Genomic DNA, 56,430 nt, shown 5'->3' with positions numbered 1-56,430 from the left:
AGGTGATGGACGTGACGCCAGAGCGGCTGGTTGTCTGTGCAAGCCACAGCCCGGGTAAGGAGCGCGATGTCGAACGCGCCTTCGGTCGCAGGTTCCGCTCGGCACTGACGTCGGCGGCCGAACGCGCGCAACACTTCGATCCCGACGTGGTGATCGTGTTCGGCGGTGACCACCGCCGCGCGTTTCGACACGTGGTACCCGCCTTCGGGGTCGCGTTGTCCGCATCGATTCTGGCCGAAGGCGGCCACCCGGCCGGCAACCTTGATGTCCCGTCCGCGGTGGCACGCCGACTGTGCGAACACCTGCTGTCGGCCGGGTTCGACGTCGCGGCATGTCGTGACATCGGACTGGATCACGCGTTCGCCCAGCCCGTTCGGGATCTGCTCGGCGACTTGGCGGTCAAGCCGGTCATCCCGCTGCCGGTGAACTGTGCCACGGCTCCGCTTCCGACTGGCCGTCGAGTGGCCGAGTTCGGCGCGGAAGTTGGCCGGTTCCTCGACGGGATCGCCGAGCGGGTGCTGGTGATCGGGACCGGAGGGTTGTCACATTCCCCGCCGAGTCTGGAGGTCGATACCTACGACCTCAGCGACGAAGACCGGGCTCGGATCATCGCCGAGGGTATGGCGGCAGCGCGCACCAAGATCCGTCCCGATTGGGACGCCGAAGTGTTGGACGCCATGTCGAACTGGGACGTCGCTTCGCTGATTCGGCTCGTCGACACCGCCCACACCCGTGCGGGCGCGGGCGCCAACGAGGTCAGGACCTGGCTTGCCGCGGGCGCCGCGGGCGGTGGGCGGCCGGTAACCCCGATGGTCTATGAGCCTGTGCCGGAATGGATCACCGGGATGGCCGTCGCTGCGTCAGCGTGATCGAGGCGCCACGCGCGCGGGCCGCGGTTGCGCGGCCGGGGTTCGGGAGAAGCGCGGCGCGGACGCCGGTTGACGGATCCCATCGATGTCGACGAACACGTTGCGTGCCCGCATATGCGGATCGTCGATCGCCTCGGTCGCGGTCAGAACCGGCGTGACGCATGCGTCGCTATCCGAGAAAACCCGCGCCCAGTGGTCCCGAGTTTCCTCCCGGAATTTGTCCGACAGGGCATCCCGCATCGCGGGCCAGCCGGCACGCTCCCGTTGCGGGCCCAGAGTGTCCGGGTCGATCTCCAGCAGCCGCAGCAACTCGGCGAAGAAGGCCGGTTCAAGCGCACCCACGGCGACGTAGCCACCGTCCGCGCATTCGTAGGTGCGGTAGAACGGCGCCGAGCCATCAAAGATGTTGTCACCCCGCCCGTCTGACCACCGGCCGTCGCCGAGCATCGCCCACAGGATGTGGCCCAGCATCGGTGCGCCGTTGACAATCGCGGCATCGATCACCTGGCCTCGCCCCGAGGCGTGTCGCTCTAGCAAGGCGGCAAGGACGCCCACGACCGCGAATAGCGAGCCACCACCGTAGTCGCCGACCAGATTCAGGGGTGGCGCCGGCGGACGATCCGGGTCACCCATGGCGTGAAGCAATCCGGTGAGGCCGACGTAGTTGATGTCATGGCCGGCCTGTCGAGCTCGGGGACCGGTCTGGCCCCATCCGGTTATGCGGGTGTAAACCAATCTCGGGTTACGACGGCAGCATTCGTCAGGTCCGAGGCCGAGGCGTTCGACGACGCCGGGTCGGAACCCCTCGATGAGAACGTCAGCATCGTCGATGAGGTGGCGCACCCCGTTGAGCTCGGCGGCGTCTTTGAGATCGGCGAAAACGATCCGGCGCCCACGCAGCTGGGCGCCCCCACCACCACCCCCGGGCCGCTGAACCCGCGTCACTTCGGCACCCAGGTCGGCGAGCAACATTGCGGCGTGTGGCCCGGGTCCCATGCCCGCGAGTTCGACGACCTTGATGCCATTCAGAGGACCCGCCGGTGCCTGCGGGCAGCTATCTACCACCTGATGAGCCTAGCCATAATCTGACACCGCATACATATGGTGTTTTCTGTCTGCGCAATGCATCCAGGGGCTACGAGGTCATCCTGATATGATTTTCTGACGTATCCGTCATCTAATCCTCGGGGGTGCTGCACTGTGTGCGTCCGCGGTTCGGGTATTACAGCCGAATACGAGGCAGGCGGTTGGACCGGTCAGCCGGCCCGGAATTCGCCGGCGACATGACGAGTGCGCCACTGGCCGGCATAACCGTCGTGAGCCTCGAGCAGGCGGTCGCCGCGCCGTACGCCACCCGACAGCTGGCGGACCTCGGCGCACGGGTAATCAAGGTCGAGCGTCCGCAGGGCGGCGATTTCGCCCGCGGCTACGACCGCACAGTGCACGGGGAGTCGAGCTACTTCGTCTGGCTCAATCGTGGCAAAGAGTCGTTGACTGTCGACCTCAAGCAGCCCGAGGGCAGACGCATCGTTGAGCGTCTACTCGAGGGCGCCGACGTGCTGGTGCAAAACCTGGCGCCGGGTGCCGCGGCTCGGATGGGCTTGGACACCGAATCGGTGGCGCGCGCGCACCCACGGACCATCACGGCGACCATCAGCGGCTATGGACAGGACGGACCTTGGCGCGACCGCAAGGCCTACGACCTTTTGGTACAAGCCGAGGCCGGGTTGTTGTCGGTGACCGGTTCGCCGGCGGAGGTGGCGCGCACCGGTGTATCGATCGCCGACATCGCCGCCGGCATGTTCGCCTTCTCCGGAATCCTCACCGCGCTTTACACCCGCGCCACCACCGGCGCGGTGCGGCCGGTCTCGGTGTCGTTATTCGACGCGTTGGTCGAATGGATGTCCCAACCCCTCTACTACGGCCGCTACGGGGGAAAGGCGCCACCACGCACCGGCGCGCGGCATCCGACGATCGCCCCGTACGGCCCGGTGACCGCGGGCGACGGCGGCACCGTGTTGCTGGGCGTGCAGAATTCAGCCGAATGGCTGAGGTTCTGCGAAATCGTCTTGGAAAGAAGAGATCTCGTCGACGAACCGCGGTTCGCTACGAACCCTGATCGGGTAGCGCACCGCGATGAGTTGGAGTCGATTATCACCACCGTGGCGGCGCGGCTGAGCGCTGAAGAACTCGAAGCGCGCCTGCAGAGCGCCGGCGTGGCGCACGCGCGCATGAACGGTGTTGATCACTTGTGGCTACATCCGGTACTCGTCGGCCGGGATCGATGGCACGAGATTCAGACGCCCGGCGGTCCGGCTGCCGCGCTGCCGCCGCCCGCGGGCCTGGCAGGCGTCGATCCGGTGATTGGTGACGTGCCCGCGCTGGGCGAGCACAGCCGAAAGATTTTGCACGAGTTGGGATATTCCGCACAGGCGACCGACGAACTCATCGCCGCTGGTGTTACGACGGCATAGCTCAGGACTCGATCTACTTCGCGCGTCCGAAGAATCCGCGGTTGATGCAAGTCATTAACACATCGACGAGCTCGTCGGCGTCAATCGGTTCGGGCAGATCGAGAGCGGCCTGCGGCACCCGGGTGACGAGCGCACGCAGGATCAGTGCGGAGACCACCGGGTCGAACGGATACCGACCCGGTCCGCGGATCAGCATCCTGGCCGCGCCGATATCCATCTGCACCTGGCCGTTCTCCCCGATGCTCACGATGGTGGGGTCGTCGGTGGCGCCTTCGACCCACGCTTCGATGCATCCCGAATACCGGTCGTAGAACTCGACGTAGGTACGCAGCCAGTGCCGCAGCGTCGACTTCTTGGCCACTGGGTCGACGTCGGCGATCCGGTGGGCGAATGCCGTTCCGGCCCCGTAAATTTCGGCGGCCACGGCGGCGAGCAGATCCTGCTTGTCGCTGAAGTACTTGTAGAACGTGCCCCGCGCCACGTTGGCCGCCTCGACAATGTCATCGACACTGGTGCTGCGATAGCCCCGGGCGCGGAACTGGGCTGCGCCGGCATCGGCCAAAGCATTTACGGTGGTGACGGCGCGCTTACTGAGGCTGGTGGTGCGCTCGCTGATCGAGAGCCCCGCGATGTCTGGGGCCGGAGGTGCCTTGAGGGCGTCGATGTCGGCCGCCGGATCCGTGCTGGCGTGCAAAGACAGTGACCGCAGCACCGATCGTGGGGTGTCAGGGAACAACATCAGCTGCAGGAATACCGACAACGTGTCGACCGCATCCTTGGCGCTACGGCCATAAGCGCGGTCGGTATGTACGAACAGATTGATGCGGTGCACCAGCGCGGTCATCGCCATGGCCGCGACCTCCGGGTCCAGGCCGTTGAGGCCCGAGCCGGCGAGCCGCTCCGCGAGGCGGTGGTTATAACCGCGTACAAACCGGGTGATTTCGGGACGCACCTTGGTGTCCGACGAGGCGATCGCCGTCCACTGCACGAACATCGTGGAGTATTTGTCGAACACCCAACTCCACTCCCCTAGCCACCAGTTCAGATTGTCGAAGCCGACCTCGTCCGGGCCGAGCGGACCGATGCGACGCGCCACCCGAAACAACGCGCTGCCGCATTCGTTGAGCAGCTCCAGGAAGATCTCGTCCTTGCCTTTGAAGTACTGGTACAGGGTGGCCCGGGACACCCCTGCCGCTTTGGCTATCGCGTCGACCGAGGTGTCGAAGTAGCCCACCCGGCCGAATAGCTCCAGCGAGACCTCGGCGATACGGCCCCGGGTGTTGGCACCGCGAGCGCCCACTGCGGGGCTGGAGGGGCCGTAGCTGGCCCGGCGGACGATCGAGGCTTCGGACATAATGTTTCCAGCCTATGGCCGATCCGCGTCACCCGCGCCGCATCGAGCGGCGTTCCGCGGGTTGACGAACTCGGCGGTGCCGGTGATCGCGACGCCGCCCGTCTGCCGGGTAGCGGTCAACTCCACGATCACCCGTTCGGCGTCAGGCTCCGCCGACACGGCGGTCACGGTGCCCGAGCAGGTCAACACGTCGCCCGGCCAGACCTGCTCGCGAAAGCGGACGCCGAAACGGCGCACGCTGCCCGCGCCCAGCCAATCGGTGGCGAACCCGGCCAGTAGCGCCGCGGAGAACATGCCCTGGGCGAACACCGAAGGGTAGCCGGCGGAACGCGCGAGTTGATCGTCGTAATGCATGGGGTTGAAATCACCGGACGCGCCTGCGTAGCGGACGAACATCTGCCGAGTCAGTGGTCCGAACTCGCGGACCGGCGCCTGCACGCCGACACGCAATGCGGTGGTCGTCGTGGTCTGTCCGCCTGCGCCGTCGCCGGGACTCATCGGGGGGCCGTCTCGATGAAGGTGGCTTTGGCCTCGGCGACGAGCGCTCCGCCGGCGTCGCGGTACTCAGTAACCACGGTGGCGAAACGCATCGTGCCCCCACGTTTGCCCGGTTTCGAGTACCGGTCGACGATCCTCTCCCGTGCGGTCAGGACGTCACCGGCCGCGGGCGGGGCGGAGTGAAAGGTGTATTCCTGTTCGCCGTGCAGCAAGCGCTTGCGGTCGAAACCCACGTCAACCCGGACACCGGCCGGGGCCCAGCGGCCTGCGGTCGTCAGGAATGTCGGCGGGATGATCGCGTCAGGACCACGGTAGGCGGGATCGTCGCACAACATGGCCTCAGCGAACTCGGCGACCTTGCCCTGCTCCACGACCAGGTCCCACGGCCGTCCGGAATTACCGTCGGCGTCGTTATCGGGCGATGCAGTCATAGTGACCAATACTGTCAGAAAAAGTGAAGACCTGAAACTAAATCGTCGCTTCGTAGCCAATGGACTGCTTGTCCAAAGATGACATTGCTGCCAGAATCGGTGCCCATGGTGGAGTTGGCGGCAAGCTATGCCGCAGGCAAATGGGTGTCGGGCGCGCACGCCGGAACACTGGATGTGACGTCGCCGGCCACCGGCGAGCTGCTGGGCACCGTCGGTATTGCCGGCCCCGACGACGTGGGCGCCGCGGTCGCCGCCGCCCGCGGCGCGCTGCAGTCGTGGGGGCGGGTCGCTCCTGCCGATCGCGGTGCCGCATTGGGGCGACTCGCCGACGCGCTGAGCGCCCGCAAGGGTGAACTGGCCGACCTGACCACCGCGGAGATCGGCTCGCCGCGATCCTGGAGCACCTTCGGTCAGGTCATCACCGCGGTCGGCGTGCTGCGCGCCTACGCGTCGATCACCCCGCACTATCCCTTCTCGACCACCCGTCCATCGGTGACGGGCGGCACCGTCGAGGTGCGTCAGCTTCCCGTCGGCGTGGTCGGCGCCATCGTGCCATGGAACACACCGCTGTTCATCGCAGCGCTAAAGCTCGGCCCCGCCCTGGCGGCGGGGTGCACAGTGGTGCTCAAGCCGGCGCCCGATGCCCCGCTCGAATTCGGCGTGCTGATGGAGGCGATCGAGGAAGCTGGACTGCCCGACGGAGTCGTCAACGTCGTCAACGGGGGCGCTGAAACCGGCGAGCTGCTCACCGAACATCCGGGGGTCGACAAGGTCAGCTTCACCGGCTCGACGGCCGTCGGTGCCAGGATCGCAGCGTCGTGTGGCTCCCGAATCCGCCGCTGCAGCACCGAACTGGGCGGCAAGTCCGCGGCCATCGTGCTGCCCGATGCGCCGCTTGAGACGACGGTGCCGGGTTTGGTCGCCGGCGTGATGGGCAACAACGGTCAGCTGTGCGCCGCTCTGACGCGAATCGTGTTGCCGCGCAGCCGCTACGACGAATTTGTGGCCGCACTGACGGCCGCCGTCGCCGAGCTGATCGTCGGGGATCCCGCCGACCGGGTCACCGATATCGGTCCGCTGATCAACGAGGCTGCGCGCGACAGGGTCGAGGGGTTCCTGCGGCGCGCGCGGCAGGACGGCGCCACCGTGTTGGTCGGCGGCGAGCGGCCCAACCGTCCAGGGTGGTTCCTCTCTCCCGCGGTCGTCGCCGCGACCAACGACATGGAGATCGCCCGCGAAGAGGTCTTCGGACCGGTCGCGGTCGTGATCGCCTACGACGACACCGGCGCCGACGACGTCGCTGAGGCGGTGGCCATCGCCAACGACTCCCGGTACGGGCTGGTCGGCGCGGTGTGGTCTGCCGACGCGGAACGGGCGGCGGCGGTGGCGGCCCAGCTGCTGGTGGGTTCCGTGGCCGTCAACTCGACCGCCGTGCTCGACTTCGCCAGCCCGTTCGGCGGATTCAAGCAGTCCGGCATCGGCCGCGAGGGGGGCCCCGAGGGCATCGCCGGGTTTGTCGAGCATCAAGCCATCATCCGTTGAGCCGGAAGGGATTCCAGTGCAGACTCAAGCAGCGGTCTTGTTCGAACGCAACACACCCTGGTCCATCGAGTCCATCGAGCTCGACGCGCCGAAGGCGACCGAGGTGCTGATCGAACTACACGCTTCGGGCATGTGTCACTCCGACGACCATCTCGTCACCGGCGACATGCCGATCCGATTGCCCTGCATCGGCGGGCACGAGGGCGCGGGCGTGGTCAAGGCCGTCGGTGAGCACGTGTCGTGGCTGTCGCCGGGCGACCACGTGGTGTTCAGCTTCATCCCGTCGTGCGGACGGTGCCCGTCGTGCTCGACGGGCCACCAGAGTCTGTGCGACCTCGGCGCAAAGATCTACTCGGGCATGCAGATTCACGACGGCACCGCTCGCCACCATCTCGGTGGCGACGACCTCGCGCTGGCCTGCGGTATCGGCTCGTTTGCCCACCACACCGTGGTGCACGAGGCCAGTTGCGTGAAGATCCCGGACCACTATCGCCTCGACCTGGCCTGTCTTCTGGGCTGCGGCTTCATCACCGGTTGGGGATCATCGGTCTATGCCGCCAACGTCAGGCCGGGCGACACCGTTGCCATCGCCGGGGTCGGTGGCATCGGCGCCGCGGCAGTCCAGGGCGCGCGGCTCGCGGGTGCCCGCACCATCACCGTCATCGACCCCTCGGAGTACAAACGGGCCGAAGCGGTCAAGATGGGAGCCACTCATACCGCGGCCGACTGGAACGAGGCGAAAGCCGTTGTTGCCGAAGCTACCTGGAACCGCGGCGTAGACAAGTTCATCTGTGCTATGGGAGTCGGTGACGGCCAACTGGTCGGCCAGGCGCTGGCCATGACGGCCAAGCGTGGCCGGCTGGTGGTCACCAACATCCACCCAATGCTGGAACGGGAGATCCGGGCTAATCTGATGGACCTCACCCTGACCGAGAAGCAGATTGTCGGAACCCTCTACGGCTCGGGCAATCCCCGTGCCGACATCCCTAAGATCCTCGAGTTGTACAGCGCCGGGCAGGTGGACCTCGAATCCATGGTCACCCGCACCTACCCCCTGGAGAAGGTCAACGACGGCTACGCCGACATGCACGCCGGCGCCAATATCCGTGGCGTACTGATTTATCCGCCCGCCGAGGGATCACTCGGCTGAGGCGATGCGGTCTCACATACGAGGTCCGCTGGGCACGTGACCGGACGATCTGGCGGCACATCGACCGAGTGCAGCGTGAGAAAGGAAGCGAGATGTCATCTCCTCGGCTGAAGTGCGTGGACACTGCCGGGACGCTCGCGACCGCGGGATGGCTCTGGGGAGGAGCGACATGATCAGCAGACATCTGGCAGGCAAGGTGGCGCTCGTGACCGGTGCAGCCAGAGGACGGGGTCGAAGCCACGCGCTACGTTTGGCCCGCGAAGGCGCAGACATCATGTTGGTAGATCTGTGTGACAACATCCCTTCGTGTGACTATCCGCTCGCCACTAGCGAAGACCTCGACCGCACCGCTTGCATGATCGAGAAGCTCGACCGACGAGCGGCGGTGTACCGCTGCGATGTCTGCGATCGAACCGAAATGGAGATCGCAGTCGACACCGCGGTACGGCAACTCGGCGCGCTCGACGTCGTCGTCGCGAGCGCCGCCATCGCCCCAACTCGGGCGGAAGCCCCGATCGCGGCCTTCATCGATACGTTCGACGTCGACTTTCTCGGCGTGGTAAACACTTTCAGCGCCGCGATGCCACGATTGAGCGAAGGCGCGTCCCTTATCGCTTCTGGTCCCTCATCGTCGGCGCAAGGACCTCTCCACGATCGGCCGCAGGGACCCAGCGGGGCGGCGTATGAACTCGCGCAGTCGATGGTTTCGCAGTATGTGCAGATGCTAGCTAAACAGCTTGCGCCACTTGGTATTCGGGTGAATACCGCCAGCGGTTCGGAGAACGGCTACGACTCTGGCTACGCCGGACGGCTGTATCGGCCCGTCATGCTCGACGTTGATCGCGTTGGCGCGGCGTCGCTTTCCACCATGTCATGGCCTGTTACGACCTGGGCTGACACGGATGCGTCCGCCGCGGTGGCATTCTTGGCGGCGGACGAATCGCGAGCGATAACCGGCCGGCACGTGACGGTTGATGCCGGCTCGTCCCTCAACTAACCCGACGACCGGGCGCTACACCCGCGCGGCTCAGGTCGACGCCACCCAGTTGGTAATCGATGAGGTGAATGAGGCACCCAGTTTGGCACGTATCCACGGCGGTAGATTTTTTGGCATCGGTAACGGTACCGACCGGGCGCCACGCGCCTCGAGCAGTGCCTCGTACGCGGCGGTATCGCCGCCGAACGGTTGTCCCTCACCGGCGATGAACCCATACAGTTCACACCCCTGCGGGCCGGCCTCCCAAGGTCCGAATACGTCCCCCCACTCAAGCATGATGTGCGTGCCTGCGCGGGCGACCACGTCGCCGCAGCGGATCTCGCCGGCCAGGATGAAATTGCTGTGATCGCCGGTGTGACCGTGCTGCGAGGAGATGGCCCCCGGGTCCCACTTGTTCCAGAACGCGAAGTACCGGGGAGACAGCTCAATCCACTTCTCCCATATCGACGCCGTACGGCCATCTGCGAACTCATAACGCAGCATCTCCTCAGCCGGTACGTCGTCGAGATGCTTGATCGACGGTCCGCCTCTCATTGGGCACTTCCCTTCCGCTACTGATTACGTCCCGACTACAGCCCTCTGCGCTTGACGATCAATCACATCGTCGGAGCCAACGGCAGGCGATCACGACGTTGCAAGCCGCGCCGTTGTTCACTCTTGACGCAGTTCATTCGGGTCGCGCCACCGTCGAGGTGAAGCCTATTTTTAGTCGCACATCTCAAACCTGCACCTGCTCCCACCCTCCGCCTTCGGCGGAGCGGTGCGCGGCGTCGATCACCGCGAGCGACAACAGCCCGTCCTCGAAGGTAGCCGCGCCGCTGGGACCACCGTCGAACGCGGGCAGCCAGTCCTGCAGCATCAGCGCCATAGCCCTGCTGGCGTGACCCGCCAGGCCCCCGGGCAACCGCTCGGGGTGCGCGGGCTCGCGTTCATCCACCGTCAGGGGACTCAATCCCGCATCGGTGGCGGCGCCGAGGCTGTATGCCGCGGAACGCAAGTCGCCGTCGCCGATGATGGTGCCATCGGAGCCGAACAATTCGAGGCGGTAGTGATCGGCGTGGGCGCCCATAACGGAGAGGCTCAAAATGACGGTCACCCCCGACTCCATACGCATCAGCAGTGCCGCGGTGTCATCGGCGGTGACCGGTAGGGTCCCCCCGTCGGGCAGTTCGCGGACAGGATCGCTGGTGCGCACCTCCGCGCACACCGACACCGGGCGGCCGAGCAGGCTGGTCAGGAAGTCCAGATCGTGCACCAGCATGCCGGCCAGATAGCCGCCGCCCTGCTCGCGGTCGTACATCCAATGTGCCTGCAGTGGATGACTCGGATGCCAATACGACGCGCTGCGACTGACCCGGGCGAGGTACTGCGAACCGAGAAAGCCCGAGCGCACCTTGTCGGCGACTGCCAACCAGTCCGGGTTCCACCGGTTTTCGAAACAGCAGGCGGTGGGCAGCTTGGAATCGGTCGCAGCACGCACCATGTGGCGGGCCGCTTCGAGGTCGCCCGCCAGCGGCTTCTCGCACAACACCGGCTTACCCGCCGCCAGTGCGGCGATCGTCATTTCGTGGTGCAGCACGGTGGGAGTCGCGACCGAGATGACGTCTAGGTCGTCGCGGGTAACGAAAGACTGCCAATCGGTGGAGGTCTGTTCGATGCCCAGTTTGGCCGCCGCACGCTCCAGCCGATCGGGTGTACGCGCACAGAGCGCGACGGGCTCGAAGCCCTTCGCCGCCCGGAAACCGGGCACCTGCACACGTGCGCCCCACCCGACGCCGATGATGCCGACCCGTAAAGTCATGTGCTCTTCTCCGTTCCTCCGTTTGCAGTGACACTAACGTTAGATAACTCGTGCCGCGAGCGAACAAATATTGAGACATTGCCCGATCTGATCTAGCACCCCGGCATTGCCTATAAGTGACATGGGTGCCAGAATCGGGTGCTGTGAGCGCGATCGACACCGACGAGCAGCAGTTCGCACCACTGATCGATCTGCGGTGGTGGCAGGAGCGTCCGGCTGAACGGAGCGAGCTCTACCGGCGCCTTCGCGAGGCCGGCGGCCCGGTGTTCGTCCGCACCAACCGACCCGACTCGCCGCGGCCCCGCGGGTTCTGGGCGATCGGCGCCCACCGCGACGTCGTCGACATCAGCCGCCGCCCCGGCGACTTCAGTTCCGGGCAGGGCACGCAGATCTTCGACCAGACCGCCGAGATGCGCGAATACCGCGGCTCCATCATCGACATGGACGATCCCGAACACATGCGGCTGCGCAAGATTGTCTCGCGGGGCTTCACCCCCCGCATACTCTCCGAGCTGCGTGGCCTGGTCGAAGAGACCACCGCCGAGATCCTCGAGGAGATGCCGCGCACGGGTGAGTGCGACTTCGTCTCTTCGTTCGCCACGCTGCTGCCGCTGCGCATTATCGACACCATGCTCGGCGTTCCACGCGAACACGAACAGTTCATCCTGCGGGCGACCAACATCGTGCTCGGCGCCTCGGACCCCGAGTACGTACCCGACCAGACCGTCGCGGGCATCGGAGCCGCGGTCACCGAGATCAGCGAGCAGCTCATCGAGTTGCTCAAGGGCATCGCCGAGGACCGCATCGCCCATCCCCGCGACGACGTGATCAGCAAACTGGTCAACTCCGACGAAGAAAACCTCACACCCCAGGAGCTGGCGAAGTTCTTCATCCTGCTGATCGGCGCGGGCAACGAGACCACCCGCAATGCACTTACCCACGGGCTGCTCATTCTCAGCGCCCACCCCGAGCAGCGCGACCGACTGTTGGCGAACTACGACGACATGGTGTCCACCGCGGTCGAGGAGATCCTGCGATACGCCAGCCCGGTGATCCACTTTCGCCGTACGGTGACCCGCGACGGCGTGACGCTGACCGACGCCCACGGCGAGGTCACCCACACCTTCAACGCCGGCGACAAAGTTGTGGTCTGGTATCCCGCCGCCAACCGCGACCCCGCGGTCTTCGACCAGCCGGAGCGCTTCGACATCGCGCGGAAACCCAACAACCACATCGCTTTCGGCGGCCCGGGACCGCACTATTGCCTGGGTGCGCACCTGGCCCGGCTTGAGCTGAACGTGGCATTCCAGATGCTCTACGCGCGCTACCCTGACATCACCGCCGCGGGCGAACCGGTCATGCTGAGGTCGAACTTCGTTAACGGCATCAAACACCTGAAGGCCACGTACACACCATGAACACGCAGGCAGCAGTTTTGTCCGACATCGCGGACGGCGTCTTGACGATCACCCTGAACCGGCCCGAAGCCGCCAACGCGGTACGTCCCGACGACCGCGATGCCCTCATCGCGCTACTGGCCGCCGCCGACGCCGACGAGAAGGTACGTGTGGTGGTGTTGCGGGCCAACGGCAAGCACTTCTGCTCCGGCGCCGACGTTGGATCGCTCGCCGAACGGCGCGCGCGGGGCCAGAAGCGAGTGCTGGAGCCTACCCGGCGCATCATGAACGGCGCCCAGAAGCTGGTGGCCAGCGTGCTGGACTGCAATAAACCGGTGATTGCCGCAGTGCATGGTGCGGCGACGGGCCTAGGGGCCCACGTCGTGTACGCCTCCGACCTGGTGATCGCTACCGAAAACGCCTACTTCGCAGAGTCATTCGTCAAGCGTGGGCTGGTTGTCGACGGCGGCGGCTGTTATCTACTGCCCCGCCGCATTGGCATGCAGAAAGCCAAGGAGATGGCGTTCTTCGGCGAAAAGCTCTCAGCCACCGAAGCATTCACGCTGGGTCTGGTGAACCGGGTGGTCAGCGCCGCCGACTTCGACGCTACGGTCGCCGACTTCGCCGGCCGGCTGGCCGGAGCGCCGACCTCCGCGATCGCGTTCACCAAACGGCTGCTCAACGACTCACCCGACACCGACCGCTCCGGTGCATTCGTCGCGGAGGCAATGGCACAGGAGATCCAGTCGTATTCACACGACTCCACCGAGGGCGTGCAGGCGTTCGTGGAGAAACGACCGACCGAGTTCACCGGGTGGTAAAGGTGGCTCGCGCTGACATTCCGACCATCGACGCGGCAAGCGCTCCCTACTGGGAGGCCGCCAGGCAGGGTCAATTGTTGATCGCCGAATGCTCAGCGTGCGGCAAGGTCCATCACTACCCCCGCCCGTTCTGCCCGTTCTGCTGGAGCGAGGACGTTGCGCCCGTACAGGCCAGCGGAACTGGAACCCTTTACACGTATTCGACTGTCTACGTGAATGATCTGGCGCCGTTCAAGGAGCGAGTGCCGTATGTCGCCGCGCTCGTCGAACTGACCGAAGGCCCTCGGCTGATGACGACGATTGAAGGCGCGGACTTCGACGACCTTCGGGTCGGAATGCCGGTTACCGCCGTCTTCCGCCCGGTCGACGACACCGATCCCGACAGCCCCTATCTGACAGTCTTCACACCTAGCGAGGAGAACCCATGACCGGACTGCTCGATGGCAAAGTCGCCCTGGTGACCGGGGCGGGGCACGGCATCGGCCGGGGCCACGCTCTCGAACTCGCCAAGCACGGCGCCACCGTGATCGTCAACGACCTCGGCACCAGCCTGTCCGGCGAGGGCACCGGCAAGGTGGCCGACGAGGTGGTGGCGATCATCGAAAGCCGCGGTGGTACCGCTGTTTCCGACTTCAGCGATGTCGGCGACGAGGAGCAGGTCGACCTCGCCGTCGAGCGTGCCTACTCGCAGCTGGGGCGGCTGGACATCGTCGTCAACAACGCAGGAATCGTTCGCGACAAGGCGATCTGGAACATGACCGCCGACGATTTCGACCTGGTGATGCGGGTGCACGTTCGCGGTAGCTGGCTCACCAGCCGCGCGGTCGCTCGCAAGTGGCGCGCGGAATCGAAGGAATCCGGCGGAAAGGTCTACGGCCGAATCATCAACACCACCTCCGGCGCCGGTCTGCACGGCCACTTCGGGCAGACCAATTACAGCGCGGCCAAGGCCGCAATCGTCGGTCTGACCCAGACACTGAGCCTGGAGTTGGCGTCGATCGGCGCCACCGTCAACGCGATCAGCCCGGGTGGGCGCACCCGGATGTCGGCCTCCATGCCCGGCGCGCAGGCTCCGATCGAGCCCGACGAGCGCGCGGAGGACGAGTTCGACCCCAAGGACCCCTCACTGGGGTCGCCGGTGGTGGCCTGGCTGGCCAGCCCCGAGGCCGGCCACGTCAGCGGTCAAGTGATCCGTGCGATGGGCGAACATCTCCAGCTCCTGAAGGGCTGGCACCCCGTCGCGTCTGTCTCGAATGGCGAAAAGCGCTGGGATGCACAAAAACTCGGCGCCATCATGGCCACCGACGTGTTCGGCACCCGAAACACGGGCCTGCGGCTCGGAGGATGAAAACCACGGCGGACGTCGAAGAGGTCGAGCGGGAGTTCCGGCGGTATTTCATGACCGGGCCGGTACTCGAGGACTGGCACGCCTGGGCACACCTGTTCACCGAAGACGCGACGTACTTCGACCACTTCTACGGAACGTTCACCGGCCCGGCGGAGATCACCAAGTTCCTCGAGGGGACGATGGGAGCGGCACCGCAGGTCTACAGCCCGCTCGTCTGGTACGTCGTCGACGGCGCCCGCGTCGCGTACAAGGTGGTCAACCGTGCCGACAACCCGGAGCCGGGCGGGGCGCCCATCGACTTCCCCTCGTATCAATTCATCGAGTATGCCGGCGGCGGTAAGTGGCGTTCCGAGGAGGACGTTTGGATTCCGGCCGAGATGAAGCAATTCGCGAAGCGCTATGCCACGGCCGCCGACGCACATCCGCAAACGCTGCAACAGAAGTTGCGCCGCGAGGACTGGGGCTCCTGGGTGGACTGGGCACGCCCCGAACCGGGACATAAGGCAGCGCCGTCATGGCTGGACAAGGCCGGCTTCACGCCGTTCTCCGGCATTGCGGACATCGACTTCGGGGTCCGGTCACACTAACGCCCAGCGGCGCCGAAGTGGTCACTGCGCAGTTGCGCTTTGCGCACTTTGCCCAACGACGTGCGCGGTAGCTCGTCGACGATGGCGAGACGTTCCGGGGTCTTCTGCCGGGCCAGCCCGGATGCCGCGAAGTGGGCCCGCAGGTCGTCGAGGTTGAGCGCATACCCGGGTTTGAGCACCACGACCGCGGCGACCACGTCGCCGTAACGCGAATCCGGGGCTGCGACGGCAACACCGTCGGCGACCGCAGGGTGTGCGTTGAGCACCTCTTCGACCTGACCCGAGGAGATGGTCTCGCCACCGCGGATGATGACGTCCTTGATCCGGTCGGTGATGGTCAATCTGCCGTGGGCGTCAAGGTGCCCGAGATCGCCGGTGCGAAACCAACCGTCGTCAGTGAACGCCTCAGCGTTCAAAGCGTAATCCTGGTAGCCGACGAATTGATCGGGACCGCGCACGACGACCTCGCCATCTATCCCGATCGGGCAGTCCGCGCCGTCGGACCCGACGATGCGAATCTCTGAGCCCGGGAGCGGTTTTCCATCGGTACTCAGCCGGGCCCACTGCGGCTGTCCCTCGTGTTCGCCGGTGACGGTGGGATGTTCGGTGGCGCCGTAACTGCGGAAGGTGCTGATCCCCGCTTGCGCAGCACGCCGGCCGATCTCCTCGGCGACCGGTGCGGCGCCGACCAGAAACTCCCGCAGACTTGCCAGCTTGTCTCCGGTGTCACCCAGATCAAGGATGCCCGCGAGGTGAAATGGTGTGCCCGCAGTGCAGGTCACGCCGAAACGGTGCACCACCTCGACCGCCTGCGCCGGGTCCCAACCATCCATGAAGACAGTCCGGGCGCCGCTGAGCAACGGCCGCAGCATCGACCCGACGCCCGCGATGTGGCCCGGCGGAAAGGTCACCAGCGACACGTCGTCGGGTTTACCGGCCAGCAGCGCCGGCATGGTTCTCTGCTCGGCGAGAACCGTGTTGTGGGTGTGCTGTACACCTTTAGGCGCCGACGCGGTGCCCGATGTGTACAGCAGCAGACAGATATCGTCGGCGGCCACTGCGGGGCGCCGGTACCGGGCGGCGGATGTGTCCAGTTGCGACCACGCGAGATAGCCCTCGCCCGACTCGGCGTCTAGCATGACGACATGCTGCAGTGAGTCGATCCGCGAAAGATCTTGCAGCCTTTTGCTATACACGATCGATCCGTGCCGCTCTGGCATGATCAGTACCTTTGCAGCCGACTGGTCGAGAACGAAGGCCACCTCGGCCATACCGTAGATGTGCACGATCGGCACCAGCACTGCCCCGCACAACAACACCGCCTGATAAGCGACTGCACACTCGACACGATTGGTCAGCTGTACCGCGACGGCGTCGCCGTCGCGCACCCCCAGCCGCTGCAACGACGCCGCCAACGCCACGGCCCGGTCGTGGATTTCGCATACCGTCGGACTGGACACCGAATCGCCGATGATGAAAGTCAACGGCACGTCCTTGTGCTCGACCGCCCCCGCTTCGAATGCGTCCAGGCAGGTGCGGTCGGAGTACCAACCGGCGCTATACCACTTGTCGCGCAGCTGACGGTGGTCGAAAGGCATCAGATCCGGCGATTCGCTAGAACTGCGCCATGCCCTGGTCGACCGACAAACGGGTGGCGGTCACATAGCGCGACTCGTCGGAGGCCAGCCAACACACCGCGGCGGCAACGTCTTCCGGCTCGCAGGCCCATTGCGGCAGGAACGGGGTCCCCATGTTGTTCAGCGTGGGGTTGGTCTCGATCGCGGCGAACAGCGCGGCAATCATGTCGCCACCGCCCATCGGAGTGTTGACCGGACCGGGATGCACGCTGTTGACCCTGATGTCGTGCTTGCCCAGCTCCGCGGCGAAGGCCCGGGCCATCCCTGTGACGGCATGCTTGCTAGCGGTGTAGTGCACCATGTAGGGCTGCACCTTGACACCGGCGTAGGAGCTGATCAGGATGATCGACCCGCCCCGACCCCCGTCGATGATCCGCTGCGCGCCCGCCATCACCGTGTTCCACGTGCCAGTCACGTTGACGTCGATGATGTCGCGAAACGACTCGGGCGTGATCTCGTTCCACGGCGCCGGGACACATATTCCGGCGTTGGCCACGATGACGTCCAGCCGGCCGTAGGCCTCGACGCCCTCGTCGACGGCCGTCCGCAGCGCATCCAGATCGCGGATGTCCGCGGCGGTAGCCATGATTCGGCCACCTGTCGCTTTCACCATCTCCACCGTCTCGGCGAAGTCATCGGCGGTGGCCGACGGGTAGCGCACTGAGTCAGGTAATGGGCCCGCCAGGTCGACGGCGATGATGTCGGCCCCTTCTTCGGCCATCCGCACCGCGTGTGCACGGCCCTGTCCCCTTGCGGCGCCGGTAATGAAGGCCACCTTCCCCGCGAGCCGGCCCGTCATCGGTCTGACCCTGCGGTCGCCGAGTCGACGTCCAGGGCCAGCGGCCCCTCGCGCACTGCGGTGCCCAACAGTCCCAGCTCCACACCCGCCTCGGCCGCCGCCTCACGGCACGCCGAGATGTCCTTCCGCAGGAACGGCCCCGCCAGTTCTTCGAAACGATCCATCCCGCCGATGCGATGGGCGTGGGCGGCCACATGGCTCCCGGCGCTGCACACCTGCAGGGTGGACAGCAACACACTCGGGTCGACACCTAGCCGAACGCCCAGATGCGTTGCTGCACAGAGAAGTTGAGCATTGGCTGCGAATAGAAGATTGTTGATCAACTTGAGCGCCAACGCGCTGCCCAGTGCGCCGGTCGCCACCACCGGGTCGGCATATGCGGCCAGGATCGGCGTCACCGATGCGACGGCATCACTCGGCCCGCCGATCAACACGGTCAGCGTGCCCGCATCGATGTTCTCGACGGTGCCACTGACCGGCGCGTCGAGGACGATCGGCGCCGCGGCAGAACTGTCCCGCAACGCCTCGAGGGTGGACAGTGTGCCGGTCGTGTGAGAGACGAACACCGCACCCGGCTTCGCATTGGCGATGAAACCGCCCGCGCCGAGGCCAGTTTCGCGCAGTTGCGCGTCGGAGAAGAGGCACGAGATGAGGACGTCGCTCCCGCGCGCGAGGTCGGCCACCGAAGCGGCCGCCACCGCGCCTTTCGCCTCCAAACGCCGGCGAATCTCCTCGCGGCGGGCGTACACCGAGACATCGTGGCCGGCGCCGAGCAATCGCTTGACCATCGGCTCGCCGAGTTGTCCGGCGCCGAGGAATCCGACGGTGTTGGGCATTGTGCTTTCCTATGGGTCGACGGCCTCAGCCCCACGTCAGGTTCAGTGAATCCACGCCGAACACCTGACCGCCATGCTCGATAGCCTCGCCAACGAGTTGGTAATCCGGAATGCGCTTGTGCCACTCCTCCAGCACCACCGCCAGCTCTTGCCGGGCGAGATGCGAACCCAAGCACCGGTGCGGGCCGCCGCCGAAGGACAGGTGACGTGTGACGCCGCGGTCGAAGTCGACCGTGCGGGCATTGGTGTAGGCCGATTCGTCCCGGCCTGCGAACGCCAGCGAGAACGACGCCATGTCGCCCGCCTTGACCGGGCACCCGTGGAAGTCCATGTCCCGGGTCGCCTTTCGCGCGGTCTGCACGATCGGATAAACCCGAAGCAGTTCCTCCACGGCCCTCGGAATGAGTTGCGGTTCGGCGACGATCCGGGCGCGGTCGGCCGGATGGGTGGCCAGATGCAGCATTGCGTACGACAGCTGGTTGGAGACCGTGTCGAGCCCGGCCATGAACAACAGCAGCAGGCAGTTGAGCAGCTCCAGGTCGTTGATCGGTTCGCCGTCGATGGCCCAGTCGATGGCCTTGCTAACGATGTCGTCGGCATCCGGGTCACGGTTCTCGCGCCGCTGCTGAATCAGGCCCGAGAAGTAGCCCATCACATGCGTCATGCCTTCGAGCCGGGCCGCGTTGACTTCCTCACCCACCCCGCTCTGATGCAGGATCATGTCCTCCCATGCCAGGAACTTCTCGAGATCCTCCACGGGCATGCCCATGATCGTCAGGAAGACCGTCGACGGGAAGACGCGCGAGATCCGCGCAACGAAGTCGCACCCAACCTCGCCCGCGACCTGGTCGATCAGTTCCGCGGCCAACTTCTGCTGCGCGTCGCGCAGGCCCTTGACGCGACCCGGTGAGAAGTACTCGGCCAGCACATGGCGCCACTTGGCATGGTCGGGCGGGTCGATCATGATCGGGATCCACTTGTACGGCGGCTCCGGTTCCGTCGGCACGATGACGCTGCTGGACCAGAGCTCCGGGTGCTGGAGTCCGTCCAGGATCACGGAGTTGTCGGTGAACACCCAGTAATCAATGCCGGCCTCGGTGTTGCGGAAGACCGGCCGGGCCTCGTCCTGACACTCATCCAGCAGATGGAAGTGCGCTAGCGCCGGCGACTCCGGAGTGTTCATCTCGATATTCTTCACGGGACATGTTGCCGTTGGCTGGTTCTGGATCATGACGTCCTTCCGTACCGCCGAGAACGAGCGCGATTACAGGCACGCGCGGCTCGCATATTACGACAGTCCACTGTCAATCTAGCGCGGATTGCTACGACGGATCCAAAGCGGAATCGTCGAACTAGGTTAACTATGTCGGGAGGCGAACGCAATACTCCTCGACATCCGCCCGGACCGTCAACGGACGGCGAAGCCGGCGTCGAGCGGCCAGGCGGTGCCGGTGATGAACTTCGCCTCTTCGGACACCAGGAACGCCACCGCGTTGGCGATGTCCTCCGGCATCAGGATCTGGGTCGGCAGCGCGTTCTGCATCGCCGCGACCGCGGTGTCGTTGGCTTCCAGCAGCTTGCCCATGGTCTCGTTCATCACCATTCCGGTGGCGACACCGGTCGGATGGATGGTGTTGACGCGGATGGAGTACTGCGCGAACTCGTTCGCCCACACCTGCATCAATCCGACTAGCCCGCGCTTGGCCGCGGTGTATGCCTGACCGCCAGCCCGATCCGTGCCGGTGCCCTTGAGTCCCGCACTCGACGACGTCAGCACGATCGATCCGCCGCGTCCACCGTCGATGAGGGATGGGATAGCCGCTTCCACGGTGTTCCACACGCCGATGAGGTTGACATCGATGATGTCGCGAAAGGTCTGCCGTCGGTCGCCACCAGGGCCCAGTCGAATGACGCCGGCGTTTGCGATCACGACGTCGAGGCGGCCGAACTCGGCGAGCCCGTCTGCCACCACCTGCTCGACGGCGTCGGCGTCACGCACGTCGGCCTGCCGGGCCACGACGCGTCTACCTTCCTTCTCGACGAGCTTGACGGTCTCGTCGAGATCCTCCGGACTGGCGTTGGGATAGTCGATGGAGTCGATATCGCGGCAGATGTCGAGTGCGATGATGTCCGCGCCGTCCGCCGCAAGTCGGACCGCATGTGCGCGACCCTGGCCGCGGGCCGCTCCGGTGATGAAGGCGACTTTGCCGTTCAGATTACCCATGGGCCTTTGCTCCTCAGCATCTATCCAGTCACGCTGCCCGTGTGAATGCGGGCTTGCCGCAGGCCTTCCTGCGGATCGTCGACGTCGACGTCCCAGTCACCGCACGAGCACGTACAACGGAAATGACCATTGACGGGCAGGATCGCCTGACCGTCACACGATCCGCCGGTGTTGGCAATGCTGCTGAGGAACTCCAGGGGCTTTTCGTGGAGAGCGCTGTCATCGGACACGGCGTTACTCCTCGCCCCGAGCGCCGACGCGAAAGACAGGCAGCAGCCAGCCGTCGGCGATCGGCGAGAAGTCAACGTGGACAGGCATTCCTATCGTGACGTCAGCGGGTGCGACGTCGACGATGTTGGAGACCAGTCGCGCACCGGGCGCGTCGGGCAGGTCGAGGACCGCGGGCACCAACAACAGATCGGGCATACCCGGGAAGCCGTGCACGACGGCGAAGCTGTAGACGACCGCCTGGCCGCTGAGTTCGACCCAGTTCACCGCGTTTGATTGGCAATTGGGGCAGAACGGTGTCGGGGGCAGCCGGAAGGTCTGACAGTCGCCGCACTGCGGGGCCACCAACCGCCGCTCCTTCGCGGCGATCCAGAACGGCTCGGTGTCCTTGTTGACCGCGATCCGCACGTGTTCGCCCGGGATGGTGGTGGCCAGGGTGACCGCGGCGGTGCTCATGCGGCGCGTCCCAGAATCAGCCCGCTCACGGGCAGGCTTGCCGGCCCGCCGGTGACCAGAGCGAGTTCGGCGTCGCGGACCTGGTTGATGGCGGTGCCGCGCATCTGCTCGACTCCTTCCATGATGTGGGTCATCCCGATGATGTAGGCTTCGGAGAGCTGACCGCCGTGGGTGTTGACCGGAATCGAGCCACCGTCGTAGCGAATCGCTCCGCTTTCGACGAACGCGCCGCCCTCCCCCTTGCCGCAGAATCCGTAGTCCTCGAGTTGCATGAGCACCATCGGGCTGAAGTGGTCATAGAGCAGGGCGACGTCGATGTCGGCGGCGCTGATAGCGGCCTGCTCGTAGAGCCGCTTGGCGATGGGCGCATTGCCCGAGGAGGCGAAGTATTCGTCGGGCATGCCCATCCAGGCGAACGCCCTGCCCCAGTCGCGGACGCCGCCGTGGGCGGCGGCAACCACCGGCACCGGCGGTTGCCGCAGATCCCTGGCCCTGTCCATGCTGGTGGTGATGACTGCGACGGCGCCGTCGGTCTCTTGACAGAAGTCGTAGAGACACAAAGGTTCTGCGATCATCCGCGCATTGAAGTAGTCGTCCAACGTCAGCGGTTGGCGATGCATGGCCTTTGGGCGATTCAACGCGTTGGCCCGCGTGGAGAGTGCGATCTCGGCGAACGCCTCGCGGCGCGTGCCGTAGAGGTGCATGTGCCTGCGCGCCAGCACCGACATCAACTGACCGGGCCCGAACAGGCCGGATGGTTGGAGGAACGAGTTGATCGGATCGGGGTCCATGGCCGAAAACACCGAGCCCAGGCGTTGTTTGGACTGTTGCAGCGCCATCACCGTCACCACCACCGAGGCGTCCCCGGCGACGATGGCCGCCCGCGCCAGGCCGATCGCGCCCGCGGAGCCGCCGCCGCCGGAGGTCAGTGCGGCGGTGAACCGGACTTCCGGAATGCCAAGCGTTTCCATGAAGTCGGCGGTGTCCATCTTCTCCGTGTAGCCCGCGCTGGCGCCTGAGTAGTAGGCGAACCCGTCGACGTCGGTGACGGGAAGGCCGGCGTCCTCGCACGCCGCCAGGATGGCCTCGCCGGCCAACTCGGTGATCGACTTCGGTAATGACCCGCCGCGCTTGTAATAGGGCGTGGCACCGACACCCACAATCGCAACGTCGCGCAGTCCAGACGAAGTAGCCACGCGCTCAGAACTTTTCGGCCGGGATGGGCGGCACGTCGGGGAACAGTTCATAGAACGTGCCCTGGGTAATGCGCAGCCGGGTCTCGTCGCTCACCCCGTCGAACAGTCCCTTCAGGGTGTCCTGGGTGTGCCCGAAGGTGCCTTCCATGTGCGGGTAGTCGCTGCCGAACATCACGTTCTTGTAGCCCATGTGCTCGTAAGCGGCGACGGCGGTCTCGTCGTGCTGGAATGACGCATAAACCTGGCTGTAGAGAATCTCCTTCGGACTACGATTCAGCTTGGGCCGCACCGCCATATGGTGCTGGCGATAGCCCTCGACCATCCGGTCGCCAAGGAACGGCACCCAGGTGGCGCCACCTTCGGAGATCAGCACCCGGAGGTCAGGGTGGCGGTCTAAGGCACCGGAGGCGACCATCTTCATCGCCGCCCGCTGACCGGAGAACGTGGTCTCGGCGTAATTCATCACGGCCCCGCCCGGACCGCGGTACACCATGCCCGCCCCGCCGCTCGCGCCACCGACCGTCATGTCGACCGGATCGGTGCCGATGTGGAACGCGATCACCATGCCGGCTTCCTCGGCTGCCGCCCAGAACGGTTCCCACTCCTTGCGGTGCCAGTCCGGAGCGCTCGGATGCGGTGTGGTCGGCAAGAACACCGCCTTGAAGCCTTCGCTTGCGGCCCAATGCAATTCCTCGACGGCGTCCTCGACGATCAGTGTCGACACCTGGGCGGTCACCACATAGCGCGGCGACACCGCGCAGATCTCCTCGAGCGCCCACTCGTTGCTGGCGCGCATGCATGCCTTGAGTAGTTCAGGGGTGCGAAATGTCGAGGCCCACATGCCCAGCGACGGGAAGATGACCTCACCCCAGACACCCTCCTTGTCCAAGTCCCCCAACCGTGCCTTGGCGTCGCGGATGCCTTGCGGCTTCATGCTTTCCTCGATGAAGGCCTCCATCGCCGACGACGGCAGCTTGCGCCGAAAGATCTGTCCGTCGACCGAAACGGTCTCGTACTCGCCATCGGGATCCTTTTCAGCGTGGGGCGTCAGGTCGGCGAGCGCCTTCGGCAACCGGGACTGCCACAGGTCGTCGGGTTCCAGGAAGTGCGAGTCACCCGAATTCGTCCAGATCATGCTCATTGGCCCTCCGCGGTCCGGTTGCTCACCCGAATGATGCCAGCCGAACTGCCAGAAGTCCAGACTTTCTAATGCATAGCCATTATTATTTGGCCCAAGGTGCGACGCCGGTAAGACTGAGGCGGACTGGAGGAGGCCCATGGCGGAGCTGCGAACTGAGTCGGCCGCGGGCGCGCGGAGGCGCAACGCGTCGGGCGAATCGACCCGGGTGATGTTGATGGAGGTCGCAGAGCGGCTGTTCGCCACCCGGGGTATCGAGGCCGTTACGCTGCGGGAGATTCAGCAGGCCGCCGGGCAGTCCAACACCTCGGTGATTCGCTACCACTTCGGCTCCCGCGACGGCCTGATCCGGGCGCTGATCTCCTACCGCCAAGCGTCACTGGGAGCCGATCGCCGGGAAATGCTCATGAGCATGCGGGAGCAAGGCAAGGAGGCGGATCCCCGCGCGGTGGTGTGGCTGCTGGCGCGCCCGCTGGCGAACAGCATCGCCGCAGGCGAGATGTTCGCGCCGTTCCTGGCGCGGCTGGTGGAGGATCCACGAGCCCGCAGCCGATACTGGCCCGACCACGTCGACGACGATTGGACGCAGGAGAAGCTGGAGGAACTGGTCGACGCCGCGCTGCAAGACCTGCCTGGGCGCATCCGGCGCGGCCGAACCTTCCAGCTGTATGTCAGCTTGATCAATACCCTTGCCGCGGCGGCGCGTTCGGGTCACGGGCTCAGCGAGGCACAGCTGCACAATTACGTCGACACCTGGGTCGGCATGCTGACCGCTCCGGTGTCGTACGAGACGCGCGCGCTGATCGCCGACGACGACGACTGATCCGTCAGCTGCCGCCCACGATCTCCTTCGCCCTGAGATCGGCGATCGTGGCGTCATGCAGCCCCATTTCGCGCAGCACCGCATCGGTGTGCTGCCCGATGGTGCATCCCGCGTCGGCTCGAGTGCGTGAGCGGGAGAACCGGCACAGCGGGGCGAGCCGGCGGTGCTCTTCGAAGATCGGGCTGTAGGCGTCCACGGCATAGCCCGCCTCGTAGTACGGATCGGTCTGCAGCACCAACTCGGAATTGGCCTCCACCACCTCGACGCAGCCGACGTCCTGGGCGGACAGTTCGTGCTCCCACTCCAACCTGGTCTTGTTGGCGAACACGGTTGTCAGAACGGAGATCAGCTCGTCGTCGTGCGCCGCGCGAGATTCGGCATCGGTAAAGCGCTCGTCGGCGTGCAAGTCGACGTAGGGCGACATCGCCTTCGTCAGCGCCGGCCATTCGCGCGGCAACGGTGCGGCGAGAAAGACGTAACCGTCTGCCGCGCGGTACATCCGGTACAAGGCATTCATGCCGAAGAATTGTTCGTCGGCTGCTGCCTCGGCGGGACGGGACGCATAGCTTGCGCTGTAGGCGATCATCGCCTGCTGCGCGGTGGCGAGCATCGAGGTGACCACGTTGGACATCGGTCGTCCCATCCGCTTGGCGTACAGCGCGACCAGCAGCGCAGAACCGACACCGTGCGCGGCGATGCCGTCAGATTGCACTGCGGGCACAGCCCCGCCCGCGTGCAGTTTGACCGCTCGGCGGTGCAGGTCATCCAAGTCGGTGGCCGGCTCGCCCGTGTCGTGGCTGTCGACCAGCGCCAGCCCGGATGCCGCACCGACCGACGGCGCGTAGGCGGCGCGGTGCGCGAAGGGTCCGTCGACCCCGTAACCTGAGGTCGTCACGAACGCCAAGTCCGGGTTGACCGCCCGCAGCGACGCCTCGTCGATCTTCGCCCGCTCGGCGACCTTGCCACGGAAGCACTGCAGCACGATGTCGGAGCGCTTGGCCAGTTCGTACACCAGCTCAAGGCCTTCGGGCTTGGTGAAGTCAATCGCGACGCTTTCCTTGCCCTGCAACACTTTTGCGCCGCCCGCCTCGGGGAACGCGACCAGATTGCGGATGTTGTCGCCTTCCAGCGGCTCGACCTTGATGACGCGAGCGCCCAGGTCGGCCAGCAGGGTCGCGCCGTACGGTCCCGCGAACATGCTGCCGAACTCCAGCACCGTCACGCCCGTCAGCGGCGGTGCGTCGTGGTCCGCGTGCCGTGCGGGTAGTGCGGCCCTGCGCATTTGGCCGAGCTGCTCGAAGGTGACCGAGTCGTTGTGCTCGCCGACTCGCGGAGCCGGCCGAAGCGGGGTCAACGGCTTGCCGTCAGCGTGAATGAGGGTCGACGGCTGCCGTACCGGCCCGAGATCGGGATCGATCACGGTCGCGGCGCGGCCTTCGTGAGCGGTTTGCGGGTGATCCAGTGATTCCTCAGGAGTTCGGAACAGTTCGCCGCTCAGGTCAAGGTTTTCTGTCATGGCCCGCTGCCATTCGGCGAGCGTGCGTGCCCCCACCCGCTCGATCATCATGTCCCACCACTCGGTGCGAAGTTCGGGGGTCGGCAGCATCGGAAAACCCTGCCACTTCGGGTCCGCGAGCTCCCCCAGCAGGTCCAGTTCAGTCAGCCAAGCGCCGATCAACTTGGGCGACACCTGAGCGAACTGTAGCCAGCGACCGTCCTTCGTCGGACAGACGAGGAGTGCGTAGATTAGGTAGGCCTGGGGCCGGCCCTGGTCGTCGTAGGCGGCGTCCATCGGTTCGAAGGCGCCCGGATACCGTTCCAGCACCATCTCGTAAAACCAGTTGTACGGATCCATCGAACCCATGCCGGTCACCAGATTGGTCTCGACGGTTTGGCCGCGCCCACTGCTCTCCCGCTCAAGGAGCGCGGCAAGCACGCCCTGAACAGCGGCGTGGGCGGCGCCCCAAGAGGCATAGGCGAAGGTGGTGTACGCCGGTCCCGGCCTCGTGGTCAGTCCGCGCTTTTCGTGCATGACACCCGTCTTCGCCATCACCAGGGCCTCCCAGCCCTTGTAGTCGCGAAACGGCCCGGTCGATCCCCAGCCCGTGATCGTCGCCACGACGAGTCGCGGGTAGGCCTCCGATAATGCGTCGGGGGTAAGTCCGATGCGCTCGGCCGTGGTCGGCCGCATGGTGTTAATCATGACGTCGGCGCGGCGCAGCAAAGCACGCAGACGCTCCAGATCAGCCTCGTCATGCAGGTCCAATGTCACGCTGAGCTTGCCACGCAGCAGGGCGGGCCAGCCCGCGAGCTCGCGCAGCGGACTACCGTCGAGCGGCTCGACCATGGTCACCTCGGCACCGCAGTCGGCGAGGAACTGCGTCGCCTGCGCTCCGGGCAGCGTTGTCGATAGGTCGACCACCACGAGACCAGCCAGTGGACCGCCCGACGCCGTACCGACTTCCGGCATGTTCGCTCCTAGGGTGTGCTGGCAGGTCTCGTTCGACGTGTTGTGACGCACGCCACGCCAGCATCGCAGCGACCAAGATTAATGTCAATGCATTAGTCTTGCCGCGTGAGTACGGCGACATGATCGCCGCACTGCGCAATTTCCTCGACCATGTGGCAGCGGCCGCTCCGGACGCGGCGACCACAGTGGACCTCACACAGGACCTGAACGGGTGGGCCAACCGGGTGGCCCAGTTTGCAGTACCTGAGCGCAGGCAGATCTTCGCCCGCCGGCTTGATCTGCCCGGCCGCGGACAAACCATGTCCCCCAACTTCATTCCGCTCGGCGGCGACCACCAGAGCGTGCACGGGGTGGTGACATTCGGCCGCTATTTCCTCGGCGGTGGTGGCGCGGTGCACGGCGGGGCCATCCCGCTGCTATTCGATGAGGTGCTCGGCCGGCTGGCCAGTAGCGGCGACCGGGCACCTGCGCGAACCGCCTACTTGCACACCGACTACCGATCGATCACGCCGATCGGCGAGGAGCTCGCGGTGCGCGCCTGGTTCGTCAGCGAGCAAGGACGTAAGCGGATTCTGCGGGCGACGATCACTCACGGTGACACTCTGTGCGCCGAAGCAGAGGGACTGTTCATCGTCCTGCGACCCGACCAGCCCTGAGCCGTCCGCTCAGCGCACCGCGAATCCGGCATCTAGCGGCCACGCCACCCCGGTGATGAATTTCGCCTCGTCGGAGACCAGCCACGCCACTGCGCCGGCGATGTCCTCGGGCATCAGGATCTGAATCGGCAGCGCATTCTGCATGGCGGCCACTGCCGTGTCGTTGGCCTCGAGCAGCTTGCCCATGGTTTCGTTCATCACCATGCCGGTCGCCACGCCGGTCGGGTGGATGGTATTGACCCGAATCCAATACTGCGCCAACTCATTCGCCCACACCTGCATGAGCCCGACCAGTCCCCGCTTGGCGGCGGTGTAAGCCTGTCCGCCTGCCCGGTCGGTACCGGTGCCCTTCAATCCCGCACTGGAACTCGTCAGCACGATGGATCCGCCGCGGCCGCCGTCGATGAGGGCGGGGATAGCGGCCTCGACGGTGTTCCAGACCCCGATGAGGTTCACGTCGACGATGTCGCGGAAGATCTGGCTGCGGTCTCCCTCGCCGCCGAGTCTGATGATGCCGGCGTTGGCCAGGACGATGTCGAGACGGCCGAACTCGCGGACGCCTTCGTTGACGGCCTGTTTTAAGGCGTCGGCGTCGCGGACGTCGGCTTGGTGGGCAATGATCCGCCGACCTTGGTTCTCAACGAGCTTGATGGTTTCATCGAGATCGTCGGGCGTGGCGTTGGGGTAGTCCATCGAGTCGATGTCGCGGCAGATGTCCACGGCCACGATGTCGGCGCCTTCGGCGGCGAGCCGAACGGCATGGGCGCGGCCCTGCCCTCGCGCCGCGCCGGTGATGAACGCCACCCGTCCGTCGTGTCTTCCCATAGCTAGATTCCTCTCATCGTGTCGGTTGTCGACGCTGAATATCTCTGTCACGCTGGGTGATCAATTCGCGCAGGGCTAGCCGGTCCGGCTTGAGCATCGCCGTCAAGGGCAGCTCATCAACAATGAGCAGCTCGTCGGGGGCCTTGTAGTCGGCCAGCTCACTTGCCACGTGGGCGCGCAGTTCAGCCAGTGTCGGCGGAGCGGTGGCGTCCGCGGGAACCACGCACGCGACGCCGATCTCTCCGATCACGGGTGCGGAACGGCCAATCACGGCGGCATGTTTCACGCTGGGGTGCCCGGTGAGCGTCCGCTCCACCTCACCGGGATGCACGTTGTAGCCGCCCCGGATGTACATGTCACCGCGGCGCCCGACAAGTGTGATATTGCCGTCGTCGCCGAGCACGCCGACGTCGCCGGTGCGCAGCCACCCGTCGCGCAGCACCTCTGCGGTGAGTTCCGAGTTGCGCCAGTAGCCACGCATCACACACGGGCCGCTCACCTCAAGTACGCCGTCCGATCCGATCCGCACGTCCATTCCCGCGGCAGGCCGTCCCACGGTGCGGAATTGAACCTCGGGGGCGTCGTCCGGTTCGGTGCCGCTGATGGTCGGGCACTCGGTCATCGCGTACCGCACGACCAGCGGGACCCCGATGCCCTCGGCGACCCTGCGTACCAGTTCGGGTGGCGCCGGCGCTGTGGCCACCACTCCGATCCGCAAGTGCGGCAATGCCTTCGAGGTCACTCCATCGACGTCGAGTAGCTTGGCCCACTGGGTCGGCACCGCGCCCGCCACGGTGACTCGCTCGTTGCGAAGGACGTCGAACATGCCCTGGGCCGACCACGGTGTCGGGGGCACCACCAGCGTGCTGCCCCAGACCAACTGATCCCAGAGCTTGAACATGTAGCCGGCGTGGGAAAACGGCGTGGACGTGAGGCGCCGGTCATAGGGCGCGCTCATCACGCCTGACGCTGCCGCGCCCGCGGCCAGCCGGTCGGCGTCGAAGGCTGCGCCTTTTGGCGTCCCCGTCGTGCCACTGGTGAAGATCAATGCAACAACGTCCCGGCGATTCAACTCCACCGAAGGCGGCGCCGAGCGCGATGTGTCACTGCACAGCGCATCCCGCGACAGCAGCCGATGCCCGGTGCCGGGTAACGCATCAAGCAGTCCGTCGGCGACGACCAACGCCGGATCTGCCTGCTGCAGAATCGATTCGATCTCTCTGCGGCCCAGTCGCGGGTTCAGCCCGGTGGTGATCGCACCGATCATGGCCGCCGCGGCGTAGCACGTCGCGTAGTCGATGCCCGACGGCAGCCACAGCACGACCACATCGCCCTTGCCGACGCCGAGGTCGGCAAACTGGGTCGCGACGCTACGAGCCCGACCGATCCACTCCGCGAACGTGATTCGCGCCCCCGGCTCGACGTAGGCCTCGATATCGCCGTGAACGGCGGCCGCCAGCTCCAACATCGCGCGGGTATCCACGACGTCGGAGCTCAGCGGTACGCGGTCCACCTACGGCTCCTCGGCGCCGAGAATCATTGTGCCGCTGGAGCAGAACCAGCCGCCGGTGCCGCTGACACAGGCGATCTTGGCATCGGGCACTTGGCGCGGGCCGCATTCACCGCGCAACTGTCGCGCAGCCTCGACCAGCAGGAACAACCCCCGCTGACCGGGGTGGCACGCCGACAGCCCGCCACCGTCGGTGTTGGTGGGAAGCGCGCCGCCCAGGCGCAGCGAGCCTTTCTCGACGAAGGCACCGCCCTCCCCCTTGGGGCTGAAGCCGAGGTCTTCGATGGTGAGCAGCAACATGTAGGTGAACGCGTCGTAGATTTCGGCGACGTCGACGTCGGACGGCGAGACCCCGGCGCGGGCGAAGGCCAGCGGTCCGCTGACCGCGGCCGGGCCAACGGTGAGGTCGTCCCACTGGGAGGTGAGCATGTGCGAGGTCGTTTCCGCTGAACCCAGCACCCACACTGGCTTACTACGTAGATCCTTCGCACGTTCCGCACTGACGAGCACTGCCGCGGCCCCGCCGTCGCTGCGAATGCAGCAGTGCAGCTTGGTGAACGGGTCGGCGATCATCGGTCCGCCGAGCACGTCGTCGATAGTAATCGGTTCGCGATAGTAGGCCTCGGGATTGTCGGTCGCGTTGAACCGCGCGGACACGGCGACCTCGGCCAGCTGCTCGATCGTGGTGCCATAAGTGAACATGTGCCGCCGCGCGGCCATGGCGTACTTGGAGATCAGGGTGTGGCCGTAGGGCGCTTCCCACTGTAGGGGTCCGCGTGCGCCCCAGTTGATGTTGGCCCCCCGCAATCCCTTTCGAAGATCCGAGCGGGCGGTCGAGCCGTACGTCAGCAGGACCACGTCGGCGTGCCCAGCGGCGATCGCATCAGCCGCGTGGGCGGCCATCACCTCCCACGACGCTCCCCCGACCGCGGTGGAGTCGATCCAGCGGGGCCGCAGACCGAGATACTCGCCGACATCGACCGGGGGCAGTGTGCCCTGGCTGGTGGAGGCCAACCCGTCGACGTCATCGGGTGTCAGACCGGCATCCGCCAGGGCGCGGCGGCTGGCCTGCGCGATCAGCTCGTAGGGTCCCTTGTCGTCGACCCGGCCGACGTCGGACAGGGCGACGCCCGCGATGGCTGCGGCCCCAGCGGCGCCGCTCACTGGGCGCGGTCCTGGGCCAGCAGTTCGGCCAGCACGTCGGTGGGCTCACCGAACAAGTGCCGAAACACGTGCGCGCGCTTCAGATACAGGTGCATGTCGTTCTCGAATGTGTAGCCCATCCCGCCGAACACGTGGATGCCCGCGGCGGCATTCTCGACGGCCGCCGACCCGGCCACTGTGAGGGCCGACAGCACCTGCATCAAGGCGTCGGCGCGGCCACTGCCGACAGCGATCGCAGCGAAGAACGTTTGCGCCTGAGCGGCCTCGGCAGCGATCTCCATATTGACGCAGGCGTGCTTGATCGCCTGGTGCACCCCGATCGGCTTGCCGAACTGCACACGAGTCTTGGCGTGTTCGGTCGCCGACGCTGCGGCGGCCGCGGCCAATCCGGTGAGGTAGCCCGCCGCGAGTACCGTGGCGCGTCCCCAGATCCATTCGTCCTCGGCGGGCAACCAGTGCAGGGGTTCGGCGGATTCGACCGTGGCCGAGGATATTCGGGTACCCGGGTCTGCGGCGGTCACGGATTTAAGCGGTCCGAAGGAATCGATGCCGACCAGTGCGGCACCACTGCGGGCCACCAGCAGGGCGTGCGAGACACCCGCCGGGTCGAACAAATCGAAAGTGCCTTTGACCGGGCGCACGTCGCCGTCGCCGCGCAATACCGCGAGGGCCACCGATGCCGCCCCGGAGCCGATCCGCTGCGCCAGCGCGTCGTCGCCGCAACGGGCGGCCACCCGGGCGCCCAACGTGCATGCCAGGAACGGCCCCGGCGCGAGCCGCTTGCCGAGCTCGACGAACAGCAGAGCCTCGTCGTCCAACCGCCGGCCCGACCCACCGGACGCCTCGTCGAGCCCGAGTGTGAGCAGGCCCAGCTCGGCGCATTCTCGCCACAGTGACTCGGGAATCGGCGCTTCGGCGTGACGATTAGCGCGGATCCGGTCCACTGGCATCCGATCGGCGAGGAATTCTCCTGCTGCCGTGATGATTTCGAGTTGCTCAGCTCCGGGCAGCAGGTCCACCGTCATCTCCTCTCATCGCGGCAGCCCCAACACTCGTTCGCCGACGATGTTGCGCTGAATCTCCGACGTCCCGCCGCCGATGGCTTGGGAGAAGCTGTAGTAGTAGTAGCCGACCCAGCCGTCGACGTCCCAGCGCGATGAATACCGGACCGAGGCGGGACCGACAACATCCATCGCCAATCTGCCGATCTCCTTGGCCAATTCGGCATACATCAGCTTGACGATCGAACCCCGCGGGCCGGGCGTCTCGGTCTTCATGGCCTCGCAGATATTGGTGTAGGTGAGCGCCCGCAGCGACGCCACCGAGGCGCGGGCCCGCGCCAGCCGTCGCGCGATGTCGTCGTCGGCGATGGCGGGCCTGCGGCCGTCCGGCCCGACATGGTCGCGGGCATAGTCGATGAGGTCCTCGATGATCTTCGCCAGCCGCACCTGGTTGGCGGTGAACGCGGTGCCGCGCTCGAAGGACAGGGTGGCCATCGCAACCGACCAGCCTTCGCCGACATCGCCGACCACGTTGCTCAGCGGGATTCGGACATCGTCGTAAAACACTTCGCAGAATTCCGAGCCGCCCTCGATGGTCTCGATAGGGCGGACGTCGATGCCCGGCGTGCTCATGTCGCAGATCACCCAGGTGATGCCCTTGTGCTTGCTTCCGGTGTTGTCCGTGCGCACCAGCAGCTCCTGGTAATCGGCGACGGTGGCGAAGCTGGTCCACAGCTTCTGCCCCGAGACCACCAGGTCCTCGCCGTCCACCACCGCCTTGGTGCGCAATGCCGCCAGGTCCGATCCGGCGTCGGGCTCGGAGAAGCCCTGACACCAAATCACTTCACCACCAAGGATTTTCGGCAAGTGGAAAGACTTCTGTTCGTCGGTGGCCCTGGTGATCAGAGTGGGCCCGGCGTGCGAGTTGCCGACGAAGCATGCATCGATGCCGGGGAACCCCCGCGCGGCGTACTCCTCGTACCAGATCAACTGCTGAAGCAGCGTCAGCCCCTTGCCGCCGTATTCGGTGGGCCAGGCGATGCCGGCCCAGCCGCCCTCGGCCTGAGTGCGTTGCCAGGCAAGGTCGTATTCACGGATCCCCGCGTCGTCGCGCGGGCGGGGTTCAGCCGGTTTGTTCTCGTCGAGCCATGTGCGGACCTGGTCACGGAACTCGAGCTGGTCAGGCGTGAAGTCGAGATCCATGATCCGGAATTCTAGGTGACACGACAGTCAGAAACAATGCGTCGTTCATTGGCGGCGATACCTCGCTGCCAGCTGCTCGGTGCCGCGGGCCAGCAGTGCCACGTCCGCTCCTACGAGCACGAAGCTCGCCCCGGCCGCCATGTAGCGGCGCGCCAGTGGCTCGCTGAACGCATTAACCCCAGCGCGCTTGCCGTGTTCCACGATGGTCGCCAGCGCGGTTTCTATGGTGCTCACGACGTCTGGATCCTCCGGCTGCCCAAGTTTGCCCATCGAGGCTGCCAGGTCGGCCGGTCCGATGAAGACGGCGTCCACTCCGTCGACGTCGGTGATCTCTCCGAGCTGTGCCAGACCGGCCACACTCTCCACCTGGACGGTCAACGACACGGCCGTGTCAGCGGTGACGAGATAGTCAGAAATGCGGTTCCAACGGGACGCTCGGGCCAACGCGCTGCCGACCCCGCGGATGCCGTTGGGCGGATAACGCGTGGCGGAAACCGCCGCGACTGCCTCACCAGGGCCATCGATCATCGGGACGATGATGTTCTGAGCCCCGATGTCGAGCAATTGCTTGATGAACACCGGGTCAGCCGAGGGCGGCCGCACCAGCACGTCGACATCCGGGTAGCCGGCCAGCACCTGCAGCTGTCCGAGGGTGCTGCGCAGATCGTTGGGCGCGTGCTCCTGATCCAACAGCAGCCAGTCGATCCCGGATCCTGCACAGATTTCGGTGACGTAACCGCTGCCCGAGGCCACCCACATGCCGATGCGCGGGTCGCCGTCGCCGATGCGCTGTGTCCACCGGTTTGTCACGATGCCTCCGAATCGAACGTCACCGACACCGTGCCCAGCGGTCCATAGTCGGCGACAAAGGTGTCCCCCGGTTCGGCGAACACCGGCTTGGTGAACGATCCGGACAGGATGACCTCGCCGCGTTCCAGCCAAACACCGTGTGGAGCAAGCCGATTGGCCAGCCAGGCCACGCCATTGCCGGGATGGTTGAGCACCGCAGCGGCTACCCCGGATTCCTCGATGGTGCCGTTGCGCAGCAGCAGGGCCGCCACCCAGCGCAAGTCGACGTCCAACGGGCGGAACACCCGCCCGCCCAGGACCAGACCGGCGTCCGCGGCGTTGTCGGCGATGGTGTCAACGATGGTGCGCAGATGACCGGTTTCGGGGTCCGACATCTGCACCCTGGCGTCGAGGATCTCGAGTGCGGGAGTCACGAACTCGGTGGCCCGCAGCACGTCGAACAATGTGACGCCGGGGCCGGATAGCTGCTCGCCCATTACGAACGCCAACTCGACCTCGACGCGCGGACGGATATAACGGCCCAGCGGTATGCGGCCGCCATCCTCGATGAACATATCGTCGAACAGCGCGCCGTAATCCGGTTCGTCGATCGACACCGCCCGCTGCATCACCTTCGAGGTCAGACCGATCTTGCGACCCTTGACTTCTCGCCCGTCGGCGACCTTGAGCGCGACGAGTGCCCGCTGCACCGCGTAGGCGTCCTCGATGGTCATGTCGGGATAGTCCAACGACAACTGCCGGATCGGCGTGCGGGTCTGCTCGGCCTCGTAGAGCCGCCGGGCTATGTCCGACAGCTCGTCCTCGGCGGGTCTGCTCATCTCGTAAGGAACTCGATCGCCGCGGCGTTGAACGCCTCGGGATCCTCGAAATGCGGCCAGTGCCGCACCGAGGGCATCTCGAACACCTCCGAATTCGGGATCAGGTCGGCGATGGTGCGCGCCGTGTCCTGATACACGCCGTGGTCCTTGCCCGATGCCACGATCATCACCGGCGCCTCGATGCCGCGCCACTTGTCGTCGGGAATCAGGTTGCGGTGACGCACCTTCTCGTCCTGCAGGATCAGCAGCCGGTCGATGGTGTTGCGGGTGTCCTCGCGCCGATACACGGCCTGGCGTAGGCCGATGAGATCGGGCAGCCGATTGGCTTCGTCGGCGATCAGGTGAGCGAACACGGCGTGCAGCGATTCCCACGTCGGCTCGTTGACCGCCTTGGTTCGTTCCGTGCGGATGCGCGCCATATTCGACGCCGAGGCTTCCCGTCCGGCCGGCGACATCAGGATCACTTTCTCCACCCGGTCGGCGTGGCCGACGCAGACCGCGGACGCCACGAACGCGCCCAGCGACATGGCGATGAAGTTGGCCGACGCCATGCCGAAGTGGTCCATCACCCCCAATACGTGTTCGACGTAAACCGCGATCTCATAGTCGTAGTCCGGCTTTCCGGAGAACCCGTTGCCGACCATGTCGATCGCCACGCAGTGGAAGTGCTGCGACAGTGCTGCGAGATTGGGCGCGAACGTCTCCCAGTGCCCGCCGGTGCCGTGCAGCAGGATGGCGTGCGGCTTGTCCGGACCGCCGGCCTCGGCATAGCGGGTACGGACGAGGACTCCATTGACCGGGATGTCAATGAACCCCTGCCGGAACTCGAGCTCCTTGAGGTACATCCAGATGCTGCGGTAGTTCTCGGTGTCGACCCGGCTCACATCGACCGCGTCGGCCGGTGCTGGTGCTTGGCTCATCATCACCTTCTCAATCTTCGTATCTGACATATATGTCATCTGGCGCTGGCGTCGCGATGCATGCCCCTCATCGTCGCACAAGCTCTATGTTCCCATGTAGGGAATGGCTCCCACCGCTCGGCCTGCAAGTAATACGCCTAGAGTCATTCCGCTCCATTCCATTGCTTCTGACACTTGTATGCGGTAATACTGGGCAGGTGAACACTCCGGCCGGACGCCGCGTCCTCGCCGACCTGGTCAACGAGTTTGCGGCCGTGCGGTTGTCGCTGGACGTCAACGGCAACGGCCCCCGCCTGCTCGTCGAGGACCTGGAGGGTGGCGAGCAGGTCTTCTTGTGCCCCTTGGAGTTGGCCAGCTTCACCATGGCCACCGCCGAAGACCGCGAGGAGTGGATCAGGGTGGGCAATTACCGCGGCGAGCGCCGCTCAACGGAGCGGCCGTGAGCGCCGCCGCCGACCTGGTGGGTCTGGGCATGACCGCGATGTCGCTGCGTCCCGGCGCGACGCCGCTCGAACTGGCCGTCAAGGCGAGCGCCGCCGCGTTGGCCGACGCCGGACTCGAGCGGGCTGACATCGACGGGATCCTGGTCGGCTCGTCGCAGGGGGTTCGGCCGGAACGACTGGGCGTCGGCTTCGCCGCCGCGGCCGGCTTCTCGGATCTGCGCCTGTTGGAGCACGTCGAGATCAAGGGCGCCACGACCATCGCCATGATCCAGCGCGCGTGCCACGCGATCCTCACCGCTGAGGCGGCAACCATACTGTGCGTGTTCGCCGACGCGCCCCTGGTGGCCGGCCGCGGCGCGGGCTCGACCTACGCACACAGTGGCGGCAACGCTGGGGTGCGCGGACTGGAGCGGGCCTCGGGGCTGCTTGGCTCGGTCCCGACGTATGCGCTGCTTACCCAGCGCTGGCTGCACGTCACCGGCACCCGCACCGACGCGCTGCGCTCCGTGGCCACCACGGCAAGGGCATGGGCGTGCGGCAATCCCGACGCGGTCAACCGCGAGCCGCTCGACGACGCCGGCTATGACTCTTCCCCGATGGTTGCCGAACCACTTCGACTGCTCGACTGTGCTCGGCCGGTGAACGGGGCGGTCGCCGTCGTGCTCACCGGGCGGCCCTCGGTCGGGGGCACCCGATTGCGGGTTCGCGGCACCGGGCGCGACCATCCGGTGCGGCGCCGTCGCTCAGGAGCCGAGTCGTGGTTCGGCGGCGGTGGCCGCGCGGTCCAGGACGCGCTCGAACAGGCCGGTATGGCCCGATCAGACCTGCACGTCGCCGAGCTGTACGACCCGTTCTCGATTGTGACCCTGGTGCTGCTCGATGAATACCGGCTCACCGGTGACATTCCCGCGGGTGCGTTCGTGCGCGACGGCCACACCGGGCCGGGCGGCACACTGCCGACCAATACCGGCGGTGGCCAGCTGTCCGGTTTCTACCTGCAGGGCATGACGCCCTTGGCGGAGGCGATGATTCAGCTGCGCGGCACCGGCGGGCAACGTCAGGTTCCCGGGGCCACGGTGGCGCTGGTCGGCGGTATCGGCGGCCGAATGGACCACCATGCCGCGTTGGTGCTGGAGCGTGCCGCATGACCGCCACCGCGGTCGAGGACTGGCTGCTGGACAGCGCACTGGCGCCCGCCGCCGATGACGACATGCTGGCGCCGCTGTACCGAGCGGCCGCACGCAATGAGCTCGCATTGCCGTTCTGCGCGGCTTGCGCCCTGCCACTCGAGCTAGATCAAGAAGTCTGCGACCAATGCGGGAACGCCGAACAAGACTGGCGCACAGTTGATTTACGCGGGACCGTACACGCTGCGACGCTCATGCACCGGCGTGAAGCGGGCCTGGTGCACGGCCTGGTGCCCTACCCCGTCGTCGACGTCGAGCTGACGAGTGGGCACCGGATTGTGATGACGACAGTGCAACCTGCGGACACCGCACCGCCCATCGGCACAACAGTCCATATTGGTTTCCGCCACCTCGGCGACGTCGCCATCCCGGCCATCGACATTCTGGAGGACCAGTGACGACACTTGAATCCGCCCCCGCCGTCGACGACTTCGACGTCGGCAGTGTCATCCGCCACGACCGTGTGCACGGGACCGTGTATACGTCCACCGAGATCTTCCGACGCGAAATGGACACTATCTTCAAGACCGGATGGGTCTACGTCGCCCACGAGAGCGAGGTCAGCGAGCCGGGTGACTACCTGACCCGAATGATCGGCCACGACCCGGTCGTCGTCGCACGCGGTAAGGATGGCGTGGTTCGCGTGATGCTCAACCGCTGCACTCACCGTGCCAACAAGCTGTGCAACGCCGAGAAGGGCAACGCCAACTCGTTCCGGTGCCCGTATCACGGCTGGACATTCGGCAACACCGGTGCTCTGCAGGGTGTTCCGATGCGTGAGGGTTACGGCGAGGAGTTCAACAAGGTGCGTTCCGAGCTGGGCCTTGCCCAGGCGCCTCGGGTCGACAGCTACGGCGGATTCGTCTTCGCATCATTGGCGCCAGACGGCATCTCGTTAACCGAGCACCTTGGCAAGGCAACACGCGCCATCGACCGTCTGCTCAACCTGTCCCCCACCCGCGAGATCGACCTGCGGGCCAACTGGATGAAGCACTTGCACCACGCCAACTGGAAGATGGTGGTGGAGAACAACGTCGACGGTTACCACGCGCTGTTCACCCATGCCTCGGTGTACGACGCGATCAAGCCCGCCAAGGTGTCGCACGTCCCGACTAAGGTCGACGTGCTGGTCCGCGACCTCGGTAACGGCCATTCCGAGATCGACTACAGCGACGAATACCGGAAACTCGACGAGGAATTCGTCTGGTACGGCAGGATCCCGCGAGCCAAGCTCGCCGACTACGTCGGCGCGCTGGAGGGTGCGTACGGCCCCGAGCAGGCGCACGACGCACTGGTGGTGGGTCCACCACACACGTTGATATGGCCCAACCTCTTCCTCGCCGAGATGAACGTCATGTTCGTCGAACCGCAGGCGCCCGACCGCACCATCGCCTACACCACCGCGGTCCTGATACCCGGCCAGGATGCGTTGAACGAGCGCACGCTGCGCCGTTCCGAGGGGGCGATGGGTCCTGCGGGGTTCTTGATCGCCGACGACGGAGAGATCGGGATGCGCAACCAGGCCGGGCTCGCTGCCGAGCTGCCGGAGTGGCTGATGCTGGCCCGCGGCATAGAAAGCGATGTCGACGACATGACTGGAATCATCAACCGCGACAAGAGCGCCGAGACTCCCCAGCGCGGTTTTTACTCACACTGGGCCTCGGTCGTCGGTGGGAGAAGCGGAGCATGACCGTCAACTCCGAAGCCCAGGCACGTCCCGCTCTACGCGCGCTGCCCGCCCCCGAGATCCTGTCGTTTCTCTATCTGGAAGCGCGGCTGGCCGACGAGGGCCGCTACTCGGAGTGGGAAGCGCTGTGGGCCGATGACGACGACACGGTCGAGTACCGCGTCCCGATGCACCCCGACGATGACCCGCGCACCACGCTGGCCTACATCAACGACAACCGGCGACGGATCAAAAGCCGGGTGGCTCAGCTCAACACGGGCAACCGGCACTCCCAGACACCGCCGTCGGTAATGCGGCGCGTGGTCTCCAACAGCGAGGTGGTGGAAACGGGCGCCGACTCCGTCACCGTGGAATCCAACTTCGCTCTATTCGAATACCGTCTACGTCAACGCTTCTGGGCCGGCCGGGTTATCCACACGATTCGCTTGTCACAGGACGGCCCCCGGCTGATTCGCAAGATCGTGCACCTGATCGACGCAAGCGGCCCGGTCGAGACACTCGCTTTCCTGATTTGAACGGACTTCATCTGATGCTCATCGGTGACATCGCGACCAACAACTCCCGCCGCTACCCCGACAAGCGTGCGCTGGTCGATGCCGACCGGGCGCTTACCTGGTCGCAGGTCGACGACAGAGCCCGGCGGCTCGCCGCCTTCCTGATCGGACGGGGGCTGGTACCGGGCGACCGGGTGATGGTGATCGCCCGCAACTGCATCGAATGGCCTGAGATCTCGTTCGGCCTGGCCAAAGCCGGGCTGATCACGGTGCCGGTGAACATCAGGCTGGCTCCCGACGAAGTCGCCCACGTCCGCGACGACTCCGGCGCACGAGCGGTGATCATCCACGCCGACCACTTGGACAAGTTCCTGGGCGAATTAACCGAGCTGGCACTGATATTAGGCGTGGGCGCGCACTCAATGCTCGGCACGAGCGAGTTGGTCACCGACTACGAGACGGCGCTGGCGCAAGCGCAGCCCGGCGCCGAGCGCCGCGACATCACGCCGGACGACGTGGCGTTCATCTTGTACACCAGCGGTACCACCGGTCGCGCCAAAGGTGTGATGCACACTCATCGCGCCCTGCTCTACCAGGCGGCCGACACGAACCTGGTCACCGAGGCCAACCGCTCCGACGTCATGCTCGCGACGACACCGTTCTTTACTGCAGGCGGCATGGTCCGCACGGTGTCTTGGCTCTATCTCGGTCAGACCATGGTGATCCATCAGAGATTCGACCCGCAGGCGGTGATCGACGAGATCGAACGCAGTGCGATCACGTTCACGACCTTCATCCCGACGATGCTGCACCGGACGCTGGCGATCCTCGAAGACGGCCCACCGCGGGACATGTCGAGCCTACGGCGCATCTCCTATGGTTCGGCCCCAGTGCCGCCGGGCCTGGCACGTAAGGCAATGGACCTGCTCGGCTGCGAGCTGCAACAGCGCTACGGCCTCACCGAATGCGGAGGACAGGCAACGATCCTCACCCCGCAAGATCACCGCGACATCGTCGCCGGCAAAACCTCGATCGCGACCTCATGCGGACAGGAAACCCCGATGTGCGTGATCCGCGTCATCGACGTCGACGGCAACGACGCCCCGCCCGGCGATGTCGGCGAAATCGTCATCACCAGCCCCGCCAACGCGATTGGCTACTGGAACCGGCCCGAGCAGACCGCCGAGACGTTCCGTCCTGATGGGCTGCGCTCCGGCGACTTGGGCTACCTTGACGAGGAGGGCTACCTCCACATCACCGGTCGCAAGACCGATCTGATCATCTCCGGCGGGTTCAATGTCTACCCGGCGGAGATTGAGCGGGTGATCGCGCAGCACTCCGATGTCGACATGGTTGCGGTGGTCGGGGTGCCTGACCCCGAGTGGGGTGAGACGCCGGTGGCCGCCGTGATTGCCAAATCCCACGTCGGCGATCAGGACGCACTGACTGCGGAACTGGCTGCGTTGTGCCGCGCGGAATTGGCCGGTTACAAGCAGCCGCGCCGGTTCGTGTTCTGGCGTGAGTTCCCGTTGGGGCCCGCGGGCAAGATCCTCAAACGCGAGATCGCTAACCAGGTGAACCACGTCAGCCAGTCGGGTGGGAAGATGCCGGTATCGACCGGATCGACCGAGGAGCGACGATGATCGAGCAGACCGACCTTGCCACTATTGAACTCCAGGTCGCCGACCACGTCGCCACCGTGGCGCTCAACCGGCCCGAGAAAATGAACAGCTTCACCGAACAGATGGCCGCCGAACTCGCCGCGGTGTGGGCCCGAGTGCGCGACGACGAGGACATCCGGGCCGCGGTGCTGTGCGCCAACGGCGAGCGCGCCTTCTGCACCGGCATCGACGTGACCGAGGGCACCTGGTGGAAGCACCGACCGATCTTCAATCAAGAGGATCCGGGAGAATTGCTGGGGCCGAAGGCACACAAGGTGTGGAAGCCGGTGATCGCGGCACTGCACGGCATCGTGGCCGGCGGCGCCATGTACTTCGTCAACCAGTGCGACTTTTCGATCTGCAGTGAGACGGCCACCTTCTTTGACCCACATGCCAACGCGGGCATCGTCTCGGCGCTGGAGCCGATGGGCATGCTGGCCCTTGGCGTGCCCTACGGCGAGGTGATGCGCTGGGCGCTGCTCGGCAGCGAGGAGCGGATGTCGGCGCAGACCGCGCTGCGAATCGGGCTGGTGACCGAGGTGGTCCCGGACGACCAATTACGCGTCCGCGCCTTCGAACTGGCCTCCGAAATCGCCGCGCGCAGACCCAATGGCGTGCAGGGCACCGTTCGCGCGATGTGGGAGGCCCGCGATCTGACCCCCAGTGTCGCCGCCCGGCACGGCAAGTTCTTCACCGACCTTGGCAACGCCGGGGCTACCCCGGACTCGTTGAACAACAAGAAGAAACCCCGAACAAGATGAGGAGGAGGCGATGACCGACACCGCGACCGAGACGTTGGTCCAGTTCGACCTCCTGATTGGGGGCGAATCATCCTCCGCTGCGTCGGGATTGACCTACGACAGCGTTGATCCCTTCACTGGCAGGCCCTGGGCGCGCGTGCCCAATGCCGCGGCGGCCGATGTGGATCGCGCCGTCGGCGCCGCCCGTGCCGCGCTGAATGGACCGTGGGGTGCGCTCACTGCGACCGCCCGCGGCAAGCTACTGCACCGACTCGGTGAGATCATCGCACGCGAAGCCGACCAGCTCGCCGAACTCGAGGTGCGTGACGGCGGCAAGCTGGTTCGCGAAATGGTCGGCCAGATGCGGTCGCTGCCGGATTACTACTTTTACTATGGCGGGCTGGCAGACAAGCTGCAGGGCGACGTCATACCGGTGGACAAGCCCAACTACTTCGTCTACACCCGCCATGAGCCCGTCGGCGTGGTCGGCGCGATCACGCCCTGGAACTCACCGCTACTGCTGTTGACCTGGAAGTTGGCCGCCGGGCTGGCCGCGGGTTGCACGTTCGTCGTCAAGCCAAGCGATCACACCCCGACGTCGACATTGGCGTTCGCAAAGCTGTTCGCCGAGGCCGGTTTTCCGCCGGGCGTGATCAACGTCGTCACCGGCTGGGGACCGGAGACGGGTGCCGCGCTGGCGTCGCACCCGGGCGTCGACAAGGTCGCGTTCACCGGGTCGACGGCCACCGGCATTCACGTCGGCAAGGCCGCGATCGAGAACATGACCCGGTTCTCACTCGAACTCGGCGGCAAGTCGGCGCAAGTGGTGTTCGCCGATGCTGACCTCGACGCCGCGGCCAACGGGGTGATCGCCGGCGTCTTCGCCGCCACCGGCCAGACGTGTCTGGCGGGCTCGCGCCTGCTGGTAGACCGCAGCGTCGCGGACGCGTTGGTGGAGAAGATCGTCGCGCGGGCGGCGACCATCAAACTGGGCGACCCGAAGGACCCGACGACCGAGATGGGTCCGGTGTCCAACTTGCCGCAGTACGAAAAGGTGCTGTCGCACTTCGCTTCCGCACGTGAGCAGGGGGCGACGGTCGCCTACGGCGGCGAGCCCGCCAGCGACCTCGGCGGGTTCTTCGTCAAGCCAACGGTGCTGACCGGCGTCGACCCGTCGATGCGGGCCGTCGCCGAGGAGATCTTCGGACCCGTGCTGGCGGTGATGACCTTCGAAGACGAAGACGAAGCCGTCGCCGCGGCCAACGGCACCGAGTTCGGACTGGCCGCGGCTGTGTGGACCAAGGACGTCCACCGCGCGCACCGGGTGGCCGCCAAGCTGCGGGCCGGCACGGTGTGGGTCAACGCTTATCGAGTCGTCGCGCCTCATGTTCCGTTCGGTGGCATCGGCTACAGCGGCATCGGACGGGAGAACGGCATCGACGCCGTGAAGGACTTCACCGAGACCAAAGCGGTCTGGGTGGAGCTGTCCGGAGAGACTCGCGACCCGTTCACGCTCGGCTGAATCGACAAAAGGGAAAGACATGACGCTGAATCTCGCGGCCGCCGACAAGGTGCTGGCCGGACTGCGGCCGTTTCCGGTGGCGGTCACCACGATTGACGGCGGTTTCGCTAATGGGCTGATGTCGCTGTCGGCGGGCTCGGCCAGCATCGTGCCGGAGCTGCCACGCGCGACCGTCAGCCTGACCAAATACAATAGGACGCACGACATGCTGGTGAACTCCGGCATTTTCGTGATGCACATGCTGTCGGCCGGCCCGCACGAGATCGAGAAGTCGATGGAGATCCTGATGACTCTCGGCGGCAGCTCGGGCCGGGACGGTGACAAGATCTCCAAGCTGCGGAGCAAGCCGGGCGTCACTGGTGCGCCGATCCTGCTTGACGCACACAGCTACGTGGAATGCCGCATCACGGGGTCGCTGGACAACGACGAGAACACCATCTTTGTTGGTGACGTCGTCGCCGCGGAGGTGTTCAGCTCCGAACAGCGGCTGCGGATCGGTGAGGCATGGGGCAAGTTGCCGCACGAGTGGATCGAGCAGTACGAGGCCAACCACGAGCCGCAGCTGCAGAGTGCACGCGACCTGCGGGCTGCTGCTGCGGCACGGGTCTGATGTCCGAAGGGCCTTCTGGCGCATGGCAGCTGCCGGAAGAATTGGTGATGCTGCGCGATACGGTGCGGCGGTTCATGGATGCGCATGTGCATCCCGTCGAGGAGAAGCTGGACCACGACACAGTCGGGCTACCCCGCGAACAGCTCGTCGCGCTGCAGGCAAAAGCCAGGGAGGCCGGACTGTGGTCACTGCAGACGCCCGAGGAGTACGGCGGCGCCGGGCTCAGTGTCCTCGGCCAAGTGGTGGTCGCCGAGGAGGCAGCGAAATGCCGGATGGGGGCCTTCTTTCCGGCCCTCGGAGCCTTCGGCGGCAACCCCCCCAACATTATGTTCAAGGCGACACCCGAACAGTTCGAGAAGTACGCCCGACCTGTCATCGATGGGATCATGTCCAAGGCGTACACCGCGATCACCGAGGCTTCCGGTGGGTCGGATCCGGCGCGGGCGATCAAGCTCAAGGCGACGCGTGACGGCAGCAGCTACCTGCTCAACGGCTCGAAGATGTGGATTTCACATGCTCCCGATGCCGATTGGGGGGTGGTGTATGCCCGCACCGGTGAGGGGCGCCATGGTATCTCGGCTTTCATTCTCGAAAAGGGCACCCCAGGAGTCACGTTCAGCCGGATCCCCGTGATGGCGTCCTTCGCCCCTTACGAGCTGCACTTCGATAACGTTCGGCTCCCGGCCGAACAGCTGATCGGCGAAGAGGGACAGGGCTTTTCGTTAGCCGGGGAGTTCCTGGTGCACGGCCGCATCGTGTACGCCGCCGGGCCGATCGGCATTGCGCAGAGCGCGCTGGACATGGCCTGCCGATGGGCCAGGGACCGAGACGTGTTCGGCGGCAGGCTGGCTGACAAGCAGGGCATCCAGTGGATGCTGGTGGACAGTGAGGTAGACCTGCGGGCCGCACGGCTGCTGATGTACCAGGCCGCATCGAACGCCGACCTCGGACGCGACGTCCGGGTGGATGCGTCGGTGGCCAAGATGTTCGGAACCGAAGCAGCCTACCGAGTTCTGGATCGGTGCATCCAGATTCACGGCGCGCTGGGAATCTCTACCGAACTGCCGCTGGAGCGATGGTTTCGCGACCTGCGCGTCAAGCGTCTGGGCGAAGGTGCGACGGAAGTCCAGCGCGAGATCATCGCGCGATCGCTGGTGCGATAGCCGCGGCGACAATGGAGCTGAAAGGGACCGAAGTGCGATACAACCTGATGTTTCCGATGCGGGCCGTCAAGCACTGGAACCGCTGGTGCGAAGGCGCCGGTATCGGGGACGTCGCACGACTGGTGGAAGAGGCCGGCTTCGATGGCTTTTCCATGTCCGAACACCCCTATCCGGATCGGGAGTGGCTGGCCCGCGGCGGCCACCACGCCTTCGACCCGTTTGTGTCGCTGAGCTTCGCGGCGGGCGCCACAACCCGCGTCAGGTTGATGACTTACATCTTGGTATCGGGTTATCGCAGTCCGTACCTGACGGCAAAGGCCGCAGCGAGTTTCGATCTGCTCTCGGGTGGTCGGTTCACATTGGGCACCGGGGCCGGCTATCTCAAGGCCGAATTCGAAGCGCTAGGAGCCGATTTCGATCGGCGAGGCGCACTGCTCGACGAGGCGATCGCGGCGTGGAAGGCGACGTGGGCGGGCGTCGATCATGCCGGGCCGGAGTTCGGGGTGAGCGGTCACGTCGCGCTGCCGCCGCCGCTGACGACGGGTGGTCCCCCTATCTGGATCGGCGGCAACGGCGCCGCCGCGCAACGCCGTGTCGTCGAGGTCGCCGACGGCTGGATGCCGATGGCCGCGTCGGGCGAGATGGCCGCGATCACCCGCGCCCGCCCACTCGAGGACATCGACACGCTTGGTGACTGGATCGCGAGGGTGAACAAGCAGCGGGCGGAAGCGGGCCGCGGCGCTGCTGACGTCGCCTTCGTTCCGTTCGAAGCGCACCTGCTCGCCAGCGGCAACTGCGAGAGATTCTGCGCCGCGGTGCAGCCGCGGCTGGACGCCTACGCCGAGGCGGGTGTCACGTGGATCACCATCGAGCCGGCCAGCAGGAGCTACACAGACTTCCGGACCGACATCGACATGCTGAGCTCCCAGTTGATCAACCGATGAAAGGCTCTACGATGGCGCTGCCCGACCTGGTGCTCGTGCACGGCGGCGAGCACGCCGGTGACTGCTGGGATCTCGTCATCGCCGAATTGCGCCGCCAGGAACCCGGATTGCGCACTCTCGCAGTGGATCTGCCCGGACACGGCAACAAGCCAGGCGACCTCGCGACCGTCACGATCGCCGATTGGGTGGACTCTGTCATCGCGGACATCGAGGAAGCGGGTCTCGGTGACATCGTGATCGTGGGCCACTCGATGGCGGGTGTGACCGTCCCCGGCGTCGTCGCCAAACTCGGTTCATCACGAGTCCGTGAGATGGTTCTCGCAACGGCATTCGTACCGCCTCAGGGTTCGGCCATCGCGGACACGCTCGGTGGCCCGCTGGCGGTCTTCGCGCGGCGCGCCGCCCGAATCGGCAGACCCATGAAGATTCCGGCACCGGCGGCGCGGTGGGCGTTCTGCAACGGCATGACCGCCGCGCAGCGCCGACTGACGATGTCGAAGTTGCAGGCTGAATCCGCGCGGGTACCCGGGGAGCCGGTGGATCGCAGCGGACTGCCCGCCGATGTGCCGCGCACCTGGATATTGACCACCCGAGACCGCGCCCTGTCGGTGGCGTCGCAGCACGCGAGCATCGCCGCGCTCGGCGGCGTGGAAACCGTCATCCCGGTTGATGCCTGCCACGAGGTGATGTTCAGCCATCCAGAACGATTGGCACAGATACTGATCGAGCGATGCCGGTTACGGGGGGTAGGGATCAGGTGACGGATTCATCGCCAAAGGCCGCCCGGCCTGCGCCGACGTGCTTCTTCGTCACCGACGGAAAATACTATGTGCCTACTCCTTTGGCGAGAGGGCCATGGGGTCCGTCGCTCAGCGGCAATTACATCGGTGGGTTGTTGGGGCGAGCGGTCGAGCAAGAAGTCGACGATGTCGACCTTCAGCCCGCCCGGCTGACCGTCGACCTGCTCAGGCCGGTGGCGCTGCAACCACTGCAGATGCATTCCTCGGTTGTGCGTGACGGCCGCCGACTTCGACTGGTCGACGCGGTCATGACTCAGAACGACGTGATCGTGGCGCGGGCCAGCGCATTGTTCCTCCGCCGCAGTGAGCACGCCGTGGACACCGTGTGGACGTCACCCGTCACGATGCCCGCAGTGCCGGCGGAGCCCGACGTGCTGAATGACGATGTCCCAATGGTGTTTCACTCGTTCGGCCGGGACCCAGTCGCGGGGAGTCCGGGTGTCGGCATCAAAGAGTGGCGACACCACGGCCAGAAATTCGCGTGGATGCGGGAGACGAAGTTTCTCGTCGATGACGAGCCATTATCGCCTTTCACTCGCGCCGTCATGGCCGGAGACGTCACCAGTTCGCTAACCCATTGGGGTACTGAGGGATTGCAGTTCATCAACGCCGACTACACGATCACGCTCAGTCGCCTGCCGGAAGGTGTCTACATCGGATTGGCGTCGGTGACCCACTACAGCCATGCGGGGGTCGCCACTGGGGTGGCGACCCTGTTTGACGAAACCGGGCCGATCGGCAGCGGGATGGCAACGGCGTTGTCGAACCCGGGATTCACGCCACCACCGTCAATGGTGGTGAGCTGACCGGAGCTCAGGTGATGGCACTTCGAGCTTCAGTTCGATCAAGTCGTGTACTTGATGTGCGTCGATACCTCCCTGCGGCGCACAAGCATTGCCCTGGAAATGCTGGGCACGCACCATCTCGGCTGCCGGCTCTGGAACCGTGATCATTGGGGCTTAACCGCTCATCCGTTGCGGATCGCCTCAGCGAGTTTCGCGGGCGCATCGATCATGACAAAGGCGGAGCAATCCGGGATCTCGATCAACGCGGCATGTGGAAACGCGTCGCGTAGCCGGCGAGCATGGTCGAGGGGGAACAGTTTATCCTCGGTGCCCCATGTCAATGTGACGGGTCTGTCGAACGCCTTGATCGCAGGTGCGGCACGCAGAGTCAGCGCCGGATCCAGTGAGGCGGTCACCATGACCGCGTCGCGACGGGCCGCTCCGCTGGTGGCGAACGCACCGAAGATCTCCCGTTGCCGCTCGCGGGAGGGCGGGTGCTTGGACACCGCCTTCAGGAAGAAGCTCTGCCCTGGTCCAGTGGCCAACAGGCGGACAATTCCTCCACCCACCCGGGAGCTGAGACGGCACAGCTTGACGATCTGAGCGAAGGAGCCAGGCGGAAAGTGTTCGTAGCTATCGCAATTGGTGAGTACCAGACGGGCGATGCGGGATGTGTCCAGACCTGGATCGCCCAGCGATGCCAGCACCAGTCCACCACCGGTGTCGTTGGCCACCACGGTGACGTCGGTCAGATCGAGGGCTTCCATGAAGTGGACGATGCGCCGCGCTGCCGCCTCAGCGCCCAGGTCGGCGCCGCCGGTGGGGGTGCTGTGGGCGCCCAGCGGCCAGGTCGGCGCGATGCAGTGGAAGCCCTCCCCTAGTTCAGCCACGACGTCGTTCCACACCGCGCCGGTGACATAGACGCCGTGGACGAAAAGGATCGTCGAACCCGTTCCGCTGTCGGTATATTCGATGTCCAAGTTGTCTACTCGTACTGTCTGGGTTGTCACGTCGACTCTCCTGTGCTCAGTGGCCACGAAAATTTGGGGTGCGCCGCTCGCGGAAGGCGCGTGCCCCTTCTCTGAAGTCAGCGGTCTCGACCAACGCCAACTGCCCCTCGGCTTCGATAGCTTGCACCGGCTCGAGCTCGGCCAGGGTCGCTGCGGCCAGCGCACGCTTCGTCCAGCCGAACGCCAACGTTGGACCGCCGGAGACCGACCGCAGCACGTCGGTCAGCACCGACTCGTATTCGTCCGCGGAAGTGATGTGCGAGATCATCCCCCATTCAAATGCGGTTGCAGCGGAGATCTTTTCCGCGGTCATGGCCATGCGAGAGGTGCGCGCTCGACCAATCAGCAATGGCAGCAGCGCGGACGCACCCCCGTCCGGCATCAGCCCGACCCGGGTAAAGGCCAACTGAAAGTACGACGCTGGCGCGGCCACCACCAGATCGCAGGCGAGCGCCAGCGAACACCCGAAGCCAACGGCCGCTCCATGGACACCGGCGATCACCGGCTTGGGTAGCGAGGTGATCGCCCGGACCACCCGGTTGGCGGCATCAGCGGCGCCCGCAGTGTCACCGCCGGTCAGGTCGCCGCCGGAACAGAATGCTCGACCGGCACCGGTGAGCAGCACCGCGCGGACCGATTCGTCTGCCTCGGCATCGCGAATGTGAACCGACAACTCCTCGAGCATGGGGGTGTCGACGGCGTTGAGCTTCTCCGGTCGGTCCAGCCGGATCCGCAGCACCGCGCCGTCGTGCTCGACCGAGATGCCGTTCATCGCAACGGGATCATAGGCCGAGGTCGCGTCCGATGATGTCCTTCATGATCTCGGTGGTGCCACCGAAGATCGTCATGATGCGATTGTCCATATAGTCGCGCGCGACGCGGTATTCCGTCATATAGCCATAGCCGCCGTGCAACTGCACGCAGCCATCGATCACCTTCTTGGCGGTCTCGGTGCACCACCATTTTGCCTTCGATGCCTCGACTGCGGTGAGTTCCCCGTCCACTACCGCCCGGAGGCACCTGTCGATGTATTGCTCGCCGATCTCGAGCTCGGTGTCCATCTCGGCCAACAGGAATCGGTTGTGCTGGAAGCTGCCGATCGACTGGCCGAAAGCCTTGCGGTCCTTGGCGTATTGCAAGGTCTGCCGCCAGGTCTCGCGTGCGCCGGCGATGGCTGAGATGGCGATGGACAACCGTTCCGAAGGAAGGTTGTGCATCAGGTGGTAGAAGCCGCGTCCCTCTTTGCCCAGCAGGTTCGCCGATGGCACCCGAACGTTCTCGAAGGCCAGCTCGGCGGTGTCCTGGTAATGCAACCCCATCTTTTCGAGCTTGCGGCCGCGGCTGAAGCCCTCCATGCCTGCCTCGACCACGAGCAATGTGAAGCCCTTGTGGCCGGCCTCGGGGTCTGTGCGGCATACCACCACTACCAGATCGCAGTTGATGCCGGACGAGATGAATGTCTTGGCGCCGTTGATGATCCAGTCGTCACCGTCGCGGACGGCCGAGGTGCGGATCCCGGCCAGGTCGCTGCCCGCGCCAGGCTCGGTCATCGCTACGGCGACGATCAGTTCGCCGCTGATGATGCCCGGCAGCCAGCGCTCCTTCTGCTCATCGTTGGCCAACGACGAGAAGTACGGGCCCACAACGTCATTTTGCAGGCTCAACGACGGCGACGGCCCTCCGTATCGGGCGATCTCCTCGTCGATGACCGCGTTGAACCGGAAGTCGTCGACTCCCCCGCCGCCGTACTGCTCGGGCATGTTGAACCCGATCAACCCGTATTTGCCGGCGGCGACGAACGCCGAGCGGTCGACGATGCGGTCGGCTTCCCAACGCTCGGCGTTTGGCACGAGTTCACGCTCGATGAACTGCCGGACCGTCTCGCGGAATGCCTCGTGCTCCGGCTCCAGAACGAGTCTTTTCATGTGGTGATCTCACTCTCCATACAGTCGTCGCATTTCTTCACCGACTTTGCCAGAAACTCGCGAAACGACCTGCGCTCCCCGCCTTCGCAGATCGGCATCCGGGATCGGCAGCACAACAGCACCGGTCGCCTTCGACGGCAGCAACACCTTGGCGGTGCCTCGCGTGGTGGTTTCGCCCCTTTGGCTGGTGGCGAAGACGTCCAGCGACACTGGGTCTTCAGCCCCCTCGCCCTTTGAGGTGACCGTGCCAGTGCAGCGGTGCACGTCTCCGTGGTAGTTGAAGCCGCGTAGTTGCAGATCCATCTCAGCCAGCCAGCCGTCGTCACCGATCCAGTTGGTCAGCAGGTGGCTTACCCACGCCGCGCGCATCTGACCATAGTCGTACGGCGCCGGAATACCAAGTGCCTGAGCGCGTTCGGCATCCCAGTGCAGTCGCTGCACGACGTCGGGGACGCCATACTCATCCGGCTGGTAGAAAGCGGGCATCCGCTTGCGTAATTGGTGGGCGAATTTCAGCGGCCCCACGCCGTAGCCGCCCCAGCCCCACCCCATGTGCATCGAGATGATGTCGACGACAGTCAACGGGCCCTTGATGATTCCGGGGAGTTCGTCGCCCACCGAGACGTCCTCCCACCACTGGGGATCAGCGCCTCGCCGTCGCTCTGCCTCGTACTCCTCCTCGACCTGGGCGAACTCCTCGGGAGTCCAGTGCTTGCGCGCAATGTCCTTGAGCTTCCCGGACTTCTTCGAACCCTGGCGCTCGGCGTTGATGTAGGACTCGTCGCGGGTCGCGATCGGGTTGCCGTCGATGTCGACGTAGAGGTAACGGAAGGTTTCCTTGACCGAACGCCCACCGGAGAATTCACTTTCCTTCACCTGGACGTCGAGGGTGTAGTTCTCCGCTAAGACCGGCCTGCCCGCGTAGATCGGGCGGTACCACGTCCACTTCACCCCCGAGTAGTACTTACCAGTTCCGCGAAACAGACCGCGGAACAGCTTCTTCCGCTCCGGATCGGTGAACTTGGGGGTCTGATCCAGGCCCGTCGCGATCGGGAAGGTCGGCGATGCGATCTGTCCGTGCCAGCGTGTCGACAGCCCGTACGTCGGGTCGTGGAACAACGGGTTGTCGTCACCGCAGCCGAAGGCGAAGTGCGTGATGGCGTCGGCCGACGGCAGCTTGTTCCACGCTTCGTCGCGCTGGTGAACGGGAATTCCGATCTGCCCTTTGGCGCGTTCGATGTCCTCGTCGGTGATGCGGCCCTCTTCGGCGGCCAGATCATCCCCCGTCGCTTCGCTCGCCCCCGCGTCGGCACTGGGCTTTTGGGTGGTGGTCATCGGTCCTCCTAGAACTTCAGCATTGCGCCGGCGTCGACCTTGAACTGCAGGCCCGTGACATACCGGGACTCGTCAGAGGCCAAGAAACAGACCGCGTTCGAGATATCCGAGGCTTCGACGTAGGGGGTGGGCATCGCCTGCATGGCGGGGAAGGCCAGCAGGGCGTCGGCGCGGCTCGGCGCCTCGAGGTCAGGTCGGAACTGCCGGTACATCGGCGCACTGTTGAGCATGTCGGTGTTCACGTTCGTCGGATGAATGACGTTGGCGCGGATGGATTGTGGGGCGAGCTGTGCGGCGAGCTGCAAGGTGTAGGAATCCACCAGCTGCTTGGCGTAGCTGTAGCCCGCGCCGCCCGGGCCCTGCGGGCCGCCGGCGCCGGGGGGCTGGGCGGCTGCGATGAGGCCGGCGACCGATCCGGTGGTGATGATCGACGCGCCGGACGTCAGGTACGGCAGCGCGGCGTGGACGGTGTTGATGACGCCGACGAAGTCGACGTCGAAGGCATCGGCGAAGGCCTGAACCGGCAGATGAGCGCCCAGCGGGCAGATGCCGGCATTGGCAACTACCACGTCGAGTTTGCCGAATTCGGCGACCGCGTTGGCGAGTTCGCGGCTCACGGCCGCCCGGTCTCGCACGTCGACCTCGGCGGTGTAGGCCTTGCGGCCGGTCTTCTCCACCTCCAGACCGGCTTCCTCGAGATCACGCGATGTCGCCAGTGGGTATTCGTTGGTCTCGATGTCGTGACAGATGTCGAAGAGGATGATGTCAGCGCCCTCCTCGGCCAGCTTGACGGCGTGGCTGCGGCCCTGACCGCGGGCTCCTCCGGTAACCAGAACCACTTTGTCCTGCACTCGACCCATTTCAGCGTGCCTTCCATACGGGTTGACGCTTCTCTGCGAAGGCCAACGGACCTTCCTTGGCGTCCTCAGACTTCAGCAACTCGGTGAATTCGCGAATCGTGCGTTCCCACTTGGGTTCCTCCGCGCCGATGATCCCGTCGTCGGCACCGTAGGCGACCCGCTTGCTGGCTTGCACCGACAACGGCGCGTTGCACGTGATCCGCTCGGCGAGTGCCAGGGCGGCTTCCACGACGGTGCCGTCCGGCACGACCTCATTAATCAGGCCCCACCGCAAGGCGTCGGAGGCTGTCATCGGCTCACCTGTTAACACCAACTCCAGCGCGACCTTGCGCGGCAACTGTTCGACGATCCGGAACACGCCGCCCGCCCCGGCGATCAGGCCGCGCTTCACCTCGGGTAGTCCGAAACTTGCGCTCTCGCAGGCGATCACCAAATCGCTGGCCAGGGCGAGCTCAGAGCCGCCGCCGAGCGCGGTGCCGTTCACTGCGGCGATGGTGGGTTTGTCGATGAAGTGGTGCACGTAACCGGCGAAGCCCCATTCGGGGTGCTCGGCGTGGTAGAGGTTCTCACCCCGTGAGATGGCCTTGAGATCCGCTCCGGCACAGAATGACTTGTCGCCGGCACCGGTGATGACGACGGCCCACACCTCGGGATCGCGCTGCGCCTCCTCGAGCGCGTCACCCACGGCCGTGCTGACCGCGCCGTTGACGGCGTTGCGCGCATCTGGCCGGTCGATGGTGATGAGCGCGACGTTGCCCCGCCGCTCGACGACGGCGGCTTGGCGGGTCACCTCTGTCAGGGTTTCAGCCATAATGTCTCCTTCCGATTGGATTGGCAGTGCCGGAGTTTCAGCCTGCGGCGGCCGGTTGACCGATCGGCACGCCAAGGTCCTCGAGCAGTGCGATTAAACGCCGACGATCGACCTTGAGTGCCGCTCCACGAGGCAACTCGTCGACGACGAAGATGCGGGCCGGCACCTCATAGGGCGTCAGTGTGGCCCGGCAGTGTTCCCGGAGCGCCTCGCCATCGGCGGCGGCGCCTGGGCGCAATTCAACTGCGGCAACCGGAATCTGGCCCAACCGCTGATCCGGCATGGGCGCGACGGCGGCATCTGCCACCGCCGGGTGCGCACGCAATGTGCGGACGACCGTCTCCGGGGACACCTTGAAACCGCCGCGCACGATCACGTCGTCCGCGCGGCCGTCGATGTAGAGGAAACCATCTTCATCGAGATGCCCTAGGTCACTGGTCGTGATCCAGTCTCCGGCGAGGCCGGCCTGCAGTGTGGCGACCTGCAGCCTGCCGGTGACCCCCCGGCTGACCGCAGCGCCATCGTCGGCGACGACCCGCAACCGCACACCGGGAAAGGCGCGTCCGACGCTGCCCCGCTTCTCGGTCCATCGCGTGTGGAAGTCCTTGACCGTCCATCCGGCCACCGCGCCGGAAAACTCGGTCGCCCCATAGACGACGAGGATCGGGATGCCGTAGCGCTCGAAGAACGCATCGACCAACGCTGGGTCGACGGGACTGGTACCCGCATTGATGGCTCGGATGCTCGCCAGGTCCTCCCGCGGAATGTCGGAGTCGAGCACCGATCGCATGGCCGCCGGGGGCAGCCCTGCCACCGCGGGCCGATACTGCTTCACCACGGCGTGCCAACCCGGCACCGTGAATCGATCGAGCATCGCGATCGGCCGGGCCGCGACCAGTGACTGCAACAACGACCAGAGCCCGCCAATGTGCACGATCGGCAACGTCACCAGGCCGACCGCTCCGGTCAGCGGCGGCTTGGTTCTCACTTCCGGACGATCGTTGTGCCGCAACGCCGAAGCCAGGGAGGCCTCGAGCTGCGCGCGGGTCAGCGGGATGCGCTTCGGGGCACCCGTCGTGCCCGAAGTCAGCATCTCGATGGCTACCGCTGGATCGCCGCTCACCGCTTCCGTCGTGCCCCGTACCTGCAGGTCGAGTTCGCCGTCGTCGAGCCTCCAGCCGGTCGCCCCGAGATCGGCGACGACGCGGTTGAACACCTCGTCGGACCACAACGCGGCAGGCGCAAGGACGAAGGGAGCGGCGGACGCCCCGAGGTCGTCGCTTAGCCGGTCCGGCGGCTGGAGCGGGCTGATGGTCACCAACGTACGTCCGCCCCGAAAGATGGCGATGAGCGCCGCGACAGACTCCATTCGATTGGATAGCACGACGGCGACTCGGCCGCCGGTCTGACACCCGGCGGCGGTCAGTTCCCGGTCGATCCGCTCGGTGAGTGACCGAACGGAACCCCAAGACGCCCAGCGTCCGTCGCACTCCAACATGCGGTCGCCGTCGTCGGCGTCCCAGAGCCGTCCCAGCGCATCGTCAATGCTCGTCATCGTGACTTTCCGGATCGACTTCCGCGGCGGATAGCCGTTCTCCTGAACCTAGTGGACATGGTTTACTAGGTCAACTTTGTGAAAGGTTCTGCGATGGACTTCGGCTTGACGGACGAACAGGATCAACTCGCCGCGGCGGAGCGGGCCTGGCTCACCAAAAACGACCCCATCGCCAGGGTCCGCGCGACGCTGGACTCGGCCGCGGTCACCGTCGATCCTGCGGCGGTCGCGCATGCGGCGGAATCGGGTCTTCTGGAGCTGCTCACTCCCGAAATGGGCGGCACCCATGTGGATCTCGCCATCCTCACCGAGGAGCACGGATACGCGGCCAGCTCGCTCCCGGTCGCGGATCTCAATATCGCGGCCTGGCTGCTCGACCACGTCGACTCGCCCGCCGGAGACGGCGAACTGACCGGATTGACGCTCGGTCCCGACGCCCTTCTCGATGGCGATGCGCTGGGGCTGGCTGGTGTCACCCGTCCGGTGCCGATGGCCGCCGATATGGACTCCATCGCGGTGGCAGGCCACGTGGACGACGGCGAGTACCTGGCGGTCCTGAATGCCCCGACGCTGTCGGGCATGTCGACGCTCGACCTGAGCCGTTCGTGGGCACGCGTGGACCTCGACGCGACGATCGCCGACTGGACGCGGCTGCCTGCCGGCACGCTGGCCCTGCTGCGCGACGCTTTGGCGGTGCACCGGGCGTTCGACGCATTGGGCGCGGCGGCCCGACTGCTCGACATGACGGTGTCTTACGCCAAGCAGCGGGAGCAGTTTGGCGCGCCGATCGGGTCGTTCCAGGCAGTCAAGCATCACTGCGCCGACATGGCAGTCGCAGTGGAGGCCGGCCGGGCCACGCTGTGGGCCGCGGCGCTCGCACTGGACACCGCGTCGGCCGCTGCCCGGTCCCGGGCC

Annotated in this window: 57 protein-coding genes (1 of these 57 only partly in view); 26 read left to right on the top strand and 31 right to left on the bottom strand. The window is 65.8% G+C overall.

The genetic code is table 11. The features are described from left to right. Nucleotides 1-5: 5 nt before the first annotated feature. Nucleotides 6-869 carry a 3-carboxyethylcatechol 2,3-dioxygenase gene (locus AWC17_RS09945; RefSeq protein WP_009953872.1) on the top strand — a complete coding sequence of 288 codons (864 nt, stop codon included), beginning with the start codon at nt 6-8 and terminating at the stop codon, nt 867-869. Here the strand turns inward: AWC17_RS09945 and AWC17_RS09940 are convergent. Beyond that, the gene (locus tag AWC17_RS09940; protein ID WP_196233644.1) at nt 861-1,865 is read right to left on the bottom strand and encodes a CaiB/BaiF CoA transferase family protein; all 1,005 of its coding nucleotides are present in this window, start codon (nt 1,863-1,865) and stop codon (nt 861-863) included. The two genes, AWC17_RS09945 and AWC17_RS09940, sit on opposite strands and share 9 nt — an antisense overlap. A gap of 287 nt (nt 1,866-2,152) precedes the next feature. On the opposite strand from AWC17_RS09940, the gene AWC17_RS09935 reads away from it, so the two are divergent. Continuing rightward, complete coding sequence (locus AWC17_RS09935) at nt 2,153-3,343, top strand: CaiB/BaiF CoA transferase family protein (protein WP_033722671.1); 1,191 nt, start codon at nt 2,153-2,155, stop codon at nt 3,341-3,343. Nucleotides 3,344-3,356: 13 nt separating this feature from the next. On the opposite strand, the gene AWC17_RS09930 is transcribed toward AWC17_RS09935, so the two are convergent. From AWC17_RS09930 to AWC17_RS09920, 3 genes are read right to left on the bottom strand one after another with little or no spacing between them, the layout of a single operon-like run. Next, entirely contained in the window at nt 3,357-4,697 is a 1,341-nt protein-coding gene (locus AWC17_RS09930; RefSeq protein ID WP_011724949.1) for a TetR/AcrR family transcriptional regulator, read from the bottom strand. Between the two features lie 12 nt (nt 4,698-4,709). Continuing rightward, entirely contained in the window at nt 4,710-5,195 is a 486-nt protein-coding gene (locus AWC17_RS09925; protein WP_009953867.1) for a MaoC/PaaZ C-terminal domain-containing protein, read from the bottom strand. Then, complete coding sequence (locus AWC17_RS09920; RefSeq protein WP_009953866.1) at nt 5,192-5,626, bottom strand: FAS1-like dehydratase domain-containing protein; 435 nt, start codon at nt 5,624-5,626, stop codon at nt 5,192-5,194. Before AWC17_RS09920 ends, AWC17_RS09925 begins: the two co-directional genes overlap by 4 nt. 78 nt (nt 5,627-5,704) lie before the next feature. Here AWC17_RS09920 and AWC17_RS09915 point away from each other — a divergent pair, with 78 nt between their 5' ends. The 3 genes from AWC17_RS09915 to AWC17_RS09905 all read left to right on the top strand — a co-directional run bounded on the left by AWC17_RS09915 (nt 5,705) and on the right by AWC17_RS09905 (nt 9,315). Further along, nucleotides 5,705-7,168, top strand: a complete 1,464-nt coding sequence (locus AWC17_RS09915) for an aldehyde dehydrogenase (RefSeq protein WP_011724948.1) — start codon at nt 5,705-5,707, stop codon at nt 7,166-7,168. A 16-nt stretch (nt 7,169-7,184) separates the two neighbouring features. Further along, entirely contained in the window at nt 7,185-8,318 is a 1,134-nt protein-coding gene (locus AWC17_RS09910; protein ID WP_009953864.1) for an NDMA-dependent alcohol dehydrogenase, read from the top strand. A 205-nt stretch (nt 8,319-8,523) separates the two neighbouring features. Then, the gene (locus AWC17_RS09905) at nt 8,524-9,315 is read left to right on the top strand and encodes an SDR family oxidoreductase (RefSeq protein WP_082147497.1); all 792 of its coding nucleotides are present in this window, start codon (nt 8,524-8,526) and stop codon (nt 9,313-9,315) included. 30 nt (nt 9,316-9,345) lie between these two features. Here the strand turns inward: AWC17_RS09905 and AWC17_RS09900 are convergent, their stop codons facing one another. After that, nucleotides 9,346-9,849 (bottom strand): cupin domain-containing protein, encoded by a 504-nt coding sequence (locus AWC17_RS09900; protein ID WP_011724946.1) that lies wholly within the window; start codon nt 9,847-9,849, stop codon nt 9,346-9,348. 184 nt (nt 9,850-10,033) lie between these two features. Then, nucleotides 10,034-11,116, bottom strand: coding sequence for a Gfo/Idh/MocA family protein (locus AWC17_RS09895; protein ID WP_009953861.1), 1,083 nt, complete (start codon nt 11,114-11,116; stop codon nt 10,034-10,036). A 143-nt stretch (nt 11,117-11,259) separates the two neighbouring features. Between AWC17_RS09895 and AWC17_RS09890 the strand changes: the two genes are divergently transcribed. From AWC17_RS09890 to AWC17_RS09870, 5 genes are read left to right on the top strand one after another with little or no spacing between them, the layout of a single operon-like run. Further along, nucleotides 11,260-12,534 carry a cytochrome P450 gene (locus AWC17_RS09890; protein ID WP_009953860.1) on the top strand — a complete coding sequence of 425 codons (1,275 nt, stop codon included), beginning with the start codon at nt 11,260-11,262 and terminating at the stop codon, nt 12,532-12,534. Further along, entirely contained in the window at nt 12,531-13,334 is an 804-nt protein-coding gene (locus AWC17_RS09885; protein ID WP_014379541.1) for an enoyl-CoA hydratase/isomerase family protein, read from the top strand. Before AWC17_RS09890 ends, AWC17_RS09885 begins: the two co-directional genes overlap by 4 nt. Beyond that, nucleotides 13,328-13,762: a Zn-ribbon domain-containing OB-fold protein gene (locus AWC17_RS09880; RefSeq protein WP_009953857.1), complete on the top strand. Its 435-nt coding sequence runs from the start codon at nt 13,328-13,330 to the stop codon at nt 13,760-13,762. Before AWC17_RS09885 ends, AWC17_RS09880 begins: the two co-directional genes overlap by 7 nt. After that, the gene (locus AWC17_RS09875) at nt 13,759-14,682 is read left to right on the top strand and encodes an SDR family NAD(P)-dependent oxidoreductase (protein WP_009953855.1); all 924 of its coding nucleotides are present in this window, start codon (nt 13,759-13,761) and stop codon (nt 14,680-14,682) included. The genes AWC17_RS09880 and AWC17_RS09875 overlap by 4 nt, the downstream gene beginning before the upstream one ends. Beyond that, complete coding sequence (locus AWC17_RS09870) at nt 14,679-15,269, top strand: nuclear transport factor 2 family protein (RefSeq protein ID WP_009953854.1); 591 nt, start codon at nt 14,679-14,681, stop codon at nt 15,267-15,269. Before AWC17_RS09875 ends, AWC17_RS09870 begins: the two co-directional genes overlap by 4 nt. On the opposite strand, the gene AWC17_RS09865 is transcribed toward AWC17_RS09870, so the two are convergent. From AWC17_RS09865 to AWC17_RS09825, 9 genes are all read right to left on the bottom strand, one after another. After that, nucleotides 15,266-16,867 (bottom strand): AMP-binding protein, encoded by a 1,602-nt coding sequence (locus AWC17_RS09865; protein ID WP_047322059.1) that lies wholly within the window; start codon nt 16,865-16,867, stop codon nt 15,266-15,268. The genes AWC17_RS09870 and AWC17_RS09865 overlap by 4 nt on opposite strands. A 16-nt stretch (nt 16,868-16,883) precedes the next feature. Then, nucleotides 16,884-17,705 (bottom strand): mycofactocin-coupled SDR family oxidoreductase, encoded by an 822-nt coding sequence (locus AWC17_RS09860; protein WP_014379538.1) that lies wholly within the window; start codon nt 17,703-17,705, stop codon nt 16,884-16,886. Next, complete coding sequence (locus AWC17_RS09855; RefSeq protein WP_047322060.1) at nt 17,702-18,541, bottom strand: NAD(P)-dependent oxidoreductase; 840 nt, start codon at nt 18,539-18,541, stop codon at nt 17,702-17,704. The genes AWC17_RS09860 and AWC17_RS09855 overlap by 4 nt, the downstream gene beginning before the upstream one ends. Nucleotides 18,542-18,566: 25 nt before the next feature. Beyond that, nucleotides 18,567-19,724: a cytochrome P450 gene (locus AWC17_RS09850; protein ID WP_047322061.1), complete on the bottom strand. Its 1,158-nt coding sequence runs from the start codon at nt 19,722-19,724 to the stop codon at nt 18,567-18,569. A 225-nt stretch (nt 19,725-19,949) separates the two neighbouring features. Next, nucleotides 19,950-20,765 (bottom strand): mycofactocin-coupled SDR family oxidoreductase, encoded by an 816-nt coding sequence (locus tag AWC17_RS09845; RefSeq protein WP_047322062.1) that lies wholly within the window; start codon nt 20,763-20,765, stop codon nt 19,950-19,952. Between the two features lie 20 nt (nt 20,766-20,785). Then, nucleotides 20,786-20,995 carry a hypothetical protein gene (locus tag AWC17_RS09840; RefSeq protein WP_047322063.1) on the bottom strand — a complete coding sequence of 70 codons (210 nt, stop codon included), beginning with the start codon at nt 20,993-20,995 and terminating at the stop codon, nt 20,786-20,788. Nucleotides 20,996-20,999: 4 nt separating this feature from the next. Further along, nucleotides 21,000-21,449 (bottom strand): Zn-ribbon domain-containing OB-fold protein, encoded by a 450-nt coding sequence (locus AWC17_RS09835; RefSeq protein ID WP_047322064.1) that lies wholly within the window; start codon nt 21,447-21,449, stop codon nt 21,000-21,002. After that, the gene (locus AWC17_RS09830) at nt 21,446-22,645 is read right to left on the bottom strand and encodes a thiolase C-terminal domain-containing protein (protein WP_047322065.1); all 1,200 of its coding nucleotides are present in this window, start codon (nt 22,643-22,645) and stop codon (nt 21,446-21,448) included. Before AWC17_RS09830 ends, AWC17_RS09835 begins: the two co-directional genes overlap by 4 nt. Before the next feature lie 4 nt (nt 22,646-22,649). Next, a complete protein-coding gene (locus AWC17_RS09825) occupies nt 22,650-23,786 on the bottom strand; it encodes an amidohydrolase family protein (protein ID WP_047322066.1) in 1,137 nt (378 codons plus the stop codon). Nucleotides 23,787-23,922: 136 nt separating this feature from the next. On the opposite strand from AWC17_RS09825, the gene AWC17_RS09820 reads away from it, so the two are divergent. Next, nucleotides 23,923-24,606 carry a TetR/AcrR family transcriptional regulator gene (locus AWC17_RS09820; RefSeq protein ID WP_011724933.1) on the top strand — a complete coding sequence of 228 codons (684 nt, stop codon included), beginning with the start codon at nt 23,923-23,925 and terminating at the stop codon, nt 24,604-24,606. A gap of 4 nt (nt 24,607-24,610) precedes the next feature. On the opposite strand, the gene AWC17_RS09815 is transcribed toward AWC17_RS09820, so the two are convergent. Continuing rightward, nucleotides 24,611-27,076, bottom strand: a complete 2,466-nt coding sequence (locus AWC17_RS09815) for a CaiB/BaiF CoA transferase family protein (RefSeq protein ID WP_033722642.1) — start codon at nt 27,074-27,076, stop codon at nt 24,611-24,613. A 98-nt stretch (nt 27,077-27,174) separates the two neighbouring features. On the opposite strand from AWC17_RS09815, the gene AWC17_RS09810 reads away from it, so the two are divergent. Further along, on the top strand, nt 27,175-27,732 hold the full coding sequence (locus AWC17_RS09810) for a PaaI family thioesterase (RefSeq protein WP_231614139.1): 558 nt from the start codon (nt 27,175-27,177) through the stop codon (nt 27,730-27,732). 9 nt (nt 27,733-27,741) lie between these two features. Here the strand turns inward: AWC17_RS09810 and AWC17_RS09805 are convergent, their stop codons facing one another. The 8 genes from AWC17_RS09805 to AWC17_RS09770 are packed head-to-tail and all read right to left on the bottom strand — an operon-like array spanning nt 27,742 to nt 35,986. Continuing rightward, nucleotides 27,742-28,557 carry a mycofactocin-coupled SDR family oxidoreductase gene (locus tag AWC17_RS09805; protein ID WP_009953837.1) on the bottom strand — a complete coding sequence of 272 codons (816 nt, stop codon included), beginning with the start codon at nt 28,555-28,557 and terminating at the stop codon, nt 27,742-27,744. Nucleotides 28,558-28,570: 13 nt separating this feature from the next. Continuing rightward, nucleotides 28,571-30,070 (bottom strand): class I adenylate-forming enzyme family protein, encoded by a 1,500-nt coding sequence (locus AWC17_RS09800; protein ID WP_011724929.1) that lies wholly within the window; start codon nt 30,068-30,070, stop codon nt 28,571-28,573. Further along, entirely contained in the window at nt 30,071-31,231 is a 1,161-nt protein-coding gene (locus tag AWC17_RS09795; protein WP_011724928.1) for an acetyl-CoA acetyltransferase, read from the bottom strand. Further along, complete coding sequence (locus AWC17_RS09790; RefSeq protein ID WP_080516359.1) at nt 31,228-32,256, bottom strand: acyl-CoA dehydrogenase family protein; 1,029 nt, start codon at nt 32,254-32,256, stop codon at nt 31,228-31,230. The genes AWC17_RS09795 and AWC17_RS09790 overlap by 4 nt, the downstream gene beginning before the upstream one ends. Nucleotides 32,257-32,262: 6 nt before the next feature. Continuing rightward, nucleotides 32,263-33,435, bottom strand: coding sequence for an acyl-CoA dehydrogenase family protein (locus AWC17_RS09785; RefSeq protein WP_009953832.1), 1,173 nt, complete (start codon nt 33,433-33,435; stop codon nt 32,263-32,265). 45 nt (nt 33,436-33,480) lie between these two features. After that, nucleotides 33,481-34,245, bottom strand: coding sequence for an aldolase/citrate lyase family protein (locus AWC17_RS09780; protein WP_011724926.1), 765 nt, complete (start codon nt 34,243-34,245; stop codon nt 33,481-33,483). Continuing rightward, on the bottom strand, nt 34,242-35,063 hold the full coding sequence (gene hpaH, locus AWC17_RS09775; protein WP_011724925.1) for a 2-oxo-hept-4-ene-1,7-dioate hydratase: 822 nt from the start codon (nt 35,061-35,063) through the stop codon (nt 34,242-34,244). The genes AWC17_RS09780 and hpaH overlap by 4 nt, the downstream gene beginning before the upstream one ends. Continuing rightward, nucleotides 35,060-35,986, bottom strand: coding sequence for an alpha/beta fold hydrolase (locus AWC17_RS09770; protein ID WP_009953827.1), 927 nt, complete (start codon nt 35,984-35,986; stop codon nt 35,060-35,062). The genes hpaH and AWC17_RS09770 overlap by 4 nt, the downstream gene beginning before the upstream one ends. A 194-nt stretch (nt 35,987-36,180) precedes the next feature. Between AWC17_RS09770 and AWC17_RS09765 the strand changes: the two genes are divergently transcribed. The 13 genes from AWC17_RS09765 (at nt 36,181) to AWC17_RS09705 (ending at nt 48,040) form a co-directional block, all read left to right on the top strand. Continuing rightward, nucleotides 36,181-36,426: a hypothetical protein gene (locus tag AWC17_RS09765; RefSeq protein ID WP_009953826.1), complete on the top strand. Its 246-nt coding sequence runs from the start codon at nt 36,181-36,183 to the stop codon at nt 36,424-36,426. A gap of 29 nt (nt 36,427-36,455) precedes the next feature. Then, complete coding sequence (locus tag AWC17_RS09760) at nt 36,456-37,574, top strand: thiolase family protein (protein ID WP_033722667.1); 1,119 nt, start codon at nt 36,456-36,458, stop codon at nt 37,572-37,574. After that, entirely contained in the window at nt 37,571-38,011 is a 441-nt protein-coding gene (locus tag AWC17_RS09755; RefSeq protein ID WP_009953823.1) for a Zn-ribbon domain-containing OB-fold protein, read from the top strand. The genes AWC17_RS09760 and AWC17_RS09755 overlap by 4 nt, the downstream gene beginning before the upstream one ends. Then, the gene (locus AWC17_RS09750) at nt 38,008-39,303 is read left to right on the top strand and encodes an aromatic ring-hydroxylating oxygenase subunit alpha (RefSeq protein WP_011724923.1); all 1,296 of its coding nucleotides are present in this window, start codon (nt 38,008-38,010) and stop codon (nt 39,301-39,303) included. Before AWC17_RS09755 ends, AWC17_RS09750 begins: the two co-directional genes overlap by 4 nt. Then, on the top strand, nt 39,300-39,815 hold the full coding sequence (locus tag AWC17_RS09745; RefSeq protein WP_011724922.1) for an aromatic-ring-hydroxylating dioxygenase subunit beta: 516 nt from the start codon (nt 39,300-39,302) through the stop codon (nt 39,813-39,815). The genes AWC17_RS09750 and AWC17_RS09745 overlap by 4 nt, the downstream gene beginning before the upstream one ends. A gap of 14 nt (nt 39,816-39,829) precedes the next feature. Continuing rightward, complete coding sequence (locus AWC17_RS09740) at nt 39,830-41,437, top strand: class I adenylate-forming enzyme family protein (protein ID WP_011724921.1); 1,608 nt, start codon at nt 39,830-39,832, stop codon at nt 41,435-41,437. Continuing rightward, nucleotides 41,434-42,216 (top strand): enoyl-CoA hydratase/isomerase family protein, encoded by a 783-nt coding sequence (locus tag AWC17_RS09735; RefSeq protein ID WP_011724920.1) that lies wholly within the window; start codon nt 41,434-41,436, stop codon nt 42,214-42,216. Before AWC17_RS09740 ends, AWC17_RS09735 begins: the two co-directional genes overlap by 4 nt. A 10-nt stretch (nt 42,217-42,226) precedes the next feature. Next, a complete protein-coding gene (locus tag AWC17_RS09730; protein ID WP_011724919.1) occupies nt 42,227-43,717 on the top strand; it encodes an aldehyde dehydrogenase in 1,491 nt (496 codons plus the stop codon). A 19-nt stretch (nt 43,718-43,736) separates the two neighbouring features. Next, nucleotides 43,737-44,327 carry a flavin reductase family protein gene (locus tag AWC17_RS09725; protein ID WP_011724918.1) on the top strand — a complete coding sequence of 197 codons (591 nt, stop codon included), beginning with the start codon at nt 43,737-43,739 and terminating at the stop codon, nt 44,325-44,327. Further along, the gene (locus tag AWC17_RS09720) at nt 44,327-45,490 is read left to right on the top strand and encodes an acyl-CoA dehydrogenase family protein (RefSeq protein WP_033722641.1); all 1,164 of its coding nucleotides are present in this window, start codon (nt 44,327-44,329) and stop codon (nt 45,488-45,490) included. The genes AWC17_RS09725 and AWC17_RS09720 overlap by 1 nt, the downstream gene beginning before the upstream one ends. 11 nt (nt 45,491-45,501) lie before the next feature. Beyond that, on the top strand, nt 45,502-46,434 hold the full coding sequence (locus AWC17_RS09715) for a TIGR03619 family F420-dependent LLM class oxidoreductase (protein WP_011724916.1): 933 nt from the start codon (nt 45,502-45,504) through the stop codon (nt 46,432-46,434). Nucleotides 46,435-46,445: 11 nt separating this feature from the next. Continuing rightward, nucleotides 46,446-47,195, top strand: a complete 750-nt coding sequence (locus tag AWC17_RS09710; RefSeq protein WP_011724915.1) for an alpha/beta fold hydrolase — start codon at nt 46,446-46,448, stop codon at nt 47,193-47,195. Nucleotides 47,196-47,326: 131 nt separating this feature from the next. Next, nucleotides 47,327-48,040 (top strand): thioesterase family protein, encoded by a 714-nt coding sequence (locus tag AWC17_RS09705; RefSeq protein WP_263426360.1) that lies wholly within the window; start codon nt 47,327-47,329, stop codon nt 48,038-48,040. 161 nt (nt 48,041-48,201) lie between these two features. Here AWC17_RS09705 and AWC17_RS09700 read toward each other — a convergent pair whose 3' ends face one another. Genes AWC17_RS09700 through AWC17_RS09670 form a run of 7 tightly spaced genes read right to left on the bottom strand, consistent with a single transcriptional unit; the run spans nt 48,202 to nt 55,515 of the window. Then, on the bottom strand, nt 48,202-48,999 hold the full coding sequence (locus AWC17_RS09700) for an alpha/beta fold hydrolase (RefSeq protein ID WP_011724913.1): 798 nt from the start codon (nt 48,997-48,999) through the stop codon (nt 48,202-48,204). Between the two features lie 46 nt (nt 49,000-49,045). Then, the gene (locus AWC17_RS09695) at nt 49,046-49,801 is read right to left on the bottom strand and encodes an enoyl-CoA hydratase (RefSeq protein WP_011724912.1); all 756 of its coding nucleotides are present in this window, start codon (nt 49,799-49,801) and stop codon (nt 49,046-49,048) included. 10 nt (nt 49,802-49,811) lie between these two features. After that, the gene (locus AWC17_RS09690; protein WP_047322068.1) at nt 49,812-50,954 is read right to left on the bottom strand and encodes an acyl-CoA dehydrogenase family protein; all 1,143 of its coding nucleotides are present in this window, start codon (nt 50,952-50,954) and stop codon (nt 49,812-49,814) included. Between the two features lie 9 nt (nt 50,955-50,963). Then, on the bottom strand, nt 50,964-52,289 hold the full coding sequence (locus AWC17_RS09685; protein ID WP_011724910.1) for an FAS1-like dehydratase domain-containing protein: 1,326 nt from the start codon (nt 52,287-52,289) through the stop codon (nt 50,964-50,966). An 8-nt stretch (nt 52,290-52,297) separates the two neighbouring features. After that, the gene (locus AWC17_RS09680) at nt 52,298-53,149 is read right to left on the bottom strand and encodes a mycofactocin-coupled SDR family oxidoreductase (RefSeq protein ID WP_011724909.1); all 852 of its coding nucleotides are present in this window, start codon (nt 53,147-53,149) and stop codon (nt 52,298-52,300) included. A gap of 1 nt (nt 53,150) precedes the next feature. Then, nucleotides 53,151-53,960, bottom strand: coding sequence for a crotonase/enoyl-CoA hydratase family protein (locus AWC17_RS09675; RefSeq protein ID WP_011724908.1), 810 nt, complete (start codon nt 53,958-53,960; stop codon nt 53,151-53,153). 37 nt (nt 53,961-53,997) lie between these two features. Next, nucleotides 53,998-55,515, bottom strand: coding sequence for a class I adenylate-forming enzyme family protein (locus AWC17_RS09670; protein ID WP_011724907.1), 1,518 nt, complete (start codon nt 55,513-55,515; stop codon nt 53,998-54,000). A gap of 93 nt (nt 55,516-55,608) precedes the next feature. Here AWC17_RS09670 and AWC17_RS09665 point away from each other — a divergent pair, with 93 nt between their 5' ends. Further along, on the top strand, nt 55,609-56,430 hold the 5' portion of the coding sequence (locus AWC17_RS09665) for an acyl-CoA dehydrogenase family protein (protein ID WP_011724906.1). The gene runs 186 nt beyond the window's last position; 822 of the gene's 1,008 nt are visible here — the first part of the coding sequence; the start codon lies at nt 55,609-55,611; its stop codon lies beyond the right edge, outside the window.

Source organism: Mycobacterium nebraskense (assembly GCF_002102255.1).
In the GTDB taxonomy this organism is placed as follows: Bacteria; Actinomycetota; Actinomycetes; order Mycobacteriales; family Mycobacteriaceae; genus Mycobacterium; species Mycobacterium nebraskense.
The sequence above is the reverse complement of the archived record's forward strand: the minus strand, read 5'-3'. Positions and strand labels throughout refer to the sequence as shown.

Coding starts and splice junctions, on each gene's coding strand:
- AWC17_RS09945 (WP_009953872.1), top strand. CDS start 6: ATGGACGTGACGCCAGAGCGGCTGGTTGTCTGTGCAAGCCACAGCCCG.
- AWC17_RS09940 (WP_196233644.1), bottom strand. CDS start 1,865: ATGGGACCCGGGCCACACGCCGCAATGTTGCTCGCCGACCTGGGTGCC.
- AWC17_RS09935 (WP_033722671.1), top strand. CDS start 2,153: ATGACGAGTGCGCCACTGGCCGGCATAACCGTCGTGAGCCTCGAGCAG.
- AWC17_RS09930 (WP_011724949.1), bottom strand. CDS start 4,697: ATGTCCGAAGCCTCGATCGTCCGCCGGGCCAGCTACGGCCCCTCCAGC.
- AWC17_RS09925 (WP_009953867.1), bottom strand. CDS start 5,195: ATGAGTCCCGGCGACGGCGCAGGCGGACAGACCACGACGACCACCGCA.
- AWC17_RS09920 (WP_009953866.1), bottom strand. CDS start 5,626: ATGACTGCATCGCCCGATAACGACGCCGACGGTAATTCCGGACGGCCG.
- AWC17_RS09915 (WP_011724948.1), top strand. CDS start 5,705: ATGACATTGCTGCCAGAATCGGTGCCCATGGTGGAGTTGGCGGCAAGC.
- AWC17_RS09900 (WP_011724946.1), bottom strand. CDS start 9,849: ATGAGAGGCGGACCGTCGATCAAGCATCTCGACGACGTACCGGCTGAG.
- AWC17_RS09895 (WP_009953861.1), bottom strand. CDS start 11,116: ATGACTTTACGGGTCGGCATCATCGGCGTCGGGTGGGGCGCACGTGTG.
- AWC17_RS09885 (WP_014379541.1), top strand. CDS start 12,531: ATGAACACGCAGGCAGCAGTTTTGTCCGACATCGCGGACGGCGTCTTG.
- AWC17_RS09875 (WP_009953855.1), top strand. CDS start 13,759: ATGACCGGACTGCTCGATGGCAAAGTCGCCCTGGTGACCGGGGCGGGG.
- AWC17_RS09870 (WP_009953854.1), top strand. CDS start 14,679: ATGAAAACCACGGCGGACGTCGAAGAGGTCGAGCGGGAGTTCCGGCGG.
- AWC17_RS09865 (WP_047322059.1), bottom strand. CDS start 16,867: ATGCCTTTCGACCACCGTCAGCTGCGCGACAAGTGGTATAGCGCCGGT.
- AWC17_RS09860 (WP_014379538.1), bottom strand. CDS start 17,705: ATGACGGGCCGGCTCGCGGGGAAGGTGGCCTTCATTACCGGCGCCGCA.
- AWC17_RS09855 (WP_047322060.1), bottom strand. CDS start 18,541: ATGCCCAACACCGTCGGATTCCTCGGCGCCGGACAACTCGGCGAGCCG.
- AWC17_RS09850 (WP_047322061.1), bottom strand. CDS start 19,724: ATGAACACTCCGGAGTCGCCGGCGCTAGCGCACTTCCATCTGCTGGAT.
- AWC17_RS09845 (WP_047322062.1), bottom strand. CDS start 20,765: ATGGGTAATCTGAACGGCAAAGTCGCCTTCATCACCGGAGCGGCCCGC.
- AWC17_RS09835 (WP_047322064.1), bottom strand. CDS start 21,449: ATGAGCACCGCCGCGGTCACCCTGGCCACCACCATCCCGGGCGAACAC.
- AWC17_RS09825 (WP_047322066.1), bottom strand. CDS start 23,786: ATGAGCATGATCTGGACGAATTCGGGTGACTCGCACTTCCTGGAACCC.
- AWC17_RS09820 (WP_011724933.1), top strand. CDS start 23,923: ATGGCGGAGCTGCGAACTGAGTCGGCCGCGGGCGCGCGGAGGCGCAAC.
- AWC17_RS09815 (WP_033722642.1), bottom strand. CDS start 27,076: ATGCCGGAAGTCGGTACGGCGTCGGGCGGTCCACTGGCTGGTCTCGTG.
- AWC17_RS09805 (WP_009953837.1), bottom strand. CDS start 28,557: ATGGGAAGACACGACGGACGGGTGGCGTTCATCACCGGCGCGGCGCGA.
- AWC17_RS09790 (WP_080516359.1), bottom strand. CDS start 32,256: ATGACGGTGGACCTGCTGCCCGGAGCTGAGCAACTCGAAATCATCACG.
- AWC17_RS09785 (WP_009953832.1), bottom strand. CDS start 33,435: ATGGATCTCGACTTCACGCCTGACCAGCTCGAGTTCCGTGACCAGGTC.
- hpaH (WP_011724925.1), bottom strand. CDS start 35,063: ATGAGCAGACCCGCCGAGGACGAGCTGTCGGACATAGCCCGGCGGCTC.
- AWC17_RS09770 (WP_009953827.1), bottom strand. CDS start 35,986: ATGATGAGCCAAGCACCAGCACCGGCCGACGCGGTCGATGTGAGCCGG.
- AWC17_RS09760 (WP_033722667.1), top strand. CDS start 36,456: ATGACCGCGATGTCGCTGCGTCCCGGCGCGACGCCGCTCGAACTGGCC.
- AWC17_RS09755 (WP_009953823.1), top strand. CDS start 37,571: ATGACCGCCACCGCGGTCGAGGACTGGCTGCTGGACAGCGCACTGGCG.
- AWC17_RS09745 (WP_011724922.1), top strand. CDS start 39,300: ATGACCGTCAACTCCGAAGCCCAGGCACGTCCCGCTCTACGCGCGCTG.
- AWC17_RS09740 (WP_011724921.1), top strand. CDS start 39,830: ATGCTCATCGGTGACATCGCGACCAACAACTCCCGCCGCTACCCCGAC.
- AWC17_RS09735 (WP_011724920.1), top strand. CDS start 41,434: ATGATCGAGCAGACCGACCTTGCCACTATTGAACTCCAGGTCGCCGAC.
- AWC17_RS09730 (WP_011724919.1), top strand. CDS start 42,227: ATGACCGACACCGCGACCGAGACGTTGGTCCAGTTCGACCTCCTGATT.
- AWC17_RS09725 (WP_011724918.1), top strand. CDS start 43,737: ATGACGCTGAATCTCGCGGCCGCCGACAAGGTGCTGGCCGGACTGCGG.
- AWC17_RS09720 (WP_033722641.1), top strand. CDS start 44,327: ATGTCCGAAGGGCCTTCTGGCGCATGGCAGCTGCCGGAAGAATTGGTG.
- AWC17_RS09715 (WP_011724916.1), top strand. CDS start 45,502: ATGGAGCTGAAAGGGACCGAAGTGCGATACAACCTGATGTTTCCGATG.
- AWC17_RS09710 (WP_011724915.1), top strand. CDS start 46,446: ATGGCGCTGCCCGACCTGGTGCTCGTGCACGGCGGCGAGCACGCCGGT.
- AWC17_RS09695 (WP_011724912.1), bottom strand. CDS start 49,801: ATGAACGGCATCTCGGTCGAGCACGACGGCGCGGTGCTGCGGATCCGG.
- AWC17_RS09690 (WP_047322068.1), bottom strand. CDS start 50,954: ATGAAAAGACTCGTTCTGGAGCCGGAGCACGAGGCATTCCGCGAGACG.
- AWC17_RS09685 (WP_011724910.1), bottom strand. CDS start 52,289: ATGACCACCACCCAAAAGCCCAGTGCCGACGCGGGGGCGAGCGAAGCG.
- AWC17_RS09680 (WP_011724909.1), bottom strand. CDS start 53,149: ATGGGTCGAGTGCAGGACAAAGTGGTTCTGGTTACCGGAGGAGCCCGC.
- AWC17_RS09675 (WP_011724908.1), bottom strand. CDS start 53,960: ATGGCTGAAACCCTGACAGAGGTGACCCGCCAAGCCGCCGTCGTCGAG.
- AWC17_RS09670 (WP_011724907.1), bottom strand. CDS start 55,515: ATGACGAGCATTGACGATGCGCTGGGACGGCTCTGGGACGCCGACGAC.